Raw genomic sequence first — 53372 nt, forward strand, 5'->3', positions numbered from 1 at the left:
AGAAGTTCACGCCGCAGGAGCTGGGCGCGGCCGCATGACCGCGCCTTTCGATCCGCGGATCGACGACAGTCGGGGAGGCTGGTACGGCGCGGTCCTGACGTTCGTCGCCCTGATGGCGCCGTTGCTGGGCTGGCTCTCCCCCCTGGGGTTCGCGCCCCTGGCGGCCTTGGCGGGCCTGTTGTGCCTGGGCGCGGTGCGCGCCGAGCCGCGCCACCTGCCGGCCATGGTCCCGGCGCTCGTGCTGTTCTCCTGGGCCGCGGTCTCGATCTTCTGGACGCCCTACCGGCCGAAGAACCTGCAGAGCTGGATCGCCCTCAAGCTGGTCGCCGAGAGCGTGCTCTACTGGGGCGTGGTGCGCGCGGCGGCCCAGGCCAGCGCGGCCTCGCGCGGGCGGGCGCTGACGGTCCTGGCCTGGGGCATGGCCGGCCTGGGCGCGATCCTGCTGATCGAGGGGCTCACCGGCGCCTTCGTCTACCAGACCCTGCGCGACGCCCTGCACGACCCGATCCGCCCGGACCTGGCGCGCCGCAACGTCGCCCAGGGCGCCTATGTGCTGGCGATCTTCTGCGCGCCCGCCGCCCTGACGGCGTGGAGAAGCGGGCGATCCTGGTCGAAATACCTGGGCCTGGTGATGGTGGCCGGCCTGGTCGCCGCCAGCGTCGCGTTCGACGCCGACGCCCCGGTCCTGGCGGTGGTGCTGGCCCTGGCCGCCGGCTGGGCGGTGATGACCTGGCCCACGGCAGGGCCGCGCGTCCTGGCGGCGGGGGCGGGGCTGTTCTTCCTCGGCGCGCCCTCGGTGATCCTGGCGGCCAAGGCGGTCGGGCTCTACGACAAGATCCACGCCATGGCGCCGCTCTCCTGGTCCGAGCGCATGGACTACTGGAGCCACGCCGTGCGCTGGATCGGCGATCATCCCCTGCGCGGCTGGGGCATCGATTCCAGCCGCTCCTTCGGCCCCGGCATCGTCCTGCACCCCCATGACGGGGCGCTGCAGATCTGGCTGGAGCTCGGCGTGGTCGGCGCGGTCTGCGCGGCGGTCTTCTGGATGGCGATCTTCCTGCGCATGTGCCGCAAGAAGCCCGACCTGGGCGTGGCGGCCGGCGCGGCCACGGGCGTGGTCTACCTAGTCTTCGCCGCGGTCAGCTTCGGCGTCTGGCAGGAGTGGTGGGTGGCGCTGGGCGGCCTGGGCGCGGCCTTCGCCTTCGCCGCCGAGCTGCAGCCGGCCCGTGCGCCCGCCGAGGCCATGGTCAAGCAGCCGTCGACGGCCGACCCCATATCGGTTTAGAAGGCCGCGTTTTCGCCCGCCGCAGGCACGCGGGCGTGGAGTTGTCGAAGATGAGCGAACACTGGACCCCGGCCTCCTGGCGCGCCAAACCCGCCCAGCACATCCCGACGGACTATCCGGACCCGTCGGCCCTGGCCATGGTCGAGGACACGCTGCGGGCCATGCCGCCCCTGGTGTTCGCCGGGGAGGCCCGCCGGCTGAAGTCGCTGCTGGGCGACGTGGCCGCGGGCAAGGCCTTCCTGCTGCAGGGCGGCGACTGCGCCGAGAGCTTCAAAGAGTTCCACGCCGACAACATCCGCGACACCTTCCGCCTGATCCTGCAGATGGCGGTGGTGCTGACCTTCGCCGGCGGCAAGCCGGTGGTGAAGGTGGGCCGCATGGCCGGCCAGTTCGCCAAGCCGCGCTCCTCGGCGACCGAGACCATCAACGGCGTGACCCTGCCGTCCTATCGCGGCGACATCATCAACGGCATGGAGTTCACGCCGCAGGCGCGCACGCCCGATCCGAACCGGCTGCTACAGGCCTACGCCCAGTCCTCGGCCACGCTGAACCTGCTGCGCGCCTTCGCTGGCGGCGGCTACGCCGACCTCTACAACATCCACCGCTGGACCCTGGGCTTCGTCAACGACAGCCCGCAGGGCGCCCGCTACCGCGAACTGTCCGAGAAGATCAGCGAGGCGCTGACCTTCATGGCCGCCATCGGCGTCACCCCCGAGACCCAGCCGGACCTGCACCGGGTGGAGTTCTTCACCAGCCACGAGGCCCTGCTCCTGGGCTTCGAGGAGGCCATGACCCGCGTCGATTCCACTTCCGGCGAGTGGTACGACACCTCCGCCCACCTGGTCTGGATCGGCGAGCGCACCCGCCAGCTCGACGGCGCCCACGTCGAATACTGCCGCGGCGTGAAGAACCCGATCGGCCTGAAGTGCGGCCCGACCATGGAGCCGGACGACCTGCTGCGCCTGGTCGACGCCCTCAACCCCAAGAACGAGCCGGGCCGGCTGACGCTCTACGGCCGCTTCGGCCACGACAAGATCGCCGACCGCCTGCCGCGCCTGATGCGCGCCACCAAGGCCGGGGGCCGCAGCGTGGTCTGGGCCACAGACCCGATGCACGGCAACACGCTGACCGCCGCCAACGGCTACAAGACCCGGCCCTTCGACCGCATCCTGTCGGAGGTGAAGAGCTTCATCGAGGTGGCCAAGGCCGAGGGCGTGCATCCCGGCGGCGTCCACCTGGAGATGACCGGCAAGAACGTCACCGAATGCCTGGGCGGCGCGCGCGCGCTCACCGAGGGCGACCTGGCCGACCGCTACCACACCCACTGCGACCCGCGGCTCAACGGCGAGCAGGCGCTGGAGCTCGCCTTCCTGGTGGCCGAGAAGCTCAAGGACGAGCGGATCGAGGCCGCCCGCCGCGCGGCGGGCTAGGCCGCCTTCGCCAGCCGCTTGCGCGCCTCCTGGCGCGCGCCGATCGCGTCGACCAGCGTGCCGGCCACGCCCAGGCCGTAGGCGGGCATGTTGTTGTAGACGTTCTCGTAGCGGCCGTCGGAGACCACGTAGGTCTCGTGCCAGATGCCCACGTCGCCGTTCGAGCCGATCGCTTGGTTGAAGGCGCGCCAGGCGGGCAGGTGGGTGTTGTCCTTCGACCGCGCATAAGCTTCCAGGTGGTCGAAGCTCTTCCAGTACTGCACCACCATCACGTTCGGGAAACCGAAGTGGGAACGGGCGTGCAGCAGCCCCAGCTCCGGTTGCTTGGCCAGCTCGATCAGCATGCGCGGCATGGCCGTGGCCACCGGCCACCAGCGCCAGATCTTCCAGGGCTTGTTCACCCGCATGCCGATCAGGAAGACGACGAAGTCGCCCTCCAGCTCGGCGCAGACCCGCTTGGCGATGACGCCTTCACCCATGGCGACCTCCTTGGGAAAGCCTGGGACGCCACGGTACTATACGGTGTAAAACTATCAAGCGTGGGAACCCCGGCGCCGGCGTTTGACGGGCGTGCAAAAATGTTTGGAGCCGCCGTCTTGCCGAAGCGCCGCCGCGGCGCCACCTTCCCCGGCCTCTTTGACATCGGTGATCCCCATGGCCGCCTCGGCCCAGGCGTCTTCCCCCAGCGGAGGCCGCCCCAGCATCGTCCGCATTGAACTGGAAGAGCTTCTGAAGCTTTCCGGGCCGGTGGTGCTCGCGCGTCTGGGCATCATGACCATGGGCCTGTCCGACGCCATCGTCGTGGGCCGCTTCTCGGCCGAGCAGCTCAGCTTCCACGCCCTGGCCTGGGCGCCCACCGCGGTGGTGCTGACCATGGCCATCGGCCTGCTTTCCGGCGTCCAGGTGATGACCGCCCGGGCGATCGGCGAGGGGCGGCGCGACCAGACCGGCGCGGTGCTGCGCCGGGGCATGGTCTACGGAGCCTGGATCGGCCTGGTCTCCATGGCCGTGCTGGCGATCCTGGGGCCGCCCGGCCTGCACCTGCTGGGCCTGGAGCCCAGGCTGGCCGACGGCGCCGCGCCGGTGGTCGTGGTCTTCAGCCTGTCGCTGCCCACCTACGTGGTCGCCTGCGCGGCCACCTTCTGGCTGGAGGCGCTGTCCAAGCCGACCCCGGCCATGTTGATCATGTGGGGGGCGAACCTCGTCAACCTGGTGCTGCTGATCCTGCTGGTGCCCGGAACCTTCGGCCTGCCGGCCCACGGGGCGGTGGGCGCGGCCTGGTCCACCTTCGGCGCGCGGGCGTTCCTGCTCGTGGGCCTGGTGACCTACATCGCCACCATGAAGGAAGCGGGCGCCCTCGGCGTCTTCCGCAAGCCCGAGCGCGACCGCGTGAACGAGCGCACCCAGCGCCAGGTGGGTTACGGCGCGGGCGTCTCCAACTTCTTCGAGGTGGCCGCCTTCTCCTCGATGAACGTGATCGCCGGCTGGATCGGCGGCCTGGCCGTGGCCGCCTGGACCGTGGTGCTCAACGTCACCGCCCTGGTGTTCATGGTGCCGCTCGGCCTGTCGACCGCCACCGCCGTGCTGGTCGGCCGGGCCTATGGGGCGCGGGAGCACGCCGGCGTGCTGCGCGCTGGGGCGCTGGGCTTCAGCCTCACCACCGCCTTCGGCGTCGTCGCCTCGCTGGCGATCTGGCCGTCGGCCGGCCTGATCGCGCAGGCCTACACCACCGACCCGGCGGTGATCGCCGCGGCGTCCGGCGCGCTGGTGGTGGCCTGCCTGTTCTTCCTGACCGACGCCCTGCAGGTGGTCACCGCCCAGGCGCTCAGGGCCCGGGGCGACGTGTGGGCGCCCAGCGTCACGCACCTGGCCAGCTACGTGGTGGTGATGATGCCGCTGGCGTGGTGGCTGGCGATCCCGCGCGGCATGGGGATCGCGGGCCTGGTCTGGGCCGTGGTCGCCGCCAGCCTGGTCTCGGCGGGCCTGCTGCTCACCCGGTTCTGGACCCTGGGCCTGCGGGAAGGCTAGGCCCCCAGGATCCAGCCTTCCTCGCGTTCGGCCTCGGCCAGCGCCGCCGCGTCCAGGCCCTTGGGCGCGGCGAAGGCCTCGTCCAGCTTGCCGGCCTCGTCCAGCTTGGCGAGCTGCTCGGCCGTGGCGCGCACCTGGGCCAGGTCCTTCACCTCGCCGGCGGCGGGCTGGGCCTTGTAGAGCGACGGGTAGACCTCGGCGACCACCACGTCCACGCCCTCCAGGTCGGCGTCGCCGAGCGCCTTGAAGCCGGTCTCGAACGGCCAGACCTTCACCGCCTCGCCACGCGCCAGCTTCAGCCGGCGCACCGCCGGGACGCCCAGGATCGCCTGACCGCCCACCGAGCCGTTGTAGTAGAGCTTCCAGATCGAGGCCGCGCCCTTGGCCGCCAGGTCGGCGTGGCGGAACTCCGGCAGGTCGCCGGCCTCATGCGGCCGCGGCCGCTTGGGCTGCAGCGTCGTCAGCGCGTCCTTCGGCGGACAGCCCCAGAAGGGGAAGGGCCCGCCGGTCAGCCGCCGGTTCAGCTCCGAGCCGACGCCGAAGCGGTTGTTGGTGTTGTCGGCCTTGTCCTTGACCATCTTGTCGAGCTGGTCCCACACCGCGCGCCAGGGCGCCTCGCCCGGCAGGTTCAGCGCCTGGGAGAAGCCGCGCGGGAAGCCCAGCGGGAAGTCGAAGCCCACCAGCGCCCGCTCCGAACGCTTTTTCAGGTCGTCCAGGATGGCGGCGAGCTTCTTCTCGGCCTCGCCGCGCGTGGGCGGGTTGTAGGCCTCGAAGGTCAGGCGGAAGCGCACGTCGCGCTTCATCACCCCGATCCAGACGGAGTCGGCGCCGGTGGCCGGCTTGGCCGCCGCGCTCCAGTCGACAATCACGTAGGCGCTGAAAAGGCGCGACACGGCGAGCTCCGAACCTGAGGGGATCGAGGACTCTTAGCCGCTCATCCCCGGCCCGCCAATGTCGCGCGCGCGGCCTCAGGCGAGTTTGACCAGCATCTTGCCGAAGTTGGCGCCGGAGAAGAGGCCGATGAAGGCGTCGGGCGCCTTCTCGATCCCCTCGAACACCGTCTCCTTCCACTTGAACTCGCCCGCCGCGTGCCAGGCGGCCAGGTCCTTTTGGAAGGCCGGCGCCATGTCCACGTGGTTGGAGACGATGAAGCCCTCCAGGCGCAGGCTCTTGCCCACGGCCAGCACGATGTTGCGCGGGCCTTCCGGCGGCGTGGTGGCGTTGTACATCGAGATCATGCCGCACAAGGCGAAGCGGGCGAACGGATTGGCGCAGTTCAGCGCCGCCTCCAGGTGTTCGCCGCCGACGTTCTCGAAATAGACGTCGATGCCTTCCGGCGCGGCCTTGGCCAGGGCCTGGCCGATCGGCTCGGCCTTGTAGTCGATGGCCACGTCCACCCCGAGCTCGTCGCGCAGGAACTTGGTCTTCTCCGGTCCGCCGGCCGAGGCGATCACCTTGTGGCCCTTCAGCTTGGCGATCTGGCAGACCACCGAGCCCACCGCGCCGGAGCCCGCCGACACGAACACCACGTCGCCGTCCTTCAGGGCGGCGATGCGCAGCAGGCCCACATAGGCGGTCAGGCCGGGCATCCCCGCCGCGCCCAGGAACGCCTCGGGCGGCAGGCCGTGCGTGTCGAGCTTCTGCAGCGTCGAGGCCGGGGCGTTGAAGCCCTCGCGCCAGCCGAACATGCTCTGCACCAGGTCGCCCGGCTTCAGCGACGGATCGTTGGAGGCCGTCACCTCGCCGATGGCGCCGCCCTGCATCGCCTCGCCCAGGGCGAACGGCGGCACATAGCTCTTCACGTCGTTCATGCGCCCGCGCATGTAGGGGTCGACCGTCATCCAGAGATTCCTGACCTGGACCTCTCCCGGCCCGGGCGCGGCCAGCTCCACCGTGGCCATCTCGAAGTTGTCGGCGGTCGGCACGCCGACCGGGCGGCTCTTCAGCCGGATCTCGCGCGAGGTGGTCATGGTGCGTTTCCTCCTTTGGCCGCAATTCGGCTCGAACGCTTGTTTAACGCCGGCTTGGCGGTGGCGTCGAGCCGCCCGGGGATGTAAGGCGCGCATCCAGGAACGGAGCGATTCATGAGCGAGACTTTGCGGGGCGGGGTGATCGGCGCGGGCGTGTTCGGCGGGCACCATGCGCGCAAGTACGCCAATCTGCCGGGCGTCCGGCTGTCGGCGGTGCTCGATCCCCATCCGACCCGCGCCGCCACCCTGGCCGTGCCCCTGGGCGGGCGCGCCTTCACCGAGCTCGACGAATTCCTCGAGGCGGTGGACGTGGTCACCGTGGCTTCGCCGGCCCAGTTCCACGCCGAACAGGCCCTGGCCGCGCTCAAGGCCGGCAAGCCGGTCTACATCGAAAAGCCGATCGCGATCAGCGTCGCCGACGCCGAGGCGGTCCAGGCCGAGGCCGCCCGGCGCGGCCTGGTCGTCGCCTGCGGCCACCAGGAGCGGGTGCTGTTCGACGCCATGGGCCTGTTCGACATTCCCGAACGCCCGCTCAGGCTCGAGGCGGTGCGCCACGGCACGCCGTCGGACCGCAGCCTGGACGTGTCGGTGGTGCTCGACCTGATGATCCACGACCTGGACCTGGCCCTGGCCCTCTCGCACGCCGAGGCGGTCACCGCCGAGGGCGAGGGCGCGGACGCCGGCAGCGGCAGCTGGGACATCGCCAACGCCGAGGTCACCTTCGACACCGGCTTCGTCGCCGAATTTAGCGTCTCGCGGCGGGCCGAGGTGCGCAGCCGCAAGATGAGGATCAGCTACCCCTCCGGCGAGCTGGAGATCGACTTCCTCACCCGCGAGTTCCGCAACACCACCGGCTATCCGCTGAACCCCGGCTTCGCCGACACGCCCCAGGCGCAGGACACCCTGGCCACCAGCGTCTCGGCCTTCCTCGACGCGGTGCGCGGCGAGCTTCCCCGGCCGATCGTCGACGCCGGCGACGCCGCCCGCGCCCTGGACCTGGCCCTCGCCGTCGAACAGGGCCTGTCTGGCTAAGGTCCTCCCCTCTTGGGGGAGGTGGATCGGCGCATCGCGCCGAGACGGAGGGGGACTTTGACTGTGCGGATCCACTGTCCCCCTCAGTCCCTTCGGGACAGCTCCCCCAGAAGGGGAGCATCTTCTGCGGGGGCGCCCGTTTCGCTGCGAGCCAAAGCGTCCTAACCTTCCCGCGCTCAAGGGAGGTCACGACATGTCCGGTTCCGCCTACGACTATTCCTTCACCTCGATCGACGGCGCGGCCCTGCCGATGTCGAGCTTCAAGGACAAGGTGGTGCTGGTGGTGAACACCGCCTCCAAGTGCGGCCTGACCCCGCAGTACGAGGGCCTCGAGCAGCTCTACTCCGACTACAAGGACAAGGGCCTGGTCGTGCTGGGCGTGCCCTGCAACCAGTTCATGGGCCAGGAGCCGGGGACCGAGGCCGAGATCAAGGACTTCTGCGAGACGCGCTTCTCCGTCGACTTCCCGATGACCGGCAAGGTCGAGGTCAAGGGCGAGGGGGCCCACGACTTCTACAAGTGGGCCGAGGCGGGCCTGGGCGAGCCGGCGGTGCCGGTGTGGAACTTCCACAAGATACTGGTGGGCCGCGACGGCCAGCTCATCCGCGCCTTCGACCCGCGCACCACGCCCCAGGACCCCGCCGTCGTCGGCGCCGTCGAGGCCGCGCTCTAGCCCACGCGCCAGATCCGGAGCCGTCCGCTCGGCGCCATGGCGATGCGCGGGGCGGCCGCGTCCTAGCCGTCGATCAGGCCGAGCTGCTTGCCGATCACCCGGTCCACCATCCGCTTGGGCAGGATCGTGGTCATCAGGTTCTGCACCGGGTCGGGCGTGACGGGGTAGCGCGTCCTGGGCTTGGGCGCGGTCAGCGCCTTCATCACCGCCTGGCCGATCGCCTGGGGCTTCAGGCCCTTGGGCCCGTTGGCCAGCATATAGGCCCGCAGCCGATCCAGCGCCGGCGCGAAAGGCGTGTCCTTGTAGGGCGTTACGTCCACTTCCTCGGCCTTGGACCAGATCGGCGTGGCCACCGCGCCGGGGGCGACGACGATCACGTCGATCCCCAGGCCCATCAGCTCGCGCCGCAGGCTCTCCGACAGGCCCTCCACGGCGAACTTCGAGGCGCAGTAGGGCGCCATGAAGGGGTTGGCGTTCTTGCCGCCCACCGAGGAGATGTTGACGATCCGGCCCGCCGCGCCCTGGCCGGCCTTCGCCGTCAGCAGCGGCGCGAACGCCTGGGTCACCGCGACCACGCCGATCAGATTGATCTCGATCTGCTGGCGGAACTCCTCCAGCGGCAGGTGCAGCAGGGGGCCGGCCACCGCCACCCCGGCGTTGTTGACCAGGCCCGCCAGCGGCTCGCCCTTCAGCGCCTCGCGCACCTTGTCGGCGCCCGCGCGCACGGCCGCCGGATCGGTGACGTCGAAGATCAGCGGCGTGACCTTGTCGCCGAACGCCTGGGAAAGCCCGTCTGCGTCGGCCTGCTTGCGCACGCTGGCGAAGACGTGGAAGCCGGCCCTGGCGGCCTCCTCCACGCAGGCGCGGCCGATGCCGGTGGACGCGCCGGTGACGACGATGCTGGCCATGATGCTCTCCTGCCCCTGGGCCTGATTTGGCTGAACACTGCTTAGATTGCGACGCGCTCGCGCGAGCGCAAGCTTGGCGCGCGTCGGCGGCGCCGCTAGGGAGGGCGGCTAAGGAAGGAAGATCCCATGCGCACCCTCGGCCTGATCGGCGGCATGAGCGCCGAAAGCACGGCGCTCTACTATTCCCACCTGAACCGCCTGGCCCGCGAGCGCCTGGGCGGGCTGCATTCGGCGCGCCTGGCGATGATCTCCATCGATTTCGCGCCCCTGGCCGAGATGCAGGCCAGGGGAGAGTGGGACGAGGCCGGCCAAATGATGGCCGCCGAGGCGCGCCGGCTGGAAGCCGCCGGCGCCGAGGCGATCCTGATCTGCGCCAACACAATGCACATCGTCGCCGAGGCGGTTGAGGCGGCGGTCGAGGTCCCGGTGCTGCACATCTGCGACGCCACCGCCGCGGCGCTCAGGGCCGCCGGCTCGCGCCGCCCGCTGCTGCTCGCCACCCGCTTCACCATGGAGAAGGACTTCTACCGCGACCGGCTGGCCCAGGCCGGGATCGAGGCGGTGGTCCCCGGCGCGGATGATCGCGCGGCGCTCCACGCGATCATCTACGACGAGCTCTGCCAGGGCGTGATCAGCCCCGCCTCCAAGGCCGTGGTGCTGGACATGATCGCCCGGGCCGAGGGCGTGGACGGCGTCATCTTCGGCTGCACGGAGATCGGCCTGCTGATTTCGCCGGACGACCTCGCCCTGCCGGTGGTCGACACCACCTTGGCCCACGCCCAGGCGGGGATGGCGTTCGCGCTCGGCTAGAACGTCTCGCCGACCATCTCCTCGCTCTTGGCCCACAGCGCCTCGGCGTTGTCCGGGTCCAGCGCGTAGCGCCGCACGCCGCTGCGCAACTCGTCGTTGTCCTGGATCTCGGCCACGTGGCAGTCCTCGCAATAGAGGCCGCCGACCTCCTCGGCCGGCGCGACCACGGCGGCCCACACGCTGGTCGCCGCGCCCTGCGGGATGGTCTTCCACTGGAACGGCGCCGCGCCGCTCTTCTCGTTGGCGGCGTTGATCGAGCTGACGAGCGAGTTCACCAGGTCCTCGGTCATGTAGCGGGCGAGCTCGGTCTGGATGCCGCCCGGGTGCACGGCCGTGGCGCGCACGCCGCGGGCCTTGTGCCGGCGGTCGAACTCCACCGCGAACAGGACGTTGGCGGTCTTCGAGCGGCCATAGGCGCCGAACTCGGTGTAGGGCGTGTGCTCGAAGTTCGGATCGTCCAGGTCCACGTCGGAGAACCGGTGGCCCGCCGAGGCCAGGTTCACCAGCCGCCCGCCCGGCTTGATCAGCGAGGCGATGCGGTTGACCAGCACGAAGTGGCCCAGGTGATTGGTGCCGAACTGCGTCTCGAAGCCGTCGGCGGTGAAGCTCTTCGGGCAGGCCATCACGCCGGCGTTGGCGATGACGACGTCGAAGGGCTCGCCGGCGGCGATCAGCGCGTCGGCGCAGGCGCGCACGCTGGCCAGCGAGGCCAGGTCCAGCTCCACCAGTTCGATCCCGCCGCCGTTCGCCGCGGCCGCGCGCACGGGCTCAGTGGCCTTGCGGGCCTTTTCCAGGTTGCGCGCCGCGCCCACCACATGGGCGCCGTGCGCGGCCAGGGCGCGGGCGGTCTCCACGCCCAGGCCGGCCGAGACGCCGGTGACCAGCACGCGCTTGCCGCTGAGGTCGACGCCTTCAAGCACGTCGTCGGTGGTGGAGGTTTCGCCGAAAGGTCCAGTCATGGTCTTGTCCGTCGTTCGGGGTGTTGCAGGGTGCGGTGATCGGCCCCCAAGGGAACGCGCGCGGAACGCCTTGCGTCGCCAGGTCCGCCGCGCGCATATAAGCGGAGGCCGTCTCCGATTGATATATGCGGAGGCATCCTCCGTTTATCAAGGGTGTTCGTGCGTGAGCGTCGAGGCGAGAGAAGGGGCGAAGCCGGGCCGCAAGCCGCGCGCCGACGCCCAGCGCAACCGCGAGCGCCTGGTGGAGGCCGCCAAGGCCGTCTTCGACAAGTCCGGCGCCGAGGCCAGCCTGGAAGAGATCGCCCGCGCCGCCGGCGTCGGCATCGGCACGCTCTACCGCCATTTCCCCACCCGCGACGCGCTGCTGGAGGCGGTCTACCGCCGCGAGTTCGTACAGCTCGCCGAGACGGCCCGCCGGCTGCTGGATTCGGCCACGCCCGGCGCGGCCCTGCACGAATGGATGCGGCTGTTCGTCGACTACATCGCCACCAAGAAGGTGGTCGCCCCGGCCCTGGGCGCGGCGCTGGGCGAGATCTCGGCCAGCTACGCGGCCTCCGGCATGAGGCTCACCGAGGCCCTGTCGCAGCTTGTCGGGCGCGCGGCGGCGAGCGGCGACATCCGCGCCGACGCCGATCCCGAAGACATCCTGCTCGCCCTGGTCGGCATCACCTACGGCAACACCAGCCCGAACTGGCGGGCCAGCGCGCTGCGCCTGATCGACATCCTGATGGACGGCCTGCGCGCGCCAGGCGGCGGGGCCGAGACTAGGCCCTGATGTCCACGCTCTGAGGCGTCGACTGCAACTGCTGCATCAGGGCCAGCAGCGACTTCCAGTTCTCGTAGCCGGACGTCGGGTCGGTGGTGCGGCCGGTGCTTTCGATGTTGCCGATCATGTTCTTGGCCATCTGCAGGTAGTCCGTCGGCGTGTTGTCGAGGGCGGCCTGCTCGTCGGCGGACAGGGGCACGGGCGTGCCGTCGGGGCCGACCTTGGCGACGACGCCCGCCGTGCTCAGCTCGAGGAACTGCAGGGCGTTGATCTGCCCGGACTCGTTGAGCTTGCCGGCCACCTCTTTCATCTGCGCCGGCGTCATGTGGCTGAAGTCGTAGAGCTGCCCGACGCCGCCGCTCGAGCCGCTCGAGCCGGCGGCGCTTGTCGCGTCGGTGGCCGTGGGGTCCGCCGCCGCGGCCGAGGCGGCGGTCGAACGGTAGGCGTAGAACGGATTTTGCGTGGCGCTGACGTACATCTCCTGGACCCTGCTTCCAGTTGAACCCCGCCTGCGGCGCCTGCAGAAGGTGCGCCAGTCCGCGCCTCGCCATGCCGCGCGGGGGCGAGGGTTGTTTTCGTTGGAGATTGCCGGCCGCGGGCCGCCGAAGCGCCCGCCGGGGCGGGGCGCGACATGTGCAGGGCGGCAGGAAATGCCCGGCGGGGGCCGGCAGCTCTTGCGCGTGCGGGCCTAGTTGACGATCAGCGCGTAGCCGTCGAGCTGCAGGTGCGTCACGGTCATCAGCGCCGCCAGATCCACCTGCACGCCGGGTGCGAGGTCGGCGGGGGTGTAGCCGCGCCCGTGCATGGACTGGCCGCAGATGCGCACGCTGACGCCGGCCGCCTGCAAGGCCGCGATCAGGGCGGTGTTGGGGTTCTTCAGGCCGTCGTGGCGCTTGGCGTAGACCTCGTCGGTCGTCACCGCGTCGGTCGCGCCGCCGTGCACCACCAGGGCGATGTGGCGCTTGTCCGCCGGCACGCCGCCCGCCGTCAGGATGTTCACCAGCCGGGCGGCGCGGTCCAGGCCCGGGGTGACCTTGTCGGGCGCCTTGGGCGCGCCGGAGATGTCGAACACCGCCTTGTAGTCGCGGCCGGCGTCGGGCTGCTCGCGGGCGTCGGGCAGGGGCGCGACCGAGCCGTAGCCCGGGATGGCGGCGGTCTGGGCCGTCGCGGCCCCCGCGCTGCAAAGGGCGAACGCGAAGGCGGCGCAGGCCAGGCGCGACAGATTCATGGGGTGGATCCTCAGGTTTCGGGGTGTTGGCGTGCGACGATGGCGTCGATGTCCGCGCCGGCCGGCAGCACGCCGAACGAGCGGCCGCCCTCGTCGCCCAGCCGCGTGGCGCAGAAGGCGTCAGCCACGGCCGAGGGGGCGTTCTTCACCAGCAGCGCGCCCTGCAGCACCAGGGCCATGCGCTCGGCGGCGAACCGCGCCTCGGCTTCGGCGGGCGCGCGCTTCAGGCCCGCCATCAGGGCCTCGGCGGCCGCGTCCAGCCGCCGGTCGGCGCCGCGGACCTCGCCGATCTCGGCGGCGTAGGCTTCGCGCGCGGCCGGCTCGCGGGTCAGGGTGCGCAGGATGTCCAGGGCGATGACATTGCCCGAGCCTTCCCAGATCGCGTTCAGCGGGCTCTCGCGGAACAGCCGCGGCATCGGCGTCTCCTCCACGTAGCCGACGCCCCCGTGGCACTCCATGCATTCGTAGACGAAATTCGGGTTGCGCTTGGTCAGCCAGTACTTGCCCAGCGCCACCGACAGGCGCGCGAAGGCGCGGCCCTGCTCGTCGGCGGCGTCGAACGCGCGGGCCACCCGCATGCCGATCGCCACCGCCGCCTCGTACTCCACCGCCAGGTCGGCGATCACGGCGCGCATGGCCGGCTGGTCGATCAGCGTCTTCTGGAAGGCGCGGCGGCCGGCCACTTGGTGCGTCGCCTGGGCCAGCGCCATGCGCATGATCCCCAGCGTGCCGGCGATGGTGCCCAGCCGCGTGTGGTGCACCATGTCGATGATCACCTTCACGCCCTGGCCTTCCTCGCCCAGCAGTTCGGCGTAGGCGTCGTGGTACTCGATCTCGCTGGAGGCGTTGGACTTGTTGCCCAGCTTGTCCTTCAGCCGCATCACGTGGATCCCGTTGCGCTCCCCGTCGGGGGTGATGCGCGGGACCAGGAAGCACGACAGGCCCTTGTCGGCGTAGGCCAGGGTCAGGAAGCCGTCGCTCATCGGCGCCGAGCAGAACCACTTGTGGCCCACCAGGCGATAGGCGCGCGATCCGCCGCCCTCCAGCCGATAGGCCCGCGTGGAGTTCGCGCGCACGTCGCTGCCGCCCTGCTTCTCGGTCATCGCCATGCCGATGGTGATCCCGGCCTTCTGGGCGATCGGCTTCAGCGGCGCGTCGTAGCGCCCGCCCAGCAGCTTATCGAGCCAGGGCTGGGTCACGTCCGGCTGGGTGCGCAGGGCGGGGACGGCCGCATAGGTCATGTTGATCGGGCACATGGTCCCGGCCTCGGCCTGGGTGAACAGGGCCAGCGTCGCCAGGTGGCCCACGTGGCCGCCCGGCTGGTTGGTGGTCCAGGCGATGTCGTGGATCCGGTGCTCCATCGCCAGCGCCATCAGCTCGTGATAGGCGGGATGGAAGCGGGCCTCGTCGATGCGCCGGCCGTAGCGGTCGAAGACGGTCAGCTCCGGCGGGAAGCGGTTGGCCTGCTCGCCCAGCTCCAGCACCCGCTCCGAGCCCGCTGCCGCGCCCAGCGCCCACAGCGGCGCGTCCAGCCAGTCGCCGCCCTCGCGGCGGGCCGCCTCGCGGAAGGCGATGTCCGTCTCATAGAGATTACGCCCGGCGAACTCGCTGGGCTGGTTGAAGACCTCGTGGGTCTCCAGGTGCGTCGAGGGGGCGAAGCGCGGCATGCGCCCATTCTATAGACCCGTGGCGCTCACGCCGAACAGGTAGGGATGGCCGACCAGCAGCGCGGCCCAGACGATCACGCCGAGCGCGATGCGCCACCAGCCGATCTCGCCGAGCTTCAGGCTCTGCCGGCCGGCCGCGATCGCGGCGAACGGGACGTTCGAGGTCTGGGCGGCGAAGGCGTCCCACTTCTCGCCCAGGGCGCGCTTGCGCTTGCCGTCGATGCTGGAGGTTCCCAGCAGCGCCAGGACCAGCAGCGAGCCGAACAGGGCGATGCTCGCCCGCTCGCCGTTCACCAACAGGTGGCCCAGGGCCCAGATCGCCACGCCCCACAGGAACGGATGGCGGGTGATGCGCACCATGCCCTTGACCACGTCGGGCCGGTCGAGCGCGCCTTCCTGGCGCACGCTGGTGGGATTGGGCGTCGTCAGCCCCGGCACGATCAGCAGCATGGCGATGAGCTGCAGGCCGATCTGCAGGTGCCGGGTGATCGGCGTGATCGGCCAGTAGGAGATGTTCCAGGCCTGGGTGCGGGCCTGGCCGAACGCCATGATCAGCCAGACGAGGCCGGCGACCGACGCCAGCGAGAAGGCGCCCATGTAGGCCTGCTCGCCGATGCGCCCGGTGATCGCGTCGCGCAGCCGCGTGCCCGAGATCAGAAGGTGGATGAGGACGAAGAAGGCCGCCGCGGCCAGAAGGTTGGTCATCAAGGCCTCCCCAGCGCTTTGATTGGACCGGAAGGGGAGCCTGCGCGTAAAAATTTACAGCGTCAAGTTAAAGCCTGGTCGTCCTCGTCGGAGGTGTCGTCGTCCCAGGGCGGAGCGTCCTCATCCTCGTCGTCCTCGTCCGGGAGCGGGAGCGGCTGCGGCGACGGGGGCTCGGGGCGGCGCGTCTCCACCTTCGCCGGCTGGCCGGCCCCGGAACCCGCGCCAGAACCGGCGCCGGCCGCGGGGCGGCGCAGGATCGCCTCGGCCCGCGCCAGCCAGCGGTTGGCTTCCTGCGCCGCCTTGGCCGCGGTGCGCGGGACCTTGGCGGCCTCGTCGCCTGCCAGCCACAGCTCCAGCTCGAAGTCCGGGTGGCGCGGGTCGTCGAAGATCAGGCGCAGGCAGACGCTCTCGACCGCCCCGCCCACGTGGTCCAGCGCCCGGCGCGCTTCGCCGCGAAAGGCCCGCGCGGCGACCTGGCCGTCGATGATCAGCTCCGCGCCCATCAGTTCGTCGATGCGGTAGATCAGGCACCAGGCGCCGGCGTCCCAGGCCACGGCCGCCTGGCCGGTGGCGAAGCGGAAGCCCATCGCCCGACCGCGTCCGCGCGCGTAGAGCGCCGCTTCCGGCGGGCCCTGCAGCACGCGCCGCAGCGCGCGGCGCATGCGTCGCTCCTCGTCCCAGAACCAGATCGCCGCCGCGCCGAGGAAGGTGACCACCGTCCCGGCCAGCGCCACCAGCAGGAGAAGCCGCACGAACTCGTTCATGGCCGGACGCTACAGGGCTTCGCGGCGCCGGAGAAGCCGCGCCTAGAGGTCCAGCTCGATCACCACCGGCACGTGGTCGGAGGGCTTGTCCCAGCCGCGCACGTCACGGTGGATCACGCAGCCTTCCAGGTGGTCGGCCGCCTGGGGCGAAAGCAGCACGTGGTCGATGCGGATGCCGTTGTTCTTCGGCCAGGCGCCGGCCTGGTAGTCCCAGAAGGTGTAGCCGCCCGGCGCGCCGTCGGCCTGCATGTAGGCGTCGGTCAGGCCCAGCCACTTCAGCGCCCGGAAGGCCGCGCGGCTCTCCGGCTGGAACAGGGCGTCGCCCGCCCAGTCGGCCGGGTTCTCCACGTCGGCCTCCTCGGGGATGACGTTGTAGTCGCCCATCACCGCGAAGGGCTCCTCCAGCTTGAGCAGCTCGCGCACGTGGGCGTTCAGCCGCGCCATCCACGCCAGCTTGTAGGCGAACTTGTCCGTGCCCACCGGGTTGCCGTTCGGCAGGTAGATGCCCGCCACCCGCACCGGGCGCGGGCCGGAGACCACCGCCTCGATGTAGCGGGCCTGGTCGTCGCTCTCGTCGCCGGGCAGGCCCCGGCGCACGTCCTCCAGCGGCGTCTTCGACAGCATGGCCACGCCGTTGTAGGTCTTCTGCCCATGGACGGCGACGTTATAGCCAAGCCGTTCAAAGGCTTCGGCGGGGAACTTCTCGTCGACGCACTTGATCTCCTGCAGGCAGGCCACGTCCGGCGCGGCCGCCTCGAACCACTTGAGCACGGTCTCCAGGCGGGCGTTGATGGAGTTCACGTTCCAGGTGGCGAGTCTCATGGGCGTCTCCTGCGGGGAGGCGCGAAGCTAGACGCCAACGGCCGGGCGCGCCACCGCTCAGCCGCGGTCCGGATCGGTCTTCCAGACGCGCCAGCTCTCGATCACCGCCAGGATCGCGCCCAGGATCATCGCCCCGATCACGACGCCCATGCCCGCCGGCTGCGGGGTGAAGGGCGCGATCATCAGGCCGCCGAGCCCGGCCCAGAAGTAGAAGCGTCCGGCCAGGCGGTTGGCCTTGTCCCAGGCCAGGCGGCTGTTGGCGGTCCAGAAGGTGCGCACGCCCACCCATGGGTTCGGCGAGACCTTGCCCAGGAAGACGCCGATGACCAGCATCAACAGCGCCAGCAGGCCGGTATGGAACGCCGGCGCGTTCAGCGCCGAGGAGCCGGAGAGGGCGCCTGTGCCAAGCGCCGCGCCCATCGCCGAGATGATGCTGCTGAGCGCCAGCACCAGCACCGAGGCGTCGTCGGTGGTCTGTCCGCCCTTGGCCGAGCTGCGGCGCACCGCCAGATAGACCAGCGCCATCACCGCCGTCATCGCCGCCATGAAGCCGGCCTGCTCGGCGCGGTCGCCCCAGCGGTCGGCGTGCCCGCGGACGTCGAAGTGCAGCGGGATCGGCGCGCTCGAGCCGAACTTCGCCACATAGCCGGCGGCGGCGAACTGGGCGGCGAAGACCGCCGCCGCGCCGATGTCCGTTCGCGAAAGCTTCATGGCGATTTCAGCTCCTTGCCTTGGGAAAGCGACTCGGCCGCTTCGCCGGTTCCGATGATCTCCATCAGGAAGGCCACGGCCTCTTCCAGCGCCGAGATGTTCAGCCGGTAGCGGATCGAGGCGCCGGCCCGTTCGGTCTCCACCAGCCCCGCCTCCTTCAGCGCGGTCAGGTGGCCGGTGATCGAGGGCCAGGCCATGTCGAAGGCCTGGGCGATGTCGCCCGAGGCCATCGGCCCCTCGCGCAGCATCGCCACGATTTGGCGTCGCGCCGGGTGGGACAGGGCCTTGAACACCGAGGTCATAGGCGAAAACCTAATTAGGAAAAATCCGAATTTCAATCGAAACCGGCGCCGGTTGACGCGGCGTCCGGCTTGAAGGCGCCCGCCGGCTCGCCCAAGCTTCTGGAAAATCCAAGGGGAGAACGCCGCCGTGGCCGAGGACATCCTTCAGATCGAGACGCTCGGCGAGACGCGCCGCATCACGCTCAACCGTCCCGACCGGCTGAACGCCATCAACCAGCCGCTGGCCGAGGCGCTGCTCGCCGCCTTCGAGGGCCTGCGCCGCGACCGCTCGGCGCGCGTGGTGGTCCTACGCGGGGCGGGGCGGGCGTTTAGCGCTGGCGCCGACCTGAAGGCCATGGGCCAGCCGGACGCCCTGCGCGACGGGCCCGACGGCGACTGGGTGCTGCGCGACCTCGGCAAGGCCATGCGCGCCTGTCCCCAGCCGATCATCTGCCTGGTGAAGGGCGCGGCGGCCGGCGGGGGCCTGGCCATGGCCCTTTCCAGCGACATCATCGTCGCCGGCGAAAGCGCGGTGTTCCACTCGGCCTTCATCAAGATCGGCCTGTCCGGCGCCGAACTCGGCGTCGGCTGGCGGCTGCAACGCACCATCGGCGTCTCCCGCGCCCGCGAGGCGCTCTTCACCGGCGATCCCATCGACGCGGCCGAGGCCTGGCGCACGGGACTGGTCTCCAAGGTCGTGCCCGACGAGGCGCTGGACGATCACGGCATGGCGCTGGCCGAAAAGCTGCTGAAGGCCGCCCCCGACGCCCTGCGCGTCACCAAGCGCAGCCTCGACGCCGCCCTCGAGGCGCCCGGCGTCGACACGGCCATGGAGGTCGAGGAACGCGGCCAGATGCTGATGATCCGGCAGGGCAGGGGCCGCTAGGCGCGAGCGACTTGGGGTGCGGATGCTCCCCCTTTTGGGGGAGCTGTCCCGGAGGGACTGAGGGGGACTTAAAGCCAGCCTTCCGCCGCCGTCGCCAGGGCAAAATCAAAGGGAGTCAAAGTCGCCCTCAGCCGGCTTCGCCGCCAGCTCCCCCAGCGGGGGAGCAGTCTCGGCGCCGGCCGCGGCTAGATCGAGAAGCTCACGCCGCAGCCGCAGCTCGACTTGGCGTTGGGGTTCTTCACGCGGAACTCCGCGCCGGCCAGCTCGTCGACGAAGTCGATCTCCGAGCCCTTCAGCAGGACCAGGCTCATCTCGTCCACCAGGGCCGCGGCGCCGTCGCGCTCGATCTTGAGGTCGTCCGGCTGGGCCTCGCCGACCAAGTCGAACTGGTACTGGAAGCCGGAGCAGCCGCCCCCTTCCACGGCCACGCGCAGCATCACCGGCCGGCCCTCGGCCTTGCCGATGGCGTGAATCCGCTTGGCGGCGGCGGCGGTCAGGGTCAGGTCCGTGGTCGTCATGGGCGCTTAGGAAGTTCTCACCTGTGGACTATATGAGGGCAACCGCGGCTTCGACCAAGAGGCCCCGTCCCGGAAGGTCCGAATGGCTTCAGTTCCGCCGCCCCGCGCGCCCTACGCCGAAGATCCCGCCCGCTCGCGCGGACGCAAGGTCCCCGAGCCGGAGAGCCGCACGCGCACGCCCTTCGCCCGCGACCGCGACCGGATCATCCACTGCACGCCGTTCCGCCGCCTGAAGGAGAAGACCCAGGTCTTCGTCGCCCATGAAGGCGACCATTTCCGCACCCGCCTGACCCACTCGCTGGAGGTCGCCCAGATCGCCCGCTCGGTGGCCACAGCGCTCGGGCTGGACGCCGACCTCGCCGAGACCATCGCGCTCGCCCACGATCTCGGCCACCCGCCCTTCGGCCACGCCGGCGAGGACGAGCTGGAGCGGCAGATGTCCGACTTCGGCGGCTTCGACCACAACGTCCAGACCTTCCGTGTCGTCACCAAGCTGGAGCAGCGCTATCCGCGCTTCGACGGCCTCAACCTCACCTGGGAGACCCTGGAGGGGGTGATCAAGCACAACGGCCCGGTGCTGGAGAAGCTGGAGCGGCCCTCCTGGAGCGCCATCGCCGAGTTCGACGCCGAATACCGCCTGGGCCTGGACGGCTGGGCCTCGGCCGAGGCCCAGGTCGCCGCGCTCGCCGACGACATCGCCTACAACAACCACGATGTGGACGACGGGGTGCAGGCGGGCCTGTTCCACCTGAAGGAACTGCTGGACGTGCCGCTGATCGGCCCGATCCTGGCCGGGGTCTATCGCGAATATCCGGACGTCGAGCCGCGCATCATCCGCCTGGAGGCCGTGCGCCGGATGATCGGCGCCATGGTCGACGACGTGCTGACCGAGACCCGCCGCCGGGCCGAGGCCGCGGGTCTGGCCTCGCCCGAGGACGTGCGCAACCTGGGCGGCCCCCTGGTGGCCTTCTCCCGCGACATGGTCGAGGACCTCGGACAGCTGCGCGCCTTTCTGATGGAGCGCATGTACCGCCACTGGCGCGTCAATAGGACGCGCAGCCAGGCGCGCCGCATTCTCGCCGAGATGTTCCAGTTGTTCATGACCGAACCCGACGTCCTGCCGACCGAGTGGTTCGTCCGCTCGCAGAAACGCGACGAGGCCGGGCGTGCTCGTGTGGTGTGCGACTACATCGCCGGCATGACCGACCGCTTCGCCATCGAGGAGCACCGCCGGCTTTTCCATCTCGACGTCTGGAATTAAGGCGGCGAGGGCGGTTCGAAGCCGGTAGCGCTTCGATAGACTAACCCCCTACGCGCGTGATTCGCTGTCAGCGAGCCTGCGCCCTGATTCCTGGTGAGCTTGCGCGATGTCCGACACCGACCGCGGCGCCTATACGCCCCCCACCGCCGACGCCCCCCTGGCGTTCGATGCGCGTCAGCCCGTGCGTGGATCCAGGCCGATCCCCATGACCCTGATCCTGTCGGGCGTGGTGCTGCTCATCCTCGTCGCGGCCATCGTCTTCTTCTATCGCTCCGGCGTGCGGAAGGAGGGCGAGGCGCCCCAGGCCGTCGGCGCGCCCGTGGGGGCGCTGACCGCGCCCGCGCCCGCCGCCGAGCAGCCGAAGGATCCCGCCGCCGGCCTGCAGATCTATCAGAGCGAAACCGCCGCCAAGGGCTCGACCGCCGCGCCCACCTTCACGCCGCCGCCGGAACAGCCCGCGCCCCGCGCCGTCGCGCCGCCGACGCCGGCCAAGACCGTCGAGCTGAAGCCGGCCCAGCCCGCGCCCGTTCCGCCGAAGGCCGAGGCGCCCAAGCCGGTCCCCGCCAAGCCCGCCGCGCCGGCGCCGGCCGCGCCCAAGCCTGAAGCCGCCGCGCCCAAGCCGGCCGCGCCGAAGCCCGCGACGCCGCCGGCCGAAGCCAAGCCCGCCGCGCCCAAGCCCGCCGCGAACGCGGCCGGCGTCGCCGGCGTGCAGATCGGCGCCTTCTCCTCCAAGGCCCAGGCCGACGAGGGCTGGGATGCGGCCGCCCGCATCGCGCCGGGCGCCATCGCCGGCAAGGGCAAGACGATCGTGCCCGTGCAGGTGAACGGCTCGACCCTCTATCGCACCACGGTCACCGGCTTCGCCTCGCGCGCCGAGGCCAAGGCCTTCTGCGACGCCCTCAAGGCCGCCGGGAAGAACTGCTTCGTCAAATGAGCGTCAGCGCCTGCATCCTCGGCTGCTCGGGGACGCGCCTCACCGGCGAGGAGCGGGCGTTCTTCGCCGACGCCGATCCCTGGGGCTTCATCCTCTTCAAGCGCAATGTGGAGAGCCCCGACCAGGTGCGCGCCCTGGTGGACGAGCTTCGCGCCTGCGTCGGCCGGGCCGACGCCCCGGTGCTGATCGACCAGGAAGGCGGGCGCGTGCAGCGGCTGGGCCCGCCGCACTGGCGGCCTTATCCGCCGGGCCGGGCCTACGGCGACCTCGCCGCCAACGATCCGCTGCTGCGCCGCGAGATCGCCCGCCTCGGCGCGCGGCTCCTGGCCCACGACCTGGCCGAACTCGGCATCAACGTCGACTGCGTGCCCGTGCTCGACGTGCCGGTGCCCGGCGCCCACGACATCATCGGCGATCGCGCCTATGGCCGGACGGTGGAGGAGGTGGCCCTCCTGGGCCGCGCCGCCGCCGAGGGGCTGATCGCCGGCGGCGTCCTGCCGGTGATCAAGCACATCCCCGGCCATGGCCGGGCCCGCGCCGACAGCCACCTGGAGCTGCCGCTGGTCGAGGCCTCCTACGAGGAGCTCGACGGCTGGGACTTCGAGCCCTTCCGCGTCCTCTCCGACATGCCCATGGCGATGAGCGCGCACGTGGTCTACACCGCCGTGGACGCCAAGCGGCCGGCCACCACCTCGCGCAAGGCGGTGGGCCAGGTGATCCGCCGCGCCATCGGCTTCGACGGCCTCTTGATGACCGACGACCTGTCGATGAAGGCCCTGAGCGGCGATTTCGCCGAGCGCGCCCGCGCCTCGCACGCCGCCGGCTGCGACGTCATCCTGCACTGCAACGGCGACATGTCCGAGATGAAGGCCGTGATGGCCGGAACCCGCGCGCTCGCCGGCCAGGCCGCCCGCCGGGCCAGGGCCGCGCTCGCCCGCCTGGCTCGCGTTCCCGAGCCGTTCGACGCGGCCGAGGCTCGCGCGCGCTTCGACGCGGCCTTCGAAGGCAAGTGGGCGGCATGAGCGGCGGCTTCCAGCCCAATCTGGATTTCGAGGCCGCCCGCACCGCGGCTGAGGACGGCGAGGCCCTGATCGTCGATGTCGACGGCTACGAAGGCCCGCTGCACGTCCTGCTGGCGCTCGCCCGCAACCAGAAGGTCGACCTTCTGCAGATCTCGGTGCTCAGGCTCGCCGAGCAGTATCTGACCTTCGTGCAGAAGGCGCGGCGCCTGCGCTTCTCGCTGGCGGCCGACTACCTGGTGATGGCGGCTTGGCTGGCCTACCTGAAGTCGCGCCTGCTTCTGCCCAAGCCTGAGCGGCCCAAGGCCGAGGAGCCGCCGGCTGAGGAGATGGCCGCCCAGCTCGCCTTCCGCCTGGCCAAGCTCGACGCCATGCGCCAGGCCGCCGAGACGCTGCTCGGCCGTCCGCAGCTCGGCCGCGAGGTGTTCGTGCGCGGCGATCCGGAGGCGATCCGTGTGATCCCGTCCACGCGGCTGGAGGGCGACCTTTACGCCCTGATGGAGGCCTATCTCACCCAGCGCCGCAAGGAAGAGGCCCGCCACTACACGCCGCGCCCGGCCCAGGCCTATCCGCTGGAAGAGGCGCGCGACCGCCTGCGCGAACTCCTGCCCGAGCTGGAGCGCTGGACGCCGCTCAGCGGGGTCGCGCCGCATCGGCCGCGCTTCGCCTCGGCGCCGGACGAGGGGCCGAGCTCGGCCTCCTATCTGGCCTCCACCCTGTCGGCCAGCCTGGAGCTGGTGAAGGAAGGGCTTCTGGAGGCGCGCCAGCTCGAGGCCTTCGCCGACGTCTATCTGCGCGCCCGCCGCGAGATGGAGCGGGCGCGGCCGCAGGCCGAGCTCGGGTTCTGAAGATGAGCGATCTGGCCGAAACCGAGCGGCGCATCGAGGCGCTGCTGTTCGCCGCCGCCGGCCCCTTGAGCGCGGCTGAGCTGGCCGCCCGCCTGCCGGAGGGCGCCCAGGTGGGCGAGGCGCTGATGGCGCTGAAGAAGCGCTACGAGGGCCGGGGGGTCGAATTGGCCTGCGTCGCCGACCGCTGGCGGCTGCAGACCGCCGAGGACCTGGCGTTCCTGATGACCGAGGAGCGCGAGGAGCCCAGGCGCCTGTCCAAGGCCGCCCAGGAGACCCTGGCGATCATCGCCTATCACCAGCCGGTCACTCGCGCCGAGATCGAGGCGGTGCGCGGCGTCCAGGCCAGCAAGGGCACGCTCGACGTTCTCTTGGAGCTGGGGCTGGTGCGCATGCGCGGTCGCCGGCGCACGCCGGGCCGGCCGGTGACCTACGGCACCACCGATTCCTTCCTGGAGCACTTCGGCCTGCCCAGCCTCGCCGATCTGCCGGGCCTGGCCGAGATGAAGGCCGCCGGGCTGCTCAGCCTGGACCTGCCGCCCGGCTTCGCCGTACCCAACCCGGCCGCGGGAGAGCCCGACGAGGATCCGTTCGACGAATCCGAGGCGCCGGAGTTCCACACCGACTATCTGGGCGACGACGACGCGCCCTGATGACGCGGTCGCGGCTTTCGTTGGTGCATCGCGCCTTCAGGGCCTATATTGAGGCCAAGCAACGGACCGCGCCCGGACGGATTGGGCGGCGGTCGCAACGGAGTTCTTAGTTCATGGGCTCATTCTCGATCTGGCACTGGCTCATCGTGCTCGCCATCGCCGCCCTGGTGTTCGGCGGCCGCGGCAAGCTGTCGGGCATCATGGGCGACGCGGCCAAGGGCATCCGCGCGTTCCGCGACGGCCTGAAGGAAGAGCCGAAGTCGGAAGATACGCCGGCCAAGACCATCACGGCCGACCGTGAAAAGGACGAAGCGCGCGGCTGACGCCGCGCTCGCGCCCCCAACGTCGCGCCGGCCTTGATCGGCGCCCACTGCTTCGTCTAGGCCACGGCCATGCTTCCGGACATCGGCGCCTCCGAACTGCTGCTCATCGCCGTGGTCGCCCTGATCATCGTCGGGCCCAAGGATTTGCCCATCTTGATGCGCAAGGTGGGGCAGTTCGTCGCGCGCCTGCGCGGCATGGCCGCCGAGTTCCGCGCCTCCTTCGACGAGATGGCCCGCCAGTCCGAGCTGGACGAGCTGCGCAAGGAGGTCGAGGCCATGCGCAGCGGCCGGATGATGACCGAGACCGTGACCGGCGCGACCGAGCCCGTGCAGAGCGCCATCAGCGAAATCGAGCAGAGCCTGGCCGACACCGGCGCCCAGTTCCACCCGCCGATGAGCCACCAGATCGAAGCCGCCCGCGCCGAGGCGCCGCCGCTGCAGATCGGCGTCACGCCCGAGCCCGAAGCGCCGGCGGCCGCGCCCAAGCCCGCCCGCAAGCCGCGCGCCAAGCCGGCGGCGTCCAAGGCCGCGCCGGCTCCGGCTAAGGCCAAGGCGCCGGCGGCCAAGCCCGCCGCGGCGAAGGCCGCGCCCGCCAAGGCGCCGGCCAAGAAGGCTTCGACGGCCAAGGCCGCCCCGGCCAGGAAGCCGCGCGCGAAGAAGGCGGACGCCTGACATGGCCGACATCGATCCCGACGAGGCCGAGATCGAGGCTTCGCGCGCCCCGCTGCTTGACCACCTGATCGAGCTGCGCCAGCGGCTGATCATCGCCGTCGCCGCCATCGCCGTCGGCTTCGCGGTCTGTTTCGCCTTCTCGAGCCAGATCTACCTGGTGTTGCTGCACCCCTTCGAAGTGGCCGCCCGGCTCCTGGAAGTGCGCAAGCACAACGCCCATGCGCCGATGTTCGACGTGAAGGGCGCGATCGACCTTCTGCTCACGCTCGCCGGCTCGAAGACCGCGCCGGCGCAGACGGGGGAGGGGCTGAAGCTGGTCTTCACCGCGCCCCTCGAGTTCTTCTTCACCAAGCTCAAGCTCGCCGGCTTCGGGGCGGTGATCGTCACCTTCCCGATCCTGGCCTGGCAGGTCTACGGCTTCGTCGCGCCGGGGCTCTACAAGCGTGAGCGCAAGGCGTTCCTGCCGTTCCTGATCGCCTCGCCGAGCCTGTTCCTGCTGGGCGCGGCCCTGGTCTATTTCGTGATCCTGCCGTTCGTCCTGTGGTTCTCGCTGTCGCAGCAGATCACCGGCGTCGGCGCGATCTCGGTGGAGCTGCTGCCCAAGGTCTCCGACTACCTGACCCTGGTGACCACCCTGCTGCTGGCCTTCGGCCTGTGCTTCCAGCTTCCCGTGGTGCTGACGCTCCTGGGCATGGCCGGCATCGTCAACGCCAAGATGCTGCGCGCCGGACGCCGCTACGCCATCGTCGGCGTGTTCGTGGTGGCCGCGGTCGTGACGCCGCCGGACCCGATCAGCCAGTGCATGTTGGCGATCCCGATCATCCTGCTCTACGAGATCTCCATCTGGCTCGTCTGGCTGATGGAGCGGCGGCGCGGGCGCGAGGAAGACGAAGCCGGCACGGACATCGTTCCGACCTAGGCCGGCGCGTTCTTGACGGTTGGCGCCCTGGCCGACGCGCACTAGACAGGGCCGCCAGAAATCCTGCCGGCGGCTCCATTTCCATGCATGACATCAAGGCCATCCGCGACAATCCCGACGCCTATGACCGCGCCTGGGCGTCCAAGGGCCTGTCGCCCCAGACCCCGGCGATCCTGGAGCTGGACGCCAGGCTGCGCGCGGCCCAGACCGCGCTGCAGGCCGCCCAGAGCCGCCGCAACGAAGCCTCCAAGCTGATCGGCCAGGCCAAGGGCCGCAAGGACGAGGCCGAGGCCCAGCGCCTGATGGCCGAGGTCGAGGCGCTGAAGACCACCCTGGCCGAGCAGGCCGAGGTGGAGCGCTCCACCGGCGCCGCCCTGCGCGACATCCTGTCGACCCTGCCGAACCTGCCGGCCGCCGACGTGCCGGCCGGCGCCGACGAGCATGACAACGTCGAGGTCCGCCGCTGGGGCGAGCCCTTCGCCATCGCCACGCCGAAGGACCACGTGGACATCGGCGAGGGCCTGGGCCTGATCGACTTCGAGGCGGCCGCCCGCATGAGCGGCGCGCGCTTCGTGGTGCTGAAGGGCCAGCTCGCCCGCCTGGAGCGCGCGATCGGCCAGTTCATGCTCGACCTGCAGACCTCCGAGCACGGCTACACCGAGGTCTCGCCGCCGCTGCTGGTCAACGACGCGGCCGCCTACGGCACCGACAAGCTGCCCAAGTTCGCCGAGGACCTGTTCCAGACCACCGACGGCCGCTGGCTGATCCCCACCGCCGAGGTGCCGCTGACCAGCATGGTCATGGGCCAGATCACACCGGAGGAGGAGCTGCCGCTGCGGATGACGGCGCTGACGCCTTGCTTCCGCTCCGAGGCCGGCGCCTCGGGCCGCGACACCCGCGGCATGATCCGCCAGCACCAGTTCTACAAGGTCGAGTTGGTCTCGATCACCGCCCCGGACAAGTCCGAGGAAGAGCACGAGCGAATGGTCTCCTGCGCCGAGGCGGTGCTGAAGCGCCTGGAGCTGCCCTTCCGCACCATGCTGCTGTGCACCGGCGACATGGGCTTCGGCGCGCGCAAGACCTACGACCTGGAGGTCTGGCTGCCCTCGCAGGCGACCTACCGCGAGATCAGCTCCTGCTCCAACTGCGGCGACTTCCAGGCCCGGCGCATGGACGCGCGCACCAAGGCCGCCGGCGAGAAGGGCGCGCGCTTCGTCCACTCGCTGAACGGCTCGGGCCTGGCCGTGGGCCGCACCCTGGTGGCGATCATGGAGAACTATCAGGACGAGAACGGCCGCATCGCCATTCCCCAGGCCCTGCATCCCTACCTGCCGGGCCTGACGCACATCGAGGCCGTGGCGTGAGGATCCTCCTCACCAACGACGACGGGATCCACGCCGAGGGCCTCGTCGCCCTGGAGAAGATCGCCCGCGCCCTGTCCGACGACGTCTGGATCGTCGCGCCCGAGTACGAGCAGTCCGGCGCCTCGCGGGCCCTGACCCTGGCCGAGCCGGTGCGCGTGCGCCGGATCGACCCGCGCCGCTTCGCCGCCACCGGCACGCCCACCGACTGCGTGATGCTGGCCATCGGCGAGCTGGTCGAGGGGCCGCGCCCCGACCTGGTGCTCTCAGGCGTGAACCGCGGCGCGAACCTGGCCGAGGACGTGACCATGTCCGGCACGGTGGCCGGCGCCATCGAGGGCATGGCCATGGGGGTTCCCTCCATCGCCCTGTCGCAGGCCGGTTGGGACGAGCCCGCCGAGGACCTGTTCGCGCCGGCCGAGGCCTTCGGCCCGGGCATCGTCAAGCGCCTGGTGGAGGTGGGCTGGCCGGCCGACGTGGTGATCAACGTCAACTTCCCCGCCGTGGCGCTGGACCGGATCAAGGAGGTCGAGGTCACCCGCCAGGGCTTCCGCGACGTGCAGGTGCGCCATGCCGAGAAGCGGACCGACCTGCGCGGGCGCGACTACTACTGGATGGGCTTTCGGCAGGAGCGCTCGAAGCCGGCCGAGGGAACGGACCTTCGCGCGGCCTATGAGGGGCGGATTTCAGTCACCCCCTTGCATATCGACCTGACTCACCACGAAACGATCTTTGGGTTGAAGCAAGTGCTGGGCGGCGTGCCGCCCAAGGCGTGAGATGGCCGGCGCCATGGCCGAGGACGACGAGGACACTCCCGAGGAGCGGCTGGCCCGCCTGGTCCTCGCCCTGCGCTCGCAGGGCGTGAGCGATCCGGCCGTGCTGAACGCCATCGAGTCCACGCCGCGCGACCTGTTCACGCCGGACCTGTTCAAGGAGCGGGCCTGGGAGGATTCGGCCCTGCCGATCGCCTGCGGCCAGACCATCAGCCAGCCGTTCATCGTCGGCCTGATGACCCAGGCGCTGAAGGTGGAGCCGCGCGCGCGGGTGCTGGAGATCGGCACCGGTTCCGGCTATCAGACCACCATCCTCTCCAAGCTGGCGCGGCTGGTCTACACGGTGGAGCGCTACCGCACCCTGCTCAGCGAGGCCGAGCAGCGCTTCAAGCGGCTGGGGCTGACCAACGTGGTCACCCGCTTCGGCGACGGCGGGGAGGGCTGGCCCGAACAGGCGCCTTTCGACCGCATTATGGTCACAGCCGCGGCGCCGGAAGAGCCCAAGACCCTGCTGGCGCAACTCAAGCCCAACGGGATCTTGGTGGCGCCGATCGGCCGAGGGCCCGTCCAGACCCTGCGCCGCTACACCGGCGACGGGCAGGGCGGCTTTTCGGTGGAGACCCTGACGGACGTGCGCTTCGTGCCCTTGCTGGACGGCGTGGCGCGCGAGCCCTGAGGCCGGTTTCGAACATGAAAGCTTTGTGGGTTGGCGCGGGCGTCGGGCGCGGCCCATGATCCCCTCCGACGCCTCGACTGATTCCGATCCGCAAACGGAGCGGCGATGACGCTTTTTACCGGCCGCACGGCCCTTGTTCTTCTCTTCGCCGGCGCGAGCCTGGCGGCGTGCACCACCTACGACCCCCTCGGCGGCCAGCTGCCCGAGGCGCGAAAGCCTGCCTATCCGGTGCGGCTGGAGGCGAACGCCGACGCGCCGCCGGCCCAGGCCGCCGCCGCGCCCGCCAGCGCGCGCGAGCCGGCCGCCGAGCCGCCGCCCGGGGCCCAGCCGGACAGGCCGCCGTCCGAGGCCGGCGTGCCCGAGCCCAACTACTCGCCGCCGCCGAACATCAGCTCGAGCCCGCTGCCGCCGCCGGCCGCGCGCGGCGACACGCGCCTGGCCCAGGCCGAGACCGCCCCGCCGCCCGCCGCCCGTCAGCCCGCCGCCCCCGCCGCGCCGCCGGCCATGCGCACGATCACGCGCGCCAGCGTGGCCGGCAAGGTGGTGGACGCCGAGGGCCCGCCCAAGGTCTACACGGTGGAGAAGGGCGACACGCTCTACGCCATCAGCCGCAAGATCGGCCAGCCGGTGGACGACATCGCCAAGGCCAACGGCCTGAAGTCGCCTTACCGGCTGCATCCGGGCCAGACGCTGAAGGGACCGCGTTCCAAGGCCAAGGCCTATGTGGTGGGCGAGGGCGACACGCTCTACGCCATCGCCCGTCGCTTCGGCGTCTCGGCCGGGGCGGTCGCCGAGGCCAACGGCATGGGGGTGGGCGACACCATCCATCCCGGCGCGCGGCTGGTGCTGCCCGAGGGCTTCAAGGACTCCGGGCCGGTGACCACCACCGTGCGCGTGCCGGTGGAGGCCCCGCCCGCGCCGCCGCCGCCGCCCGCCCGCACCGAGACGCGCAGCGAGCCGCCGCCGGCGCCCAACTATCCCAAGGCCGAGACGCCGGCCCCGGCCAAGCCCGCCGAAGCGGCCCCGCCGCCGAAGCCCGAGCCGGCCCCGGCCAAGCCCGCGCCCGGCAAGGTCGAGGCGCCCAAGCCCGAGGCCCTCGCGCCGACGCCGGTCCCGACGCCCACGCCCACGCCGCCGCCCGCGCCCAAGCCGGCGCCGGCCAAGCCCGCGACGCCGGTGATCGTGCCCTCCACGCCCTCGCCGGCGGACCAGCAGATCTCCCAGCTCGGCCGCGGCCGCTTCATCTGGCCGCTGCGGGGCGACATCCTGTCGACCTACGGGCCCAAGGGCACCGGCCAGGCCAACGACGGCATCAACGTGCGCGCGCCGCTGAACACAGCCGTGCGCGCCGCCGCCGAGGGCGAGGTGGTCTACGCCGGCGACCAGGTGCCCGGCTTCGGCAACCTGGTGCTGATCAAGCACGCCGACGGCTGGGTCACCGCCTATGCGCACCTGAGCCGGGTGGACGTGAAGATGCAGCAGCAGGTGGCCCAGGGCCAGCAGATCGGCATGAGCGGCGCCAGCGGCGGCGTGGCCGAGCCGCAACTGCACTTCGAGGTGCGCTACGCCCCCACGCCCGCCGACCGCGCCAAGCCGATCGACCCGATGCTGGTGCTGCCCAGGTAGCGCGCGCCGTTCCGGCCCGTGCGGGGCCGGGGGCGGCGGCCCGCGCGTAGCGCAAGGATGACCGGGCCATGGCGATCGACCTGCCCTTCGCCGTCAAGGTGTTCGCGGCCCTGTTCGCGATCATGAACCCGGTCGGCAACGTGCCGGTGTTCCTCTCGCTCACCGAGGGGATGAGCGACGCGGCCAAGCGCCGGATCGCGGCCACCGCCTCGGTCGGCGTGACGGTGGGCTGCATCGTCTCGGCCGCGGCCGGCGGGCTGATCCTGAAGCTGTTCGGCCTGACCACCGACGACTTCCGCCTGGCCGGCGGCCTCCTGGTGCTGCTGATCGCGCTCAACATGCTGCACGGCGGCGACAGCGCCCAGCACAAGCCGGGCGCGCAGGAGATGGGCGCGGACGAGGCGGCCGGCGACATCGCCATCTACCCCCTGACCACGCCGCTCCTGGTGGGGCCGGGCACCATCGCCACCCTGATCGTCTTCGGCCATTCGGCCCGCAGCGACGGCGAACTCCTGGGCCTGATCGCCGGGCTCGCCGCCTTCCTCGTGCTGCTGAGCGCCTCGCTGTTCGCCGCCCCGGCGATCGGCCGGCGCCTGTCGGCCCGGGTGAGCGCGATCACCAAGCGGCTGATGGGCATGATCCTGGCGGCCATCGCCATGGAGATGATGGTCTCCAGCCTCGCCGCCCTGTTCCCCGGCCTGACCGCCTAGCCCCGCAGGCCGGGCAGCCTTCTTCTCCTCCCCCTTTGGGGGAGGGGGACCGCGAAGCGGTGGAGGGGGACTGCGACTCAGTTGGGGGCGTTTCGCGACGACGAATCAAAGTCCCCCTCAGTCGCGGAGTTTATCCTCGGGCCGGCCTTCGGCCGGTCCCGGGGGCGACAGCTCCCCCAGGAGGGGAGCATCTTGGGCGCTAGCCCGAGCCTTGGACGGCAGGGGACGGGGACGCCGCGTCGGCGGCCGTGGCGTCGTTCGCCGGCAGGCCAAGGTCCTGGCGGATGCGGGCGATGGCGGCTTCGACGGGGCCGCTGGCGAGGCGCTCGAAGAGGACCTCGTCCTCGATCAGGGCGTCGAGGCTTTCCAGCAGGGCCTCGGCCTCGTCTTCGCGCCCGTCGGTCTCGGCCCAGATCTCGCGCCAGACGGCGGTGCGCACCTGTTCGGCGCGCCGTTCGTTGCGGCGCTCGACCTCGATGCGGCGGATGCGGGCCACCTCGCCCTGCTCGCGGGCGAGCCTGGATTCCAGCGCCAGGGTCAGGCGCACGGTGCGGGCGATGCGATGAAAGGCGAGCGCCAGGCCCTCGGCCTGCTCAAGGCTCTCGACCTCGCCAACCCGGCCCTTCAGCTCGCGGGCGAAGTCCATGCCAAGCTCGGCCAGCTCGCCGAGGAGACGACCCTGCCTGTCCTGCATCTCCTCAAGGTCGACCATGAACAAAAAGAGAACATGGGTCGAGGGCGGAGTCAAGGGATTTGAGATTGCCTAGTGGCGAAGGAGTGAACATTATGGCAACAGATGGCCGAAAGAGAATCAGCGATGAGTGCAGCGAGAGGTGGTTTCCAGGCTCGTGTAGTCGACCTCTTTGCCGGTGCGGGTGGTTTGTCCGAGGGCTTTCGGCAAGCTGGCTTCAGCATCGTCGCAGGTTCCGACAATGACCCGGATGCGCTTGCGACCTACCGTGCCAATTTCCCAGAAGCACTAACTATTCTGGGTGACATTCGCCGACCTGAGATCAAGGAGCAGATTCTAGCCGCAGCCTGCAGCGCTGAGGTGCTCGTGGGCGGGCCGCCGTGCCAGGCTTTCTCTCAAGTGCGCAACCACTCTCGTATGATCGATGACCCGCGCAATGCCCTCTACCGGGAGTTTGTTGAGACGCTGGGTACGGCGGAACCGCTCGTGTTCGTGATGGAAAACGTCACAGGCATGGATCAAATGGGCGTCCGCGAGCAGATCCTGACCGACCTCCGGCTTGAGGGCCGCTACGATGTAAGAGCGCAAGTGGTGGACGCGGCGGATTTTGGCGTGCCACAGACTCGGAAACGCCTGTTGTTCATCGGCGTGCGAGCCGGAACCGGGATGGAGGCCCCTACTTTGAGTGGGTCTGGTGCAACCGATTCGGTCGCACTGGCACGGTTCACCGGTGCTAGGCGGCCGCGCTATCAGCTGGTCGTTCAGCAGCATTTGCTAAGTCTTCGCCTCGGCGAAGCTCTCGCAGACGACCAAAGCCTTGTGGCCGTAACGGCAGGCCAAGCCCTCTCTGACCTTGCTGCTCTAACGGCGGGCCGCCGTGATGACGAGACGGCATTTGCCGACCTGTCCCCACCGCAAAGCGCATATCAGCGGCTTATGCGTGAAGGTGCGGGCGCGACACTTTCAAACGTCCAGGTACCCCGGATGAATCAAGACACGGCACTGCGCCTCAAAGCCATTCCGCAGGGTGGCAACCATCGCGATCTCGAAGAAGCGCTATTGCAGAGGTTCATCACGGGGAAGCGCTGGGGGCAAGACAACGGAAGTGGTCGCCTTTCGCGCAAACACTTCTATGCCTACCGCCGTCTGCATCCGTCCCTTTGGGCTTGGACGCTGAACACCAAGGCAGATTCTGTCTATCACTACGGCGTTGCTCGCGCGCTTTCCGTCCGGGAATTCGCTCGGCTGCAATCCTTCCCCGACAGATTTGTGTTTAGAACAGATCCGCGGCGCGGTCCGCTCGAAGGGCGCCACGACGGTGGTCCCGCGCATTCGCGGTACCGGCAGGCGGGCAACGCTGTCCCACCGTTGCTCGCCAAAAGCGTAGCGCTGGCTGTCATGGCCGAGCTTAATGCGTATCGTGAACGGACGGAGATTCGCGCTGCAGCGGGATGAAGTCGATGCCGGAAGAGGCCGAGTCCCTTCAGGAGCAAGAGGCGGTGACTCGCGCTTTTGGCGCCGAGAACCGCAACCGGCTTATCGACCGATACTTCGCGGCCCCTGGGGGCAAAGCCGTTTCACGAGCAAATGCTTGGCAGCACGTCTATCGGCTCCTGCTATGGTCAGATCCAACTACCGGCCTCGCTCATTGCTACGAGAGCGACAAGTCGCAGCCCGGCAAGGCGTGGTACGGGCGCTCGCTCGCCTTTCACGACTGGCTTTGCCAAGCGTTTGAAGTCGAACCCGCAGACTTGGCGCGAGAAATCGATTGGCTCTTCCTGCGCGCGTGCGCGGACTTGGCCAATTCTGTCCTGCATAAGGAAGCGCAACAAGCCGAGGTCGCCGCCCGCCAACGCGCACCCTACCGCGGTCGCGACTTTCCAGAACCGGGTGACGATCCGGAGATGGAGCAAATTGTCCGCGAGGGGCTCGCGCCGTACTTTCGTACTGAGCCGCCTGTCGAAACCTGGTTGGCTCTGACGAGGCGTGTGCGCCAGTATCTTGCTGTCCAGAACAAACGAAAGAACTTGGTCGGCGAGGGGTTCGAGGACGTACTGGCTCAGACTATACGCCGCGCATGTGACTTGCCGGCCGATGAGATTCTCACGCGCAGCCTACTTTTTGAGATTCCTGGCTTCAATCGAGCTAAACACGGCCAGAAGGAAAACAAGGTCGACCTTGCGATCATACGGCCCAGCATGCGCACACTAGTAACGGCAAAATGGAGTGTCCGCGCGGACCGAGAGAAGCAGTTTCCAACGGAGTATGAAGAGTACTGCAACGCTGAGGCAATGAACCAGAAATTCAACTACGTTTTCGTGACCAATGAATTTGATCCCGCCCGGCTCATGCGAGCGTGCGAGGTTCTGTTCCGCAATAATCTGATGTTCGACTACGTCGTGCACATCAACACTGAAGGCCTCCGGGCGGCCTATGGCGTCCAGGTAGGGCGTGATGGCTCAAGTTCGTGGGGTCGGGTGATGAGCCACATAGACAGTGGCCGCCTCATCAGCCTCGAGCGCTGGCTTTCCATGCTCTAGGACGGGGCTGAGCCCTCATTTAGAAAGAAAAGTGGACAAGATTTCTCCAGCACGCCGCAGCGCTAACATGCGGGCGATCCGCGCCAAGGATACGCGTCCAGAGCTTGCCGTGCGGAGGATGCTTCGCGCAACTGGGCTCACTGGGTACCGCCTGCACCGAAAGGATCTTCCGGGACGCCCAGACATTGCCTTCATTGGTCGCAAACGGGCAATTTTCGTGCACGGCTGCTTTTGGCACGGCCACGACTGTCCCGAAGGAACGCGGCGTCCGCGCTCGCGGCTCGAATATTGGTTGCCGAAAATTGAAGGAAATCAAAAGCGTGATGCGCGCCATGTTGCGAGTTTACAGGCTCGAGGTTGGAGCGTCCTGACGGTCTGGGGCTGTGAGCTGGGTGATCCGAAACTTCCAGGTCGCTTGTTGGCGTTCGTCACCGAACCGTGAAGCGGGAGTAGCCATGCGAGTTCACTGACCGCGGTGGCCATCGTCGCCACCGCGCTGCCCAACGCCTCTACGGGGAGGAGCACGACGTGCGACGGCCCCTACCCAACCGCCCCCGGATCGCCCAGCACCGCCGCCAGGGCGGCGTCCTCCGCCGGATCGCCGGCCAGGGGGTCCTTGGGCTGGACGCGGTGGGTGAGGACGGCTCGGGCGAGGGCGGCGCGGTGGGGGAGGTTGAGCTCGGCCGCTTCCCAGGCTAGGGCGGCGGCGCTGGTCAGGTGGTAGAGCGCCGAGGCGGCCTGGCGGGTCAGGGCGACGTCGGCGAGGGCGGCTTCGGCCAGGGCGATGGCGCGGTCCATCAGGGGCAGGAGGTCTTTCGGCGCGTGGTCGCCGGCGGCCTGGACGAGGCCCTCGACGTGGGCCTTGAGGATCGGCAGGGAGCCCTCGCGCTGGGCCGCGCGCATGACGTCGAGGGCGACGATGTTGCTGGTGCCCTCCCAGATCGAGCCCAGGTGCGCGTCGCGGACCAGGCGCGCGTCGCTCCACTCCTCGATGTAGCCGCAGCCGCCGCGCACCTCCATGGCGTCGCCGGTGACCTTTCTGGCGTCGCGGCAGGCGCGGAACTTGATGAGCGGGGTGAGGATGCGCAGGAGCGGGTAGGCGCCCGCCTCGCCGGCGTCTGAGCGGCGCAGCACCTCGGCGGTCTGGAACATCATGCTGCGGGCCTGTTCGGCGGGCAGGGCCATCTTCAGGAGCTGGCGGCGCATGAGCGGCAGCTCGATCAGGCGCTTGCCGAAGGCCTCGCGGCGGTGGGCGAAGTAGAGCGCCTCGGTGAGGGCGCGGCGCATCAGGCCGGCGGCGCGCACGCCGTTGGAGAGGCGCGAGTTGTTGACCATGTCGGCCATCTGCTTGAAGCCGGCGCCCGCATCGCCGACCAGCCAGGCCGTGGCGCCCTGCAGCGAGATCTCGCCCGAGGCCATGGAGCGGGTGCCGAGCTTTTCCTTCAGGCGCACGATCCGGTAGCTGTTGGCCGAGCCGTCCGGCAGGGTGCGGGGCAACAGGAAGAGCGAGACGCCCTTCAGCCCCGGCTCGCCGCCCTCTCTGCGGGCCAGCACCATGGCGAGCTCGGCGTCGGCGTTTGAGCAGAACCACTTCTCGCCGGTGAGCGCCCAGGTGCCGTCGGCGTTGGGGGCGGCGGTGACGACGGTGGCGGCGATGTCCGAGCCCGCGCCCTGCTCGGTCATGAACATGGCGCCCTGGTTGAGGACGTCGAGGTCCTGGCTGGTGAGGGCCGGCAGGTAGCGGGCGACGAGGTCGGGGTCGCCGAACTTCTTCAGGGTGCGGGTGAGGCTGTCGGTCATGGAGAGCGGACAGCACAGGCCGAACTCGGCCTGAACGAAGAGGTAGGTGAGGGCGTACTTGGCCGCCGGCGGCATCGGCGCGTTCCAGCCGAGGACGCCGCCGCGGTGGGAGAGGGCGGCCAGGCCATATTCGGAGAAGGCGACCTCCTCCAGGCGGCGGTAGGCGGGGTGGTAGGCGATGGTCTGGGCGTCTTCGCCCCGGCGGGTGCGGGCGATGAGCTCGGGCGGGTTCTTGTCGGCGATGGAAGCCAGCTCGTCGAGCTCGCCGCCGGCCAGGGCGCCCAGACGCTCCAGGTGGGGGGAAAGGTGGGCGTGGAGGCCGCCGGGCAGGTAGAGGGCGGCCAGACGCGCCATGTCCGGGTCGGCCTTGTAGAGGTTGAGGCCGGCGCTGTCGGGCACGGCGGCGGCGCCTGAGGGTCGGATATCCACCTTGGTCATGACGCGGCTCCCTTGTCGCGGCTCGGGCCGCTTGTTGTCGGCATCTAGGGGCGGCGGGGCTGGGCTGGCAACGGGGGACGGGCGGGAAAGGCCGGCGCCGCCCCCTCCACCGCTTCGCGGTCCCCCTCCCCCAGAGGGGGAGGAGAGCGAGGCGGCGATGCCGTAAAATCTCCTCCCCCGCGCAGTGGGGGAGGGGGACCCCGAAGGGGTGGAGGGGGCTTGCCCGCGGCGAGTCGCGGTCCCCCTCAGTCGCTTCGCGACAGCTCCCCCAGCGGGGGAGCATCTTGAGGCCGCGCCTTCGCTAGAGCGGCAGGGGCTTGCCGAGTTCGCCGGCGAGGTCGCGGATGAACTGCCAGGCCACGCGCCCGGAGCGGGAGCCGCGGAGCTGGGCCCATTGCAGGGCGCGGCGCTCCAGGTCCGGCGCGGCAAGGCCGTAGCGCTCGGCGTAGGCGGCGACGGCGGCCAGGTAGGTCGGCTGGTCCATGGCCGGGAAGCCGATCCACAGGCCGAAGCGGTCGGAAACGCTGACCTCCTCCTCGGCGTCCTCGGCGGTGGCGATCAGGCCGCGGTCCTCGGCATGGCCGCGGGGCATCAGGTGGCGGCGGTTGGAGGTGGCGACGAACAGGACGTTGGCCGGCGGGCCGGAGACCCCGCCCTCCAGGGCCGATTTCAGCGCCTTGGCCGCGGCCGCGCCCTCCTCGAAGGAGAGGTCGTCGCACAGCACCACGAAGCGCTCGGGACGCGTGCGCAACAGGTCGAACAGCTCGGGCAGGGCGGTGACCTGGTCGCGGTCGACCTCGACCAGCTTGAGCGCCGGATAGTCGCCGGCCACGGCCATGAAGGCGGCCTTGGAGATCGAGCTCTTGCCGGTGCCGCGCACGCCCCAGAGCAGGGCGTGGTTGTAGGGCAGGGCCTCGGCGAAGCGGCGCAGGTTCTCCACGAAGCGGGCCTTCTGGCGCTCGATGCCGACGAGGCTGTCCAGGGCGAGCGGATAGTCGGGGGCGGATACGAATTCGCCGGTCGCCGGATCGTGGCGGAAGAGGCGCGCGGCGGCGAAGTCGGGGGCCTGGCGCGGGGCCGGCGCCAGGCGCTCGAGCGCCTCGGCGATGCGGGTCAGAACGGCTTTGGTCTCGAGGTCCATGGCGCCGCTGATTAGCGGGCGGCGGCTCGCATTGCAAAAGGCGGGTCCAACGCATAGGTTCCGCCACTTCAAATCGGGCGCCCCGCAGCGCCGACGCTCCCCGGAGAGGCCATGCTCGCCACCCCCGCCTTCGCCCAGACCGCCGCCGGCGCCGCCGCCGCAGGCGGGCCGCAGGAGATGCTGATCCAGTTCGCTCCGCTGATCCTGCTGGTGGTCCTGTTCTATTTCCTGATGATCCGCCCGCAGCAGAAGCGCGCCAAGGACCACCGGCAGATGCTGGAGACCTTGAAGCGCGGCGACGTGGTGGTGCTGAACTCCGGCGTGATCGGCAAGATCGTGCGCGTGGAGGACAAGGAAGTCGGCGTCGAAGTGGCCACCAACGTCACCATCAAGGTGGTCAAGGGCATGATCGCCGAGGTGCGCGGCCGCACCGCCCCGGCGGCGGCCAACGACGCCAAGGTCTGAACCGGGTCCTGACGCCGCCATGATCAATCTTTCGCGCTGGAAGGTCATCGCCGTCGTGCTGTCGGTGATCTTCGGCGTCGTCTTCACGCTTCCCAACCTGCTGCCCAAGGCGACCCTGGACGGCCTGCCGAGCTTCGTGCCGAAGCAGACGCTGAACCTCGGCCTGGACCTGCAGGGCGGCTCCTACCTGCTGCTCGAGGTCAACACCGACGCCCTGCGGGTGCAGCGCCTGACCAACCTGGTCGAGGACGTGCGCACGCAGATGCGCGACCAGGACATCGCCGTCAGCGACCTGCACCAGGCCGACGGCGAGGTGAGCGTGCGCGTCACCGACCCGGCCCAGGTGAGCGCGGCGGCCAACGCCCTGCGCAATTCGCTCGGCCAGCCGCTGCCCGGCGCACCGGGCGGGCGCGACATCACCATCACCGTGGACGGCCAGACGATCCGCCTGGGCTTCGTCCAGGAGGCGATCAACGCCGAGGCCTCGCGGGCGGTGGAGCAGTCCATCGAGATCATCCGCCGGCGCATCGACGAACTGGGCACGCGCGAGCCGACCATCATCCGCCAGGGCGTGAACCGCATCGTCGTGCAGGCGCCGGGCGAGAGCGATCCGGAACGGCTGAAGAGCGTGATCGGCCAGACCGCCAAGCTGACCTTCCAGATGGTGGACGACAGCGTCTCGCTGCAGGAGGCCATGGCCGGGCGCATCCCGCCGGGCGCCGAGCTGCTGCCGAGCGAGGAGGCCGGCGCGCCGAGCGTGCTGGTTCGCCGCCGCGCGCTGGTGAGCGGCGAGATGCTGACCGACGCCCAGCAAAGGTTCGACCAGCAGACCGGTCAGGCGGTGGTGACCTTCCGCTTCAACAGCCAGGGCGCGCGCCGGTTCGGCGACGCCACCTCGCAGAACATCGGCAAGCGCTTCGCCATCGTGCTGGACGGCAAGGTGATCTCCGCCCCGGTGATCCAGGGCGCGATCACCGGCGGCTCGGGCCAGATCACCGGCAACTTCACCGCGCAGTCGGCCAACGACCTGGCGGTGCTGCTGCGCGCCGGCGCGCTGCCGGCGCCGCTGACGGTGGAGGAGCAGCGCACGGTGGGCGCCGAACTGGGCGCCGACGCGGTGCGGGCCGGCCAGCTTTCCACCGGCGTCGGCTTCGTCTCGATCCTGCTGTTCATGCTGCTGTCCTACGGCTTTCTGTTCGGCGGGATCTCGGTGGTGGCGCTGCTGGTGAACTGCCTCCTGATCGTGGCGACCATGTCGCTCACCCAGGCGACCCTGACCTTGCCCGGCATCGCCGGCCTGATCCTGACGCTCGCCGTGGCCGTGGACGCCAACGTGCTGATCTATGAGCGCATGCGCGACGAGATCCGCGCCGGGCGCAGCGTGATCGCCTCGATGGACGCGGGCTTCTCCAAGGCCATGAGCACCATCATCGACGCCAACGTCACCACCATCCTGGCCGCCATGATCCTGTTCTGGCTGGGCGCCGGGCCGGTGAAGGGCTTCGCCTGGACCCTGTCGATCGGCGTGTTCACCTCGGTGTTCGCCGCCGTCCTGGTGACCCAGGTGCTGCTGGGCTGGTGGTATCGGGCCGCCCGGCCCAAGACCCTGCCGATCGTCTAGGGGAGACGCGCCATGTGGCCTCTGATCAAGATTCTCCCCGTCCAGACGCATTTCCGCTTCGTGGCGTTCGCGCGGCTGGCCGCGGCCCTGTCGATCATCGCGGTGATCGGCTCGCTGGCCCTGACCCTGTTCCCATTCAAGCCGCCGTGCGGCGGGCTGACCTGCGGCATCGACTTCCGCGGGGGCACGGTGCTGGAGCTGTCGACCGCGCCCGCGGCCGTGGACCTGGCCAAGGCCCGCGCGACCCTGTCGGCCATGGAGATGGGCGATGTGCAGGTGCAGGCGTTCGGCGCGCCGAGCTCGGCCATGGTGCGCTTCCAGACGCCGGAGGGGCAAAGCTCGGCCCAGACGGTGGAGGCGGTGAAGGCCAAGCTCACCGAAGCCCTGGGCAAGGTGACCTACGTGCGCACCGACGTGGTGGGCCCGAAGGTGTCGGGCGAGCTGCTGCGCGGCGGCGTGCTGGCGCTGCTGCTCGCGATCTTCCTGATGCTGATCTACATCTGGTTCCGGTTCGAGCTGCAGTTCGGGCTGGGCGCGGTGGCGGCCCTGTTCCACGACGTGATCCTGACCTTCGGGCTGATCGCGCTCGCCAAGCTGGAATTCTCGCTGACGACCATCGCCGCGATCCTGACGATCATCGGCTATTCGATGAACGACACCGTCGTGGTGTTCGACCGCCTGCGCGAGAACCTGCGCAAGTACAAGAAGATGCCGCTGCGCGACGTGATCGACCTGTCGATCAACGAGACCCTGTCGCGGACCGTGATCACCGGCCTGACCGCCGTGATCGCCCTGGCCGGCCTGGCCGTCTTCGGCGGGGCGAGCCTGTTCGGCTTCTCGATCATCATGATGTTCGGCATCGCGCTGGGCACCTACTCGTCGATCTACGTAGCGGCCCCGATCATCCTGCTCTGGGGCGTCAAGCGCGGCGAGGAGGCCGAGCCGATCAAGCCGATCGCCGCGCGGACCTAGGCCCGGCCATGGCCCGCGCCGCGCCCAGCATCGACGGATACGGGCAGGGGGGCTTTCGCCTGTCCGGCGCCTGGCGCGAGGGCTCGGTGCTGATCGTCGACGACGAGGCGCGCGACTGGCCGGTGCGCGCGCTGGACGAGGTGACCCCGGAGAGCCTGGCCGCGGTGCTGGACGCCGGCGCGCGGACGGTGGAGTTCGTGCTGATGGGCGTGGGCCCGGCTAACGCCCGCCCGCCCAAGGCCGTGCTCGAGGCGTTGCAGCGCGCCGGCATCGGCCTGGAGTTCATGGACACGCCCGCCGCGGCCCGGCTCTACAACGTGCTGACCGCCGAGGGCCGGCGGCTGGCCTGCGCGCTGATCGCCGTCTGACGCCGCGTTCGGCGCCCGCCCTTTCGCCCGCCAACGGCGCGCGAGGGGCGCCGAGCCGAGCCTTTACCTTGACGGGAAGCTCCTATACCTGACTCCGAGGGCAGGAATTATGAGGGCTGAAACATGTCCGGGCTTCTCTCCAACCTCCGCAGCACGCTTATCGTCAGCCTGATCCTCTCGGTCGTCGTGATCGCGGGCTACGAGGTGCACAACGGCGCGCTGGACGCGATCTTCTGGCAGGCGCTGCTGCGCTGGATGCATGTGGTCTTCGGCATCCTCTGGATCGGCCTGCTCTACTACTTCAACTTCGTGCAGATCCCGAAAATGCCGGAGATCCCGGCGGAGCTGAAGCCGGCGATCACCAAGTACATCGCGCCGGAGGCGCTGTTCTGGTTCCGCTGGGCGGCGCTGCTGACCTGGGTGATGGGCCTGATCCTGGCCTGGAGCCGGGGCTTCATCCTGCAGGCGATCACGCTCGGCGCCACCGAGGGCTTCCAGGTTCCGCAGCACACCTTCATCGGGCTCGGCATGTGGCTGGGCACCATCATGTTCCTGAACGTGTGGGTGTTCATCTGGCCGGCGCAGAAGATCGCGCTGGGCATCGTCGAGGGCGACGCCGAGGCCAAGGCGCGGGCGGGCCGCACGGCGATGCTGTTCTCGCGGACCAACACGCTCCTGTCGCTGCCGATGCTGGCGACCATGACCATGAACCAGACGATCTTCGGCTAGGGCGATGGCTTTCCAGCGCCCCACCCGCCAGACCGTAGCCGGCCCCGAAAGGGGACGCTGACGCTCGACCGGACCTGAACCGGCGCGCCGCCGATCCCCGCAACCGCGGATGGGTCGGCGCGCAATCCATCCGCATACGGATGGAGACTGAACATGCGAAATCCCGACTGGTGGTACGACGACCGCCGCCACCTGGGCCTCGACTTCGAGGACGCGGCCCAGGTGGCGACCTACGACGCGCGCCAGGGCGGCGATCCCGCCCGCGATCGGGCGCTGCTGGAGCGGCTGGGCCTGACCGCGGAGATGGCCATGGCCGACATCGGCTGCGGCACCGGGCTCCTGGCCTGCGAGGCGGCCGCGATGTGCCGCCAGGTCCAGGCCATCGACGTGTCGGCGGCGATGCTGGCGGCCGCCCGCGCACGCGCCGAAGCGCAGGGGCTGGAGAACATCGCCTTCCAGCGCGCGGGGTTCCTGAGCTTCGAGGCGCGGGACCTGGACCTGATCACCACCAAGAACGCGCTGCACCACCTGCCGGATTTCTGGAAGGCCATGGCGCTGGCGCGGATGCATGGGGCGCTGAAGCCGGGCGGGCGGCTCTACATCCGCGACGTGATGTTCGCCGCGCCGCCGCACAGGCTAGCGCAGGCGGTGGAGGACTGGATCGGATGGCTGGCGGCGAACACCGGCTATTCGCGCGAGGAGGCCGCCAGCCACGTGCGCGAGGAGCATTCGACCTTCGCCTGGGCGATCGCGCGGATGCTGGCCGACTGCGGCTTCGACGTGGTGGAGCACATCCAGGACGGCGTCTACGGCCAGTTCACGGCGGTGCGGCGGCGTTGAAGCGGGGCGCGCGGTTGACGGCGGGCGCGGCGGACTTCATGGGCTGGCCGTGATGACCGACGAGACCGAAGACCTCGACGCCCTGGTGCGGCGGGTGGACCCCGACCGCTGGCTCTCCAGCCGCTTCATCGCCGATGCGGCGGCCAGGGCCGACGTGGTGGCCCTCTACGCCTATGACCACGAACTGGCGCGGGCGCCGAAGGTGGCCTCCAACAGCCTCCTGGGCGAGATCCGCCTGACCTGGTGGCGCGAGGCGCTGGACGAGATCTTCGAGGACCGGCCGGTGCGGATGCATCCCACCGCCCAGGCGTTGGCGGCGGCCGTGCGGGCGCGGGGCCTGCCGCGCGAGCCGCTGGAGACGATGATCGACGCCCGCTACCGCGAACTGGACGCCGCGCCGATGAGCGCGCACGAGGCGCTGGTCTGGGCGCGGGGCACCGGCGGGGCGGCCGCGCGGCTGGCCGCCGGGCTGCTGGCGCCGGACGCGGATCCCGCCGCGGCGGGCGCGGCCGGCGCGGCCTGGATGCTGGGCCGGCGCGCCGGATCGGGCGCGGCGGACGCGGCCGGCTTCGCCGAGGCCCTGGCCAACGTGCACGAGCCGGCGCGGCGGGACGCGCGGGGCCTGGCCGTGGCCGCGTTTCCGGCGATCGCCCACGCGGCGCTGGCCGGCCGGCTGGCGAAGGGCGGCCGGCCGGCCGACTGGTCCGTGCGCCTGCGGCTGGTCTGGGCCGTGGCGACGGGGCGGATCTGAGGGGGAGCGCTATGCAATCGCCGACTGGCGCCCTGGGCGGGCCGCGGCGCCTGGATGCTCCCCCTCTGGGGGAGCTGTCGGCGAAGCCGACTGAGGGGGACTTTGACCCCCAGCCTTCGGGGCGTTGGCGCGTCAGCTAGTCGTAGTCCCCTCAGGCGCTCCGCGCCAGCTCCCCCAGAGGGGGAGCATCTTGGGCGGCGCTATTCGGCGGCGGCCAGGGCGGGGGCGGCGGCGAGCCAGGCGTCGAGGTCGGCGAGGGCGCGTTCGCCCATCAGGCGCTTCTTGGCGCGGCCGCGCTCCTTGGGCGGCAGGCGCTTGCCGGCCGCGTCGTGGCGGGGCGCCTCCAGCGGCGGCAGAAGGCCGTAGTTGATGTTCATCGGCTGGAACGAACCGGCGCCGCCTTCCAGATGGCCGCCGGTGACGTGGCCGATCAGGGCGCCCAGCGCCGTGGTGGGCGGCGGGGGCGCGAGCTCGCGCCCGAGGGCCCGGGCGGCGGCGAAGCGGCCGGCGAGCAGGCCGACGGCGGCGCTTTCCACATAGCCCTCCACCCCGGTGACCTGGCCGGCGAAGCGCAGGCGCGGGTCGGCCTTGAGCTGCAGGGTGGGGGTGAGCAGGCGCGGGCTGTTGATGAAGGTGTTGCGGTGCAGGCCGCCGAGGCGGGCGAACACCGCCTTTTCCAAGCCCGGGATCATGCGGAAGATCTCAGTCTGGGCGCCGTGCTTCAGCTTGGTCTGGAAGCCGACCATGTTCCACAGGGTGCCGAGGGCGTTGTCCTGGCGAAGCTGGACGATGGCCCAGGCCTTTTCGTCGGGCTTGTGGGCGTTGGTCAGGCCGACCGGCTTCATCGGGCCGTGGCGCAGGGTCTCGCGGCCGCGCTCGGCCATCACCTCGATAGGCAGGCAGCCGTCGAAGTAGGGCACATGCTCCCACTCCTTGAACTCGGACTTGGGTCCGGCCAGCAGGGCGTCGATGAAGGCCTCGTACTGGGCCTTGTCCATCGGGCAGTTGATGTAGGCGGCCGCGTCGCCGCCGGGGCCGGGCTTGTCGTAGCGCGACTGGCGCCAGGCCACGTCCATGTCGACGGACTCCAGGGTCACGATCGGGGCGATGGCGTCGAAGAAGGAGAGCTGGCCCTCGCCGGTGATGTCCAGGATCGCCTGGGACAGGGCCGGGGAGGTGAGGGGGCCGGTGGCGACGATCACGTTGCACCACTCGGCCGGCGGCAGGCCGGCCACCTCGCCGCGCTCGATGAAGACGTTGGGATGGGCCTCCAGCCGCTCGGTGACGGCCTGGGCGAACCCTTCGCGGTCCACCGCCAGGGCGCCGCCGGCGGGCACCTGATGGGCGTCGCCCGCGGACATGATCAGCGAGCCGCAGCGGCGCATCTCGGCGTGCAGCAGGCCCACGGCGTTGCCGGTCCAGTCGTCGGCGCGGAAGGAGTTGGAGCAGACCAGCTCGGCGAGGCGGTCGGTCTGGTGGGCGTCGGTGCCGCGCACCGGGCGCATCTCGTGCAGGATCACGTGCGCGCCGGCCTCGGCGGCCTGCCAGGCGGCCTCGGAGCCGGCCAGGCCGCCGCCGACGATATGGATGACGGATGTGTCGGTCATAGGCGCCTGATTAGCAACGATCCTCGCCGATCGCGAGCGGGGCCTTGCGGGGGCCTGTGGAGCGCATAGGTTCGGCTCACGGGCGGCCGAGTCGTGATCGGGCTCGCCTGGGGGATGACATGAAGCTCTTTTCGCCGACAGACGCCGCCTTGGAGGGGTTCCGCCTCACCCGCGAACGGCCGCGCGTGCTCTTGGCCTGGGCGATCTTCCAGTTCGTGCTGAGCCTGGCGACGGCGGCGATCATGATCCGCCTGGGCGGCCAGCACCTGATGGCCATCGAGAGCGCCAGCTCCAGCGGGGCGGCGGACTACGAGACCATGATGAGCGAATTCAAGGACCTGGCGCCGGTCTACGCGATCATCCTGCCCCTGGGGCTGGTGATGATGTCGATCATGACGGCGGCGGTCTACCGGGCGGTGCTGGCGCCGTCCGACGCGCGGCTGGCCTTCCTGCGGTTGGGGGCGGACGAGCTGAGGCTGGCGGCGCTGAAGGTCGTCTTCATCTTCGTCTGGGCCGGGATCGCGTTCGTCGTGGTGTTCCTGGCCGGCGCGGCGGCGGCGCTCGCCGGCGTCCTCGGCGGGGCGGCCAGCCGCTTCATCGGCGTCGGCATCGGCCTGTTCGCGGTGGGGATCATGCTGATGGTGGCCGTGCGCCTGTCGCTGGCGCCGGTGATCACCTTCGCCGAGCGCCGGATCTCGGTGTTCGAGTCCTGGAAGCTGACGCGGGGCATGTTCTGGCCGCTGCTGGGCGCCTACGTGCTGGCGGTGGCGGCGATCGCGGTGATCGGCCTGTTGGGCATGGTGATCTTCAGCGCGGTGACCAGCGCCATCGTCGTGGCCGGCGGCGGCACGCTGGCCGACGCGGGGGCGGCGTTCAATCCCGACGCGACCTCGCTCGCCAGCTATTTCACCGGACGCACCATCGCCTATCTGGCCTTCGCCGGCGTGCTGACGGCGCTCTACTACGCGGTGATCACCGCGCCCGGGGCCGTGGCCTACCGGGCGCTGATGAAGGCCAGGGACGAAGCGGCCTAGGCCGCGGCGCTGGGGCGGGCGCTGACCCGCTCGCGCCAGGCGGCGAGGTTCTCGTTGGCCGGATCCAGCTCCAGGCCGATCCAGGTCGCGAAGTCGACGGTGGAGAGGGCGCAGATGTCGGCCATGGTGAAGGCCTCTCCGGCGACGAACGGGCGGTCCTCAAGCTCGCGGTCCAGCCATTGCTGCGCGTTGGCGTAGGCCTGCCGGTTGGACTCGCCGAAGTCCTTGTACTGGGTGAGGAGCTGGGCCGTGAACGGGTGGGCGTGGCGCCAGAAATTGCCCACCGGGCTCATCAGGATGAACTCGACGCGGCGGATCCACATGTCCACCTGGGCCTTCTCCAGCGCCGTGCGGCCGAACAGCGGCGGGTCCGGCTGGGTCTCGTCGAAATAGCGGCAGATGGCGACGGTCTCGGAGATGGCCGTGCCGTCGTCGAGCTCAAGGACGGGGATCTGGCCGAGGGAGTTCTTGGCGCGGAACTCGGCCGCCTTGTGCTCGCGCTTGCGCATGTCGACGGGCGTTTCGGGGAGCTCGATCCCCTTCTCGGCCAGGAAGATGCGCACGCGGCGCGGGTTCGGCGCCGGCATGGGCGCGCCGTAAAGGATCATGATCGTCTCCCCAATGAACAAATTATGGGGAGAGGCTAGGTCGGCCGCGCGCCTGAAGGCAAACCAGCTTTGCTGAAAGCGCCGCCGCCCGCCGGAGCGGCGGCGCCGTCGACGCGGCTAGTCGCGCAGCGAGGCCGGGACCTTGCCGCCGTTCTTGGCCAGGGCCTCCCAGACGGCCTTCTGCAGGGCGATGTTCTGTTCGGCGCTGCCGTGCGCGCCGGCGTGGACGTCCAGCTCCTCGGCCAGCTCCTTGCGGGCGGCGAGGCTGGAATCCAGGTCGAGCATCTTCAAGAGGTCGACGATGGAGGTGCGCCAGTTGCCGCCGCCGCCCTTCTGCGCGGCGAGCTCGACCAGCACGGCCTCGACGTCCACTGGCTCGGGCGGCGGGGCGGCGGCGGCGGCCGCGGCCGCGGGCGCGGCGGGGGCGGCCGCAGCGGTCGGCGCGGCCGGAGCCGCCGCCTTGTGGTGGAAAATCTTGTTCATGATCGAACCGAACAGACCCATCGCCGTGCTCCTTCGTGGTGGCTGAACCTAAAGGCGCAGACGAATGTGAAGTTCCTTCGGTCGGCCCTCAGGCGGTGAGCAGCTTGCGCCGGTCGGCGCGGCGCTCGGCGTGGCGGTCCAACAGGTCCTTCAGGTAGCGGCCGGTCCAGCTCTTGGAATTGGCGGCGAGCTGCTCGGGGCTGCCGACGCCGACGATCTCGCCGCCGCCGTCGCCGCCCTCGGGACCGAAGTCCACCAGCCAGTCGGCGGTCTTGATGACATCGAGGTTGTGCTCGATGACGACGACGGTGTTGCCCTGGTCGACCAGCTCGTGGAGCACCTCCAGGAGCTTCTTGACGTCCTCGAAGTGCAGGCCCGTGGTGGGCTCGTCGAGGATGTAGAGGGTCTTGCCGGTGGCCCGGCGCGACAGCTCCTTGGACAGCTTCACCCGCTGGGCCTCGCCGCCGGAGAGCGTCGTCGCCTGCTGGCCGACCTTGACGTAGGAAAGGCCGACGCGCTTGAGCGTCTCCATCTTCTCGCGCACCGGCGGCACGGCCTTGAAGAAGTCGGCGGCCTCCTCGACGGTCATGTCCAGGACGTCGGCGATCGACTTGCCCTTGAACAGGATCTCCAGGGTCTCGCGGTTGTAGCGCTTGCCCTTGCAGACGTCGCAGGTGACGTAGACGTCGGGCAGGAAGTGCATCTCGATCTTGATGACGCCGTCGCCCTGGCAGGCCTCGCAGCGGCCGCCCTTCACGTTGAACGAGAAGCGGCCCGGCCCGTAGCCGCGGGCCTTGGCCTCCGGCAGGCCGGCGAACCAGTCGCGGATCGGCTGGAAGGCGCCGGTGTAGGTGGCCGGGTTCGAGCGCGGGGTGCGGCCGATCGGCGACTGGTCGATGTCGATGACCTTGTCGAACAGCTCCAGGCCCTCGATGCGCTCGTGCGGGGCGGGGGCGTCGGAGGCGTTGTGCAGGCGCCGGGCGGCGGCCTTGTAGAGGGTCTCGATGGTGAAGGTGGACTTGCCGCCGCCGGAGACGCCGGTGATGCAGGTGAAGGTGCCCACCGGGATCTCGGCGGTGACGGTCTTCAGGTTGTTGCCGGTGGCGCCGACGACGCGCAGCACCTTCTTCTTGGAGATCGGCCGGCGGTCCAGCGGCACCTCGATCTCGCGCTGGCCCGACAGGTACTGGCCGGTCAGGCTCTTGGGCGCGGACATGATGTCGGCGGGCTTGCCCTCGGCCACCACCTCGCCGCCATGGACGCCGGCGGCCGGGCCCATGTCGATGACGTAGTCGGCGGTGAGGATGGCCTCCTCGTCGTGCTCGACCACCAGCACCGAATTGCCGAGGTCGCGCAGGCCGCGCAGGCTGTTCAGCAGGCGGGTGTTGTCGCGCTGGTGCAGGCCGATGGACGGCTCGTCGAGCACGTAGAGCACGCCGGTGAGGCCCGAGCCGATCTGGCTGGCCAGGCGGATGCGCTGGCTCTCGCCGCCGGACAGGCTGCCCGAGCCGCGCGACAGGTTCAGGTAGTCGAGACCGACGTCCACCAGGAAGCGCAGGCGGTCGTTGATCTCCTTCAGGATGCGCCGGGCGATCTCCATCTGCTTGGGCGTGAGCTTGCCGTCGAGATCGGCGAACCAGTCGCGGGCGTTCTTGATGGAGAGCTGGGAGACCTCGCCGATGTGGCGCGCGTCGATCTTCACCGCCAGGGCCTCGGGCTTCAGGCGGTAGCCCTCGCAGGCCAGGCACGGGGTCTCGGACTGGTAGCGGCCGAGCTCCTCGCGCACCCAGGCGCTGTCGGTCTCGCGCCAGCGGCGCTCCAGGTTGGGCAGCACGCCCTCGAAGGTCTTGTTGACCTCGTACTTGCGGGCGTTGTCGTCGTAGACGAAGTGGATCTTCTCCGAGCCGGAGCCGTAGAGCACCACGTTCCTGGCCGGCTCGGGCAGCTTCCACCAGGGCTCGTCCATGGAGAAGCCGTAGTGGCGGGCGAGCGACTGCAGGGTCTGGGTGTAGAGCGGCGAGGGGCCCTTGGCCCAGGGCGCGATCGCGCCCTTGTGCAGGGTCTTGTCCTTGTCCGGCACCACCATGTCGGCGTCGAAGGCCAGCTTGGCGCCCAGGCCGTCGCACACCGGGCAGGCGCCGTAGGGATTGTTGAACGAGAACAGCCGCGGCTCGATCTCGCTGATGGTGAAGCCGGAGACCGGGCAGGCGAACTTCTCCGAGAAGATCAGCCGGCGCGGCGTGGTCTCGCCCTCGGCGATGTCGGCCCATTCGGCCACGGCGATGCCGTCGGCCAGGCGCAGGGCCGTCTCCAGGCTGTCGGCGTAGCGGCTCTCGAGGCCGGGCTTGGCGACCAGCCGGTCCACGACGACGTCGATGTCGTGCTTGAACTTCTTGTCGAGGGCCGGCGCGTCCTCGATCGGATAGAACTCGCCGTCGATCTTCAGCCGCTGGAAGCCGGCCTTCTGCCACTCGGCGATTTCCTTGCGGTACTCGCCCTTGCGGCCGCGAACCACCGGCGCCAGCAGATAGATGCGGGTTCCCTCGTCGAGGGCGGCGAGCTTGTCGACCATCTGGCTGACGGTCTGGCTCTCGATCGGCAGGCCGGTGGCCGGCGAATAGGGCACGCCCACGCGCGCCCAGAGCAGGCGCATGTAGTCGTGGATCTCGGTGACCGTGCCGACCGTGGAGCGCGGATTGCGGCTGGTGGTCTTCTGCTCGATGGAGATGGCCGGCGACAGGCCCTCGATCAGGTCCACGTCGGGCTTGCTCATCAGCTCCAGGAACTGGCGGGCGTAGGCCGACAGGCTCTCCACATAGCGGCGCTGGCCCTCGGCGTAGATGGTGTCGAAGGCCAGCGAACTCTTGCCCGAGCCGGAGAGGCCGGTGAGCACCACCAGCTCGCCGCGGGGGATGTCGACGCTGACGTCCTTCAGATTGTGCTCGCGCGCGCCGCGCACGCGGATGAAATTAAGCTGGTCGGCCATGTTGTTCCGGAAGCTCCCGTCCGCCGCATCACAGCGGACTGCGCCTAATGTAGTTCCGAGACTCACCGATAGCACGGGAACAATAGGCGAACAAAGGCCCTGCGACGCGCTGCCGCCACCCAACTGACGTTCCGGGCGCGGACGGCGCCCGCCGGCTGAGCTTGACGCTGGCCCGACGGGCGGGCGAGGACTCTGATGAGGAGGAGTCGCGCCGCATGAGCATCGCCGCCGCCATCGCCTACAAGGACGGCGCCCGCGCGCGGGAGGTGTCGCTGGACGACCCGCGGGAGCTGAAGCTGGGCGAGGGCGAGTTCGTCTGGATCGGGCTGGTTCAGCCCACCGAGGAAGAGCTCGCCAAGCTGCAGGTGCGGTTCGGCCTGCACCCGCTGGCGGTGGAGGACGCCTTCAAGGCCCACCAGACGCCGAAGGTGGAAAGCTATGGCGGCCAGCTCTTCGTGGTGACCAAGACCGCGCACCTGGGCGAAGAGCGCATCGAGTACGGCGAGACCGACATCTTCGTAGGCCCCAGCCACATCATCACCGTGCGCCACGGCTCGGCGCGGGCGCACACCAAGCTGCGCGAGCAGCTCGAGGCCTCGCCCGGCCTGATGAAGCACGGCGTCGACTATGTGCTGCACGCCATCCTGGACTTCGTGGTCGACGGCTACCTGCCGATCGTCGAGGACCTGGAGGAGGAGGTGCTGGGCATGGAGCGGCGGGCGCTGGACGAGTTCCTGAGCCGCGAGGAGGTCAACCGGCTGTTCCACCTCAAGCGCGACCTGATGCGCTTCAAGCGGGTGGTGGGGCCGATGGGCGAGATGTGCAGCCTCTTGGAGCACCTGGAATCGCCGTGCCTGGACCCGGGCGTCCGGCCCTATTTCCGCGACGTGTCCGACCACGTGCGGCGGGTGGGCAACATGACCGACGCCCTGCGCGACGTGATCACCTCGGTGTTCGACGTCTCGAACCTCTTGGAACAGCAGCGCCAGAGCGCCATCACCCGCAAGCTCGCCGCCTGGGCCGCCATCCTGGCGGTGCCGACCGCCGTGGCCGGGATCTACGGCATGAACTTCCAGCACATGCCCGAGCTGCACTGGAGCTTCGGCTATCCGCTGATCCTGGGCCTGATGGCGGCGGCCTGCGGCGGGCTCTACCTGAACTTCCGGCGGAACCACTGGCTGTAGGGCGGGCGGCGGGACGTTTGGTTCTGGGGGGCGACGAAAGGCCGGGAACTATCCTTTGCGGACGTTCGAAACGTCCGCTTGCGAGAGCAATCTAGGCGACGACTCTTCCTCAGAGACCTTAGCCAACAATCTAGCAAGGTCGGTGGTCGCTTCGAGATATTGAACCTCCGGCCGCCGCGCGGCAGGCTGGGGCATGTCCTTAGATAAGCGCGCGGTCGCCATATTGATGAACACCTATTGGTCGTCGGCCGGCTGGCGACCCGACCGGTCCGTCGCGCCCGAAGACTTCGCCTACGCCAGGTCCAAAGGTGTCATGTTCGACGCCGTGCGCCTTTCACACGACGATGCGATCAAAGCGGCGGTCGAGGCTGCGGCCAATGTGCGGCAAACCGAAATTGTGGCGGCCTTTATCGCCAGCCTTGGATCAAGACGTCTGGATTGGCGGTCCGCCTTAGGCAGCTACGCCGTAGCACGTCACTTGGGCCAGCACTCCTTGTCCGTCCTTGATGGCCAGAGACGCTGCACATGTTGCGGACTTTACGGTAGCCAGAATATCGACCTGAACGTCCTCAATTTTGAGCGGCTGAAGTGGGGCGGCGTACGGCATCTCGACCCAATCTTCATGTCTTTCGATCTGCGCACATTCCGTGACGATATACAGCCCTCGCCGGAGGCGGCTGACTTCATCATCTTGCGCGATATCCTAGATGCGGCACGGGGACTGCCTGAGACTGCCCGTCTTGGAGATTTGGATAAGGCCTTGGCCAAGTCATTGCGCTCAAACAGCGCCGAGCGGCGGGCACTGATAAGCATCCTGGGCTTCGCAGGCATCCTAGTCGATCCGCAGAGACCTAGCTTCAGACAACGATTTGTTCCAGAAAGCGAACGCGAGCAGACGCCTTGGCACAAGGACGACTGGCCCTATCCGGTCCAATGGTGGAACGGCAGATGCGGCGTTGATGAAGATGCCGTACTCGACTGGTTCCCGATGCTGACGCTTCACTGATCTGGTGACACGCCACGCGGTGCGGGGAGGCCGAAACCCACCCATAGGCGACGTTGACGGCTTCGCTAGCGCCGGGTCACGTGTTTCGTATGCAGGACGAAGAAGCCCCAAATTCCGCCAGGCCCTCGCTGGAATGGCGGGCGGTGTTCCAGAACGTGGAACTGAATATCCTGCACGCCGAATGCTTCGAGCACGATGTCGGGGAACACGATTGGTGGGAGCAACTTAGCGGGGTCAGCCTGGGTTGGGTGTGCGCGCGCCTCGATGGCGACCTCGTCGGGTTCGTGAACGTGGCGTGGGACGGCGGCGCCCACGCCTTCATTCTCGACACCATGGTCACACGCGCGATGCGCCGGAAGGGTTTGGCGTCCCAATTGATCGACGCGGCGTGCAAGGCCGCCAGAGCGGCCGGTTGCGAGTGGTTGCATGTCGATTTCGAGCCGCATCTGCGCGACTTTTATTTCGGTGCATGTGGGTTCAGACCCACCGACGCCGGGCTAATTGCGCTTAGATAGCAGCGAGGTCCGCTTCCGACCCATTGCCGACGTTGAAAAGGTCAGCTTGCGGGCGAGAGATCTGCAGCTAAGCTACGCGCATGTCGTTCGTCAGGCGCTGCCTCTCGCCCCTTGTCAGCTTTCGCATCAACAGGGGGGCTTTTGGGGTCGCCTTCCTACTCTTGGCGCTGGTCACCGTAGGCACGGCCAAAATCTATCCGTCATTCTTGAACGGCGGTTTTGTTTGGCCGTGGATGTTCTTGCACGCAGCGCGTCTGCACGACTTCAATCGTCGCGGTCTATGGGCTTGTCTCGTTGTGGTGGCAATACTAAGCGCATTCGTAATGCTCGCTACCCTTCGTCCGCCCAATTTGCTCTACGGCCCTCTCGCTATACTTG

The 53372-nt window shown here is 69.9% G+C and carries 58 protein-coding genes (2 of these 58 running past the window's edge); 37 read left to right on the forward strand and 21 right to left on the reverse strand.

The genetic code is table 11. The features are described 5' to 3' along the window. The 3 genes in view from gor to ACE3TA_RS01400 are tightly spaced (at most 50 nt apart) and all read left to right on the forward strand, a layout consistent with a single transcriptional unit that may run on beyond the window. Positions 1 to 38, forward strand: the final stretch of a protein-coding gene (gor, locus tag ACE3TA_RS01390) for a glutathione-disulfide reductase (protein WP_374569904.1). Its footprint begins 1345 nt before the window's first position; only the last 38 of its 1383 coding nucleotides appear in the window; the start codon falls outside the window, past its left edge; the stop codon is at positions 36 to 38. Further along, positions 35 to 1285 carry an O-antigen ligase family protein gene (locus ACE3TA_RS01395; protein ID WP_374569905.1) on the forward strand — a complete coding sequence of 417 codons (1251 nt, stop codon included), beginning with the start codon at positions 35 to 37 and terminating at the stop codon, positions 1283 to 1285. The genes gor and ACE3TA_RS01395 overlap by 4 nt, the downstream gene beginning before the upstream one ends. A gap of 50 nt (positions 1286 to 1335) precedes the next feature. Next, on the forward strand, positions 1336 to 2715 hold the full coding sequence (locus ACE3TA_RS01400; protein ID WP_374569906.1) for a class II 3-deoxy-7-phosphoheptulonate synthase: 1380 nt from the start codon (positions 1336 to 1338) through the stop codon (positions 2713 to 2715). Here ACE3TA_RS01400 and ACE3TA_RS01405 read toward each other — a convergent pair. Beyond that, positions 2712 to 3194: a DUF4188 domain-containing protein gene (locus ACE3TA_RS01405; RefSeq protein ID WP_374569907.1), complete on the reverse strand. Its 483-nt coding sequence runs from the start codon at positions 3192 to 3194 to the stop codon at positions 2712 to 2714. The genes ACE3TA_RS01400 and ACE3TA_RS01405 overlap by 4 nt on opposite strands. A 175-nt stretch (positions 3195 to 3369) precedes the next feature. Between ACE3TA_RS01405 and ACE3TA_RS01410 the strand changes: the two genes are divergently transcribed. Next, positions 3370 to 4743, forward strand: a complete 1374-nt coding sequence (locus ACE3TA_RS01410; protein WP_374569908.1) for an MATE family efflux transporter — start codon at positions 3370 to 3372, stop codon at positions 4741 to 4743. Here ACE3TA_RS01410 and ACE3TA_RS01415 read toward each other — a convergent pair. Both ACE3TA_RS01415 and ACE3TA_RS01420 read right to left on the reverse strand, forming a co-directional pair. Further along, entirely contained in the window at positions 4740 to 5636 is an 897-nt protein-coding gene (locus tag ACE3TA_RS01415; RefSeq protein WP_374569909.1) for a cobalamin biosynthesis protein CbiG, read from the reverse strand. The genes ACE3TA_RS01410 and ACE3TA_RS01415 overlap by 4 nt on opposite strands. Before the next feature lie 75 nt (positions 5637 to 5711). Next, positions 5712 to 6713: an NADP-dependent oxidoreductase gene (locus ACE3TA_RS01420; RefSeq protein WP_374569910.1), complete on the reverse strand. Its 1002-nt coding sequence runs from the start codon at positions 6711 to 6713 to the stop codon at positions 5712 to 5714. Positions 6714 to 6827: 114 nt separating this feature from the next. Here ACE3TA_RS01420 and ACE3TA_RS01425 point away from each other — a divergent pair, with 114 nt between their 5' ends. Next, complete coding sequence (locus tag ACE3TA_RS01425) at positions 6828 to 7745, forward strand: Gfo/Idh/MocA family protein (RefSeq protein WP_374569911.1); 918 nt, start codon at positions 6828 to 6830, stop codon at positions 7743 to 7745. Positions 7746 to 7938: 193 nt separating this feature from the next. Continuing rightward, entirely contained in the window at positions 7939 to 8418 is a 480-nt protein-coding gene (locus ACE3TA_RS01430; protein ID WP_374569912.1) for a glutathione peroxidase, read from the forward strand. Positions 8419 to 8480: 62 nt separating this feature from the next. Here ACE3TA_RS01430 and ACE3TA_RS01435 read toward each other — a convergent pair whose 3' ends face one another. Then, positions 8481 to 9326, reverse strand: coding sequence for an SDR family oxidoreductase (locus ACE3TA_RS01435; protein WP_374569913.1), 846 nt, complete (start codon positions 9324 to 9326; stop codon positions 8481 to 8483). A 126-nt stretch (positions 9327 to 9452) separates the two neighbouring features. Here ACE3TA_RS01435 and ACE3TA_RS01440 point away from each other — a divergent pair, with 126 nt between their 5' ends. Continuing rightward, positions 9453 to 10136 (forward strand): aspartate/glutamate racemase family protein, encoded by a 684-nt coding sequence (locus ACE3TA_RS01440; RefSeq protein WP_374569914.1) that lies wholly within the window; start codon positions 9453 to 9455, stop codon positions 10134 to 10136. On the opposite strand, the gene ACE3TA_RS01445 is transcribed toward ACE3TA_RS01440, so the two are convergent. Next, complete coding sequence (locus ACE3TA_RS01445; RefSeq protein ID WP_374569915.1) at positions 10133 to 11095, reverse strand: SDR family NAD(P)-dependent oxidoreductase; 963 nt, start codon at positions 11093 to 11095, stop codon at positions 10133 to 10135. The genes ACE3TA_RS01440 and ACE3TA_RS01445 overlap by 4 nt on opposite strands. A gap of 163 nt (positions 11096 to 11258) precedes the next feature. On the opposite strand from ACE3TA_RS01445, the gene ACE3TA_RS01450 reads away from it, so the two are divergent. After that, a complete protein-coding gene (locus ACE3TA_RS01450; RefSeq protein ID WP_374569916.1) occupies positions 11259 to 11870 on the forward strand; it encodes a TetR/AcrR family transcriptional regulator in 612 nt (203 codons plus the stop codon). On the opposite strand, the gene ACE3TA_RS01455 is transcribed toward ACE3TA_RS01450, so the two are convergent. From ACE3TA_RS01455 to ACE3TA_RS01490, 8 genes are all read right to left on the reverse strand, one after another. Beyond that, the gene (locus ACE3TA_RS01455; protein WP_374569917.1) at positions 11860 to 12339 is read right to left on the reverse strand and encodes a hypothetical protein; all 480 of its coding nucleotides are present in this window, start codon (positions 12337 to 12339) and stop codon (positions 11860 to 11862) included. The two genes, ACE3TA_RS01450 and ACE3TA_RS01455, sit on opposite strands and share 11 nt — an antisense overlap. A 210-nt stretch (positions 12340 to 12549) precedes the next feature. After that, positions 12550 to 13089: a DsrE family protein gene (locus ACE3TA_RS01460; RefSeq protein ID WP_374569918.1), complete on the reverse strand. Its 540-nt coding sequence runs from the start codon at positions 13087 to 13089 to the stop codon at positions 12550 to 12552. A gap of 11 nt (positions 13090 to 13100) precedes the next feature. Further along, complete coding sequence (locus ACE3TA_RS01465; protein ID WP_374569919.1) at positions 13101 to 14756, reverse strand: acyl-CoA dehydrogenase family protein; 1656 nt, start codon at positions 14754 to 14756, stop codon at positions 13101 to 13103. A 9-nt stretch (positions 14757 to 14765) separates the two neighbouring features. Continuing rightward, entirely contained in the window at positions 14766 to 15461 is a 696-nt protein-coding gene (locus ACE3TA_RS01470) for an NnrU family protein (RefSeq protein ID WP_374569920.1), read from the reverse strand. Between the two features lie 62 nt (positions 15462 to 15523). Next, on the reverse strand, positions 15524 to 16225 hold the full coding sequence (locus tag ACE3TA_RS01475) for a hypothetical protein (protein WP_374569921.1): 702 nt from the start codon (positions 16223 to 16225) through the stop codon (positions 15524 to 15526). Positions 16226 to 16267: 42 nt separating this feature from the next. Continuing rightward, a complete protein-coding gene (gene xth / locus ACE3TA_RS01480; RefSeq protein WP_374569922.1) occupies positions 16268 to 17047 on the reverse strand; it encodes an exodeoxyribonuclease III in 780 nt (259 codons plus the stop codon). 57 nt (positions 17048 to 17104) lie between these two features. Further along, the gene (locus tag ACE3TA_RS01485; RefSeq protein WP_374569923.1) at positions 17105 to 17758 is read right to left on the reverse strand and encodes an SdpI family protein; all 654 of its coding nucleotides are present in this window, start codon (positions 17756 to 17758) and stop codon (positions 17105 to 17107) included. Next, the gene (locus tag ACE3TA_RS01490; RefSeq protein WP_374569924.1) at positions 17755 to 18060 is read right to left on the reverse strand and encodes a metalloregulator ArsR/SmtB family transcription factor; all 306 of its coding nucleotides are present in this window, start codon (positions 18058 to 18060) and stop codon (positions 17755 to 17757) included. Before ACE3TA_RS01490 ends, ACE3TA_RS01485 begins: the two co-directional genes overlap by 4 nt. Before the next feature lie 127 nt (positions 18061 to 18187). Here ACE3TA_RS01490 and ACE3TA_RS01495 point away from each other — a divergent pair, with 127 nt between their 5' ends. Then, positions 18188 to 18925, forward strand: coding sequence for an enoyl-CoA hydratase/isomerase family protein (locus ACE3TA_RS01495; protein WP_374569925.1), 738 nt, complete (start codon positions 18188 to 18190; stop codon positions 18923 to 18925). A gap of 185 nt (positions 18926 to 19110) precedes the next feature. On the opposite strand, the gene erpA is transcribed toward ACE3TA_RS01495, so the two are convergent. Then, positions 19111 to 19443: an iron-sulfur cluster insertion protein ErpA gene (gene erpA / locus ACE3TA_RS01500; RefSeq protein ID WP_374569927.1), complete on the reverse strand. Its 333-nt coding sequence runs from the start codon at positions 19441 to 19443 to the stop codon at positions 19111 to 19113. Between the two features lie 82 nt (positions 19444 to 19525). Between erpA and ACE3TA_RS01505 the strand changes: the two genes are divergently transcribed. From ACE3TA_RS01505 to ACE3TA_RS01565, 13 genes are all read left to right on the forward strand, one after another. Then, entirely contained in the window at positions 19526 to 20704 is a 1179-nt protein-coding gene (locus ACE3TA_RS01505) for a deoxyguanosinetriphosphate triphosphohydrolase (protein WP_374569928.1), read from the forward strand. 106 nt (positions 20705 to 20810) lie between these two features. Beyond that, positions 20811 to 21638, forward strand: a complete 828-nt coding sequence (locus ACE3TA_RS01510; protein ID WP_374569929.1) for an SPOR domain-containing protein — start codon at positions 20811 to 20813, stop codon at positions 21636 to 21638. Further along, positions 21635 to 22660: a beta-N-acetylhexosaminidase gene (nagZ, locus tag ACE3TA_RS01515; RefSeq protein WP_374569930.1), complete on the forward strand. Its 1026-nt coding sequence runs from the start codon at positions 21635 to 21637 to the stop codon at positions 22658 to 22660. The genes ACE3TA_RS01510 and nagZ overlap by 4 nt, the downstream gene beginning before the upstream one ends. After that, the gene (locus ACE3TA_RS01520) at positions 22657 to 23505 is read left to right on the forward strand and encodes a ScpA family protein (RefSeq protein ID WP_374569931.1); all 849 of its coding nucleotides are present in this window, start codon (positions 22657 to 22659) and stop codon (positions 23503 to 23505) included. The genes nagZ and ACE3TA_RS01520 overlap by 4 nt, the downstream gene beginning before the upstream one ends. Positions 23506 to 23507: 2 nt before the next feature. Continuing rightward, a complete protein-coding gene (gene scpB, locus ACE3TA_RS01525) occupies positions 23508 to 24155 on the forward strand; it encodes an SMC-Scp complex subunit ScpB (RefSeq protein ID WP_374569932.1) in 648 nt (215 codons plus the stop codon). 113 nt (positions 24156 to 24268) lie between these two features. Continuing rightward, positions 24269 to 24478 carry a twin-arginine translocase TatA/TatE family subunit gene (locus ACE3TA_RS01530; RefSeq protein ID WP_374569933.1) on the forward strand — a complete coding sequence of 70 codons (210 nt, stop codon included), beginning with the start codon at positions 24269 to 24271 and terminating at the stop codon, positions 24476 to 24478. A 69-nt stretch (positions 24479 to 24547) separates the two neighbouring features. Then, on the forward strand, positions 24548 to 25150 hold the full coding sequence (gene tatB / locus ACE3TA_RS01535) for a Sec-independent protein translocase protein TatB (protein WP_374569934.1): 603 nt from the start codon (positions 24548 to 24550) through the stop codon (positions 25148 to 25150). A gap of 1 nt (position 25151) precedes the next feature. Then, a complete protein-coding gene (gene tatC, locus ACE3TA_RS01540; RefSeq protein WP_374569935.1) occupies positions 25152 to 26069 on the forward strand; it encodes a twin-arginine translocase subunit TatC in 918 nt (305 codons plus the stop codon). An 83-nt stretch (positions 26070 to 26152) separates the two neighbouring features. Next, positions 26153 to 27433, forward strand: a complete 1281-nt coding sequence (gene serS / locus ACE3TA_RS01545; protein ID WP_374569936.1) for a serine--tRNA ligase — start codon at positions 26153 to 26155, stop codon at positions 27431 to 27433. Further along, positions 27430 to 28206 (forward strand): 5'/3'-nucleotidase SurE, encoded by a 777-nt coding sequence (gene surE / locus ACE3TA_RS01550; RefSeq protein ID WP_374569937.1) that lies wholly within the window; start codon positions 27430 to 27432, stop codon positions 28204 to 28206. The genes serS and surE overlap by 4 nt, the downstream gene beginning before the upstream one ends. Positions 28207 to 28219: 13 nt before the next feature. Next, a complete protein-coding gene (locus ACE3TA_RS01555) occupies positions 28220 to 28879 on the forward strand; it encodes a protein-L-isoaspartate(D-aspartate) O-methyltransferase (RefSeq protein WP_374571096.1) in 660 nt (219 codons plus the stop codon). 105 nt (positions 28880 to 28984) lie between these two features. Beyond that, on the forward strand, positions 28985 to 30505 hold the full coding sequence (locus ACE3TA_RS01560) for a peptidoglycan DD-metalloendopeptidase family protein (protein ID WP_374569938.1): 1521 nt from the start codon (positions 28985 to 28987) through the stop codon (positions 30503 to 30505). Between the two features lie 68 nt (positions 30506 to 30573). Beyond that, positions 30574 to 31215 carry a MarC family protein gene (locus ACE3TA_RS01565; protein ID WP_374569939.1) on the forward strand — a complete coding sequence of 214 codons (642 nt, stop codon included), beginning with the start codon at positions 30574 to 30576 and terminating at the stop codon, positions 31213 to 31215. A 199-nt stretch (positions 31216 to 31414) separates the two neighbouring features. Here ACE3TA_RS01565 and ACE3TA_RS01570 read toward each other — a convergent pair whose 3' ends face one another. Then, a complete protein-coding gene (locus tag ACE3TA_RS01570; RefSeq protein ID WP_374569940.1) occupies positions 31415 to 31927 on the reverse strand; it encodes a hypothetical protein in 513 nt (170 codons plus the stop codon). Positions 31928 to 32032: 105 nt separating this feature from the next. On the opposite strand from ACE3TA_RS01570, the gene ACE3TA_RS01575 reads away from it, so the two are divergent. From ACE3TA_RS01575 to ACE3TA_RS01585, 3 genes are read left to right on the forward strand one after another with little or no spacing between them, the layout of a single operon-like run. Then, on the forward strand, positions 32033 to 33361 hold the full coding sequence (locus tag ACE3TA_RS01575) for a DNA cytosine methyltransferase (RefSeq protein WP_374569941.1): 1329 nt from the start codon (positions 32033 to 32035) through the stop codon (positions 33359 to 33361). A gap of 5 nt (positions 33362 to 33366) precedes the next feature. Next, on the forward strand, positions 33367 to 34446 hold the full coding sequence (locus ACE3TA_RS01580) for a hypothetical protein (RefSeq protein ID WP_374569942.1): 1080 nt from the start codon (positions 33367 to 33369) through the stop codon (positions 34444 to 34446). Between the two features lie 31 nt (positions 34447 to 34477). Beyond that, positions 34478 to 34888 carry a very short patch repair endonuclease gene (locus tag ACE3TA_RS01585; RefSeq protein ID WP_374569943.1) on the forward strand — a complete coding sequence of 137 codons (411 nt, stop codon included), beginning with the start codon at positions 34478 to 34480 and terminating at the stop codon, positions 34886 to 34888. 98 nt (positions 34889 to 34986) lie between these two features. On the opposite strand, the gene ACE3TA_RS01590 is transcribed toward ACE3TA_RS01585, so the two are convergent. Then, positions 34987 to 36684, reverse strand: a complete 1698-nt coding sequence (locus tag ACE3TA_RS01590; RefSeq protein WP_374569944.1) for an acyl-CoA dehydrogenase family protein — start codon at positions 36682 to 36684, stop codon at positions 34987 to 34989. Positions 36685 to 36985: 301 nt separating this feature from the next. Further along, positions 36986 to 37825 (reverse strand): ATP-binding protein, encoded by an 840-nt coding sequence (locus ACE3TA_RS01595; protein WP_374569945.1) that lies wholly within the window; start codon positions 37823 to 37825, stop codon positions 36986 to 36988. A gap of 177 nt (positions 37826 to 38002) precedes the next feature. Here ACE3TA_RS01595 and yajC point away from each other — a divergent pair, with 177 nt between their 5' ends. The 7 genes from yajC (at position 38003) to ACE3TA_RS01630 (ending at position 43571) form a co-directional block, all read left to right on the forward strand. Then, entirely contained in the window at positions 38003 to 38290 is a 288-nt protein-coding gene (gene yajC / locus ACE3TA_RS01600) for a preprotein translocase subunit YajC (protein ID WP_374571098.1), read from the forward strand. Positions 38291 to 38309: 19 nt separating this feature from the next. Beyond that, positions 38310 to 39911, forward strand: coding sequence for a protein translocase subunit SecD (gene secD / locus ACE3TA_RS01605; protein WP_374569946.1), 1602 nt, complete (start codon positions 38310 to 38312; stop codon positions 39909 to 39911). Between the two features lie 12 nt (positions 39912 to 39923). Further along, positions 39924 to 40883 carry a protein translocase subunit SecF gene (gene secF, locus ACE3TA_RS01610; protein WP_374569947.1) on the forward strand — a complete coding sequence of 320 codons (960 nt, stop codon included), beginning with the start codon at positions 39924 to 39926 and terminating at the stop codon, positions 40881 to 40883. Between the two features lie 8 nt (positions 40884 to 40891). Further along, positions 40892 to 41251, forward strand: a complete 360-nt coding sequence (locus ACE3TA_RS01615; RefSeq protein WP_374569948.1) for an Mth938-like domain-containing protein — start codon at positions 40892 to 40894, stop codon at positions 41249 to 41251. 123 nt (positions 41252 to 41374) lie between these two features. Continuing rightward, complete coding sequence (locus tag ACE3TA_RS01620) at positions 41375 to 41980, forward strand: urate hydroxylase PuuD (protein WP_374569949.1); 606 nt, start codon at positions 41375 to 41377, stop codon at positions 41978 to 41980. A 153-nt stretch (positions 41981 to 42133) separates the two neighbouring features. After that, a complete protein-coding gene (locus tag ACE3TA_RS01625; protein ID WP_374569950.1) occupies positions 42134 to 42820 on the forward strand; it encodes a class I SAM-dependent methyltransferase in 687 nt (228 codons plus the stop codon). A gap of 52 nt (positions 42821 to 42872) precedes the next feature. Next, positions 42873 to 43571, forward strand: a complete 699-nt coding sequence (locus tag ACE3TA_RS01630) for a squalene/phytoene synthase family protein (protein WP_374569951.1) — start codon at positions 42873 to 42875, stop codon at positions 43569 to 43571. Positions 43572 to 43771: 200 nt separating this feature from the next. Here the strand turns inward: ACE3TA_RS01630 and trmFO are convergent, their stop codons facing one another. Continuing rightward, positions 43772 to 45178: a methylenetetrahydrofolate--tRNA-(uracil(54)-C(5))-methyltransferase (FADH(2)-oxidizing) TrmFO gene (trmFO, locus tag ACE3TA_RS01635; protein WP_374569952.1), complete on the reverse strand. Its 1407-nt coding sequence runs from the start codon at positions 45176 to 45178 to the stop codon at positions 43772 to 43774. A 119-nt stretch (positions 45179 to 45297) separates the two neighbouring features. On the opposite strand from trmFO, the gene ACE3TA_RS01640 reads away from it, so the two are divergent. Next, entirely contained in the window at positions 45298 to 46212 is a 915-nt protein-coding gene (locus ACE3TA_RS01640; protein ID WP_374569953.1) for a hypothetical protein, read from the forward strand. Here the strand turns inward: ACE3TA_RS01640 and ACE3TA_RS01645 are convergent. The 3 genes from ACE3TA_RS01645 to uvrA all read right to left on the reverse strand — a co-directional run bounded on the left by ACE3TA_RS01645 (position 46209) and on the right by uvrA (position 50289). Continuing rightward, positions 46209 to 46820: a glutathione S-transferase family protein gene (locus ACE3TA_RS01645; protein ID WP_374569954.1), complete on the reverse strand. Its 612-nt coding sequence runs from the start codon at positions 46818 to 46820 to the stop codon at positions 46209 to 46211. The two genes, ACE3TA_RS01640 and ACE3TA_RS01645, sit on opposite strands and share 4 nt — an antisense overlap. Before the next feature lie 117 nt (positions 46821 to 46937). Next, the gene (locus ACE3TA_RS01650; RefSeq protein WP_374569955.1) at positions 46938 to 47324 is read right to left on the reverse strand and encodes a DUF3597 domain-containing protein; all 387 of its coding nucleotides are present in this window, start codon (positions 47322 to 47324) and stop codon (positions 46938 to 46940) included. Positions 47325 to 47391: 67 nt separating this feature from the next. Then, positions 47392 to 50289 carry an excinuclease ABC subunit UvrA gene (gene uvrA, locus ACE3TA_RS01655; protein ID WP_374569956.1) on the reverse strand — a complete coding sequence of 966 codons (2898 nt, stop codon included), beginning with the start codon at positions 50287 to 50289 and terminating at the stop codon, positions 47392 to 47394. A 215-nt stretch (positions 50290 to 50504) separates the two neighbouring features. On the opposite strand from uvrA, the gene corA reads away from it, so the two are divergent. From corA to ACE3TA_RS01675, 4 genes are all read left to right on the forward strand, one after another. Next, complete coding sequence (corA, locus tag ACE3TA_RS01660; protein WP_374569957.1) at positions 50505 to 51473, forward strand: magnesium/cobalt transporter CorA; 969 nt, start codon at positions 50505 to 50507, stop codon at positions 51471 to 51473. 193 nt (positions 51474 to 51666) lie between these two features. Beyond that, positions 51667 to 52479, forward strand: coding sequence for a hypothetical protein (locus ACE3TA_RS01665; RefSeq protein WP_374569958.1), 813 nt, complete (start codon positions 51667 to 51669; stop codon positions 52477 to 52479). Between the two features lie 89 nt (positions 52480 to 52568). After that, positions 52569 to 52994: a GNAT family N-acetyltransferase gene (locus tag ACE3TA_RS01670; RefSeq protein ID WP_374569959.1), complete on the forward strand. Its 426-nt coding sequence runs from the start codon at positions 52569 to 52571 to the stop codon at positions 52992 to 52994. An 80-nt stretch (positions 52995 to 53074) separates the two neighbouring features. Beyond that, positions 53075 to 53372: the 5' portion of a DUF805 domain-containing protein gene (locus tag ACE3TA_RS01675; protein ID WP_374569960.1), read on the forward strand. 125 nt of this gene lie beyond the right edge of the window; the window shows 298 of its 423 coding nt (coding positions 1–298); the start codon lies at positions 53075 to 53077; the stop codon falls past the right edge of the window.

This window comes from Phenylobacterium sp. (genome assembly GCF_041916435.1).
Classification (GTDB): Bacteria; Pseudomonadota; Alphaproteobacteria; order Caulobacterales; family Caulobacteraceae; genus Phenylobacterium.

What these genes read in the sequence shown, in the direction of transcription:
- ACE3TA_RS01395 (WP_374569905.1), top strand. Translation starts at nt 35, where the DNA reads ATGACCGCGCCTTTCGATCCGCGGATCGACGACAGTCGGGGAGGCTGG.
- ACE3TA_RS01400 (WP_374569906.1), top strand. Translation starts at nt 1,336, where the DNA reads ATGAGCGAACACTGGACCCCGGCCTCCTGGCGCGCCAAACCCGCCCAG.
- ACE3TA_RS01405 (WP_374569907.1), bottom strand. Translation starts at nt 3,194, where the DNA reads ATGGGTGAAGGCGTCATCGCCAAGCGGGTCTGCGCCGAGCTGGAGGGC.
- ACE3TA_RS01410 (WP_374569908.1), top strand. Translation starts at nt 3,370, where the DNA reads ATGGCCGCCTCGGCCCAGGCGTCTTCCCCCAGCGGAGGCCGCCCCAGC.
- ACE3TA_RS01420 (WP_374569910.1), bottom strand. Translation starts at nt 6,713, where the DNA reads ATGACCACCTCGCGCGAGATCCGGCTGAAGAGCCGCCCGGTCGGCGTG.
- ACE3TA_RS01425 (WP_374569911.1), top strand. Translation starts at nt 6,828, where the DNA reads ATGAGCGAGACTTTGCGGGGCGGGGTGATCGGCGCGGGCGTGTTCGGC.
- ACE3TA_RS01430 (WP_374569912.1), top strand. Translation starts at nt 7,939, where the DNA reads ATGTCCGGTTCCGCCTACGACTATTCCTTCACCTCGATCGACGGCGCG.
- ACE3TA_RS01435 (WP_374569913.1), bottom strand. Translation starts at nt 9,326, where the DNA reads ATGGCCAGCATCGTCGTCACCGGCGCGTCCACCGGCATCGGCCGCGCC.
- ACE3TA_RS01440 (WP_374569914.1), top strand. Translation starts at nt 9,453, where the DNA reads ATGCGCACCCTCGGCCTGATCGGCGGCATGAGCGCCGAAAGCACGGCG.
- ACE3TA_RS01445 (WP_374569915.1), bottom strand. Translation starts at nt 11,095, where the DNA reads ATGACTGGACCTTTCGGCGAAACCTCCACCACCGACGACGTGCTTGAA.
- ACE3TA_RS01455 (WP_374569917.1), bottom strand. Translation starts at nt 12,339, where the DNA reads ATGTACGTCAGCGCCACGCAAAATCCGTTCTACGCCTACCGTTCGACC.
- ACE3TA_RS01460 (WP_374569918.1), bottom strand. Translation starts at nt 13,089, where the DNA reads ATGAATCTGTCGCGCCTGGCCTGCGCCGCCTTCGCGTTCGCCCTTTGC.
- ACE3TA_RS01465 (WP_374569919.1), bottom strand. Translation starts at nt 14,756, where the DNA reads ATGCCGCGCTTCGCCCCCTCGACGCACCTGGAGACCCACGAGGTCTTC.
- ACE3TA_RS01470 (WP_374569920.1), bottom strand. Translation starts at nt 15,461, where the DNA reads ATGACCAACCTTCTGGCCGCGGCGGCCTTCTTCGTCCTCATCCACCTT.
- ACE3TA_RS01475 (WP_374569921.1), bottom strand. Translation starts at nt 16,225, where the DNA reads ATGAACGAGTTCGTGCGGCTTCTCCTGCTGGTGGCGCTGGCCGGGACG.
- xth (WP_374569922.1), bottom strand. Translation starts at nt 17,047, where the DNA reads ATGAGACTCGCCACCTGGAACGTGAACTCCATCAACGCCCGCCTGGAG.
- ACE3TA_RS01485 (WP_374569923.1), bottom strand. Translation starts at nt 17,758, where the DNA reads ATGAAGCTTTCGCGAACGGACATCGGCGCGGCGGCGGTCTTCGCCGCC.
- ACE3TA_RS01490 (WP_374569924.1), bottom strand. Translation starts at nt 18,060, where the DNA reads ATGACCTCGGTGTTCAAGGCCCTGTCCCACCCGGCGCGACGCCAAATC.
- erpA (WP_374569927.1), bottom strand. Translation starts at nt 19,443, where the DNA reads ATGACGACCACGGACCTGACCCTGACCGCCGCCGCCGCCAAGCGGATT.
- ACE3TA_RS01505 (WP_374569928.1), top strand. Translation starts at nt 19,526, where the DNA reads ATGGCTTCAGTTCCGCCGCCCCGCGCGCCCTACGCCGAAGATCCCGCC.
- ACE3TA_RS01510 (WP_374569929.1), top strand. Translation starts at nt 20,811, where the DNA reads ATGTCCGACACCGACCGCGGCGCCTATACGCCCCCCACCGCCGACGCC.
- nagZ (WP_374569930.1), top strand. Translation starts at nt 21,635, where the DNA reads ATGAGCGTCAGCGCCTGCATCCTCGGCTGCTCGGGGACGCGCCTCACC.
- ACE3TA_RS01520 (WP_374569931.1), top strand. Translation starts at nt 22,657, where the DNA reads ATGAGCGGCGGCTTCCAGCCCAATCTGGATTTCGAGGCCGCCCGCACC.
- scpB (WP_374569932.1), top strand. Translation starts at nt 23,508, where the DNA reads ATGAGCGATCTGGCCGAAACCGAGCGGCGCATCGAGGCGCTGCTGTTC.
- ACE3TA_RS01530 (WP_374569933.1), top strand. Translation starts at nt 24,269, where the DNA reads ATGGGCTCATTCTCGATCTGGCACTGGCTCATCGTGCTCGCCATCGCC.
- tatB (WP_374569934.1), top strand. Translation starts at nt 24,548, where the DNA reads ATGCTTCCGGACATCGGCGCCTCCGAACTGCTGCTCATCGCCGTGGTC.
- tatC (WP_374569935.1), top strand. Translation starts at nt 25,152, where the DNA reads ATGGCCGACATCGATCCCGACGAGGCCGAGATCGAGGCTTCGCGCGCC.
- serS (WP_374569936.1), top strand. Translation starts at nt 26,153, where the DNA reads ATGCATGACATCAAGGCCATCCGCGACAATCCCGACGCCTATGACCGC.
- ACE3TA_RS01555 (WP_374571096.1), top strand. Translation starts at nt 28,220, where the DNA reads ATGGCCGAGGACGACGAGGACACTCCCGAGGAGCGGCTGGCCCGCCTG.
- ACE3TA_RS01560 (WP_374569938.1), top strand. Translation starts at nt 28,985, where the DNA reads ATGACGCTTTTTACCGGCCGCACGGCCCTTGTTCTTCTCTTCGCCGGC.
- ACE3TA_RS01565 (WP_374569939.1), top strand. Translation starts at nt 30,574, where the DNA reads ATGGCGATCGACCTGCCCTTCGCCGTCAAGGTGTTCGCGGCCCTGTTC.
- ACE3TA_RS01570 (WP_374569940.1), bottom strand. Translation starts at nt 31,927, where the DNA reads ATGGTCGACCTTGAGGAGATGCAGGACAGGCAGGGTCGTCTCCTCGGC.
- ACE3TA_RS01575 (WP_374569941.1), top strand. Translation starts at nt 32,033, where the DNA reads ATGAGTGCAGCGAGAGGTGGTTTCCAGGCTCGTGTAGTCGACCTCTTT.
- ACE3TA_RS01580 (WP_374569942.1), top strand. Translation starts at nt 33,367, where the DNA reads ATGCCGGAAGAGGCCGAGTCCCTTCAGGAGCAAGAGGCGGTGACTCGC.
- ACE3TA_RS01590 (WP_374569944.1), bottom strand. Translation starts at nt 36,684, where the DNA reads ATGACCAAGGTGGATATCCGACCCTCAGGCGCCGCCGCCGTGCCCGAC.
- ACE3TA_RS01595 (WP_374569945.1), bottom strand. Translation starts at nt 37,825, where the DNA reads ATGGACCTCGAGACCAAAGCCGTTCTGACCCGCATCGCCGAGGCGCTC.
- yajC (WP_374571098.1), top strand. Translation starts at nt 38,003, where the DNA reads ATGCTGATCCAGTTCGCTCCGCTGATCCTGCTGGTGGTCCTGTTCTAT.
- secD (WP_374569946.1), top strand. Translation starts at nt 38,310, where the DNA reads ATGATCAATCTTTCGCGCTGGAAGGTCATCGCCGTCGTGCTGTCGGTG.
- secF (WP_374569947.1), top strand. Translation starts at nt 39,924, where the DNA reads ATGTGGCCTCTGATCAAGATTCTCCCCGTCCAGACGCATTTCCGCTTC.
- ACE3TA_RS01615 (WP_374569948.1), top strand. Translation starts at nt 40,892, where the DNA reads ATGGCCCGCGCCGCGCCCAGCATCGACGGATACGGGCAGGGGGGCTTT.
- ACE3TA_RS01620 (WP_374569949.1), top strand. Translation starts at nt 41,375, where the DNA reads ATGTCCGGGCTTCTCTCCAACCTCCGCAGCACGCTTATCGTCAGCCTG.
- ACE3TA_RS01625 (WP_374569950.1), top strand. Translation starts at nt 42,134, where the DNA reads ATGCGAAATCCCGACTGGTGGTACGACGACCGCCGCCACCTGGGCCTC.
- ACE3TA_RS01630 (WP_374569951.1), top strand. Translation starts at nt 42,873, where the DNA reads ATGACCGACGAGACCGAAGACCTCGACGCCCTGGTGCGGCGGGTGGAC.
- trmFO (WP_374569952.1), bottom strand. Translation starts at nt 45,178, where the DNA reads ATGACCGACACATCCGTCATCCATATCGTCGGCGGCGGCCTGGCCGGC.
- ACE3TA_RS01640 (WP_374569953.1), top strand. Translation starts at nt 45,298, where the DNA reads ATGAAGCTCTTTTCGCCGACAGACGCCGCCTTGGAGGGGTTCCGCCTC.
- ACE3TA_RS01645 (WP_374569954.1), bottom strand. Translation starts at nt 46,820, where the DNA reads ATGATCCTTTACGGCGCGCCCATGCCGGCGCCGAACCCGCGCCGCGTG.
- ACE3TA_RS01650 (WP_374569955.1), bottom strand. Translation starts at nt 47,324, where the DNA reads ATGGGTCTGTTCGGTTCGATCATGAACAAGATTTTCCACCACAAGGCG.
- uvrA (WP_374569956.1), bottom strand. Translation starts at nt 50,289, where the DNA reads ATGGCCGACCAGCTTAATTTCATCCGCGTGCGCGGCGCGCGCGAGCAC.
- corA (WP_374569957.1), top strand. Translation starts at nt 50,505, where the DNA reads ATGAGCATCGCCGCCGCCATCGCCTACAAGGACGGCGCCCGCGCGCGG.
- ACE3TA_RS01665 (WP_374569958.1), top strand. Translation starts at nt 51,667, where the DNA reads ATGTCCTTAGATAAGCGCGCGGTCGCCATATTGATGAACACCTATTGG.
- ACE3TA_RS01670 (WP_374569959.1), top strand. Translation starts at nt 52,569, where the DNA reads ATGCAGGACGAAGAAGCCCCAAATTCCGCCAGGCCCTCGCTGGAATGG.